This window comes from Roseovarius sp. A46, assembly GCF_004126395.1.
Taxonomy (GTDB): Bacteria; Pseudomonadota; Alphaproteobacteria; order Rhodobacterales; family Rhodobacteraceae; genus Roseovarius; species Roseovarius nitratireducens.
In genome coordinates this window covers 54804-104752 of sequence record NZ_PVWS01000009.1, presented here as the reverse complement: position 1 = coordinate 104752, position 49949 = coordinate 54804, and the positions used below count along the sequence as shown (strand labels likewise).

49 protein-coding genes and 1 pseudogene (1 of these 50 only partly in view) are annotated in these 49949 nt (G+C 64.9%); 13 read left to right on the top strand and 37 right to left on the bottom strand.

The window, feature by feature from the left end:
* From C6W92_RS07105 to C6W92_RS07080, 6 genes and pseudogenes are all read right to left on the bottom strand, one after another.
* Positions 1-229: pseudogene (locus tag C6W92_RS07105) on the bottom strand (MBL fold metallo-hydrolase); the annotation flags it as partial.
* Entirely contained in the window at positions 226-660 is a 435-nt protein-coding gene (locus tag C6W92_RS07100) for a DUF6691 family protein (protein ID WP_129432307.1), read from the bottom strand. The pseudogene C6W92_RS07105 and the gene C6W92_RS07100, both read right to left, overlap by 4 nt.
* Positions 661-663: 3 nt before the next feature.
* Positions 664-1104 carry a YeeE/YedE family protein gene (locus tag C6W92_RS07095; RefSeq protein ID WP_129432306.1) on the bottom strand — a complete coding sequence of 147 codons (441 nt, stop codon included), beginning with the start codon at positions 1102-1104 and terminating at the stop codon, positions 664-666.
* Positions 1105-1236: 132 nt separating this feature from the next.
* Complete coding sequence (locus tag C6W92_RS07090; RefSeq protein WP_129432305.1) at positions 1237-2727, bottom strand: tripartite tricarboxylate transporter permease; 1491 nt, start codon at positions 2725-2727, stop codon at positions 1237-1239.
* Positions 2724-3212, bottom strand: a complete 489-nt coding sequence (locus tag C6W92_RS07085) for a tripartite tricarboxylate transporter TctB family protein (protein ID WP_129432304.1) — start codon at positions 3210-3212, stop codon at positions 2724-2726. The genes C6W92_RS07090 and C6W92_RS07085 overlap by 4 nt, the downstream gene beginning before the upstream one ends.
* Before the next feature lie 64 nt (positions 3213-3276).
* Positions 3277-4254, bottom strand: coding sequence for a tripartite tricarboxylate transporter substrate binding protein (locus C6W92_RS07080; RefSeq protein ID WP_129432303.1), 978 nt, complete (start codon positions 4252-4254; stop codon positions 3277-3279).
* 142 nt (positions 4255-4396) lie between these two features.
* On the opposite strand from C6W92_RS07080, the gene C6W92_RS07075 reads away from it, so the two are divergent.
* Together C6W92_RS07075 and C6W92_RS07070 are read left to right on the top strand one after the other, a co-directional pair.
* A complete protein-coding gene (locus C6W92_RS07075; protein ID WP_129432302.1) occupies positions 4397-5302 on the top strand; it encodes a LysR family transcriptional regulator in 906 nt (301 codons plus the stop codon).
* Positions 5299-6042, top strand: a complete 744-nt coding sequence (locus tag C6W92_RS07070; RefSeq protein WP_129432301.1) for a sulfite exporter TauE/SafE family protein — start codon at positions 5299-5301, stop codon at positions 6040-6042. The genes C6W92_RS07075 and C6W92_RS07070 overlap by 4 nt, the downstream gene beginning before the upstream one ends.
* 25 nt (positions 6043-6067) lie before the next feature.
* Here the strand turns inward: C6W92_RS07070 and C6W92_RS07065 are convergent, their stop codons facing one another.
* From C6W92_RS07065 to mbfA, 7 genes are all read right to left on the bottom strand, one after another.
* Positions 6068-6739 carry a fumarate hydratase C-terminal domain-containing protein gene (locus tag C6W92_RS07065; protein ID WP_129432300.1) on the bottom strand — a complete coding sequence of 224 codons (672 nt, stop codon included), beginning with the start codon at positions 6737-6739 and terminating at the stop codon, positions 6068-6070.
* Positions 6736-7695 carry a fumarate hydratase gene (locus C6W92_RS07060; RefSeq protein WP_129432299.1) on the bottom strand — a complete coding sequence of 320 codons (960 nt, stop codon included), beginning with the start codon at positions 7693-7695 and terminating at the stop codon, positions 6736-6738. The genes C6W92_RS07065 and C6W92_RS07060 overlap by 4 nt, the downstream gene beginning before the upstream one ends.
* Positions 7692-9446, bottom strand: a complete 1755-nt coding sequence (locus C6W92_RS07055; protein WP_129432298.1) for an FAD-binding protein — start codon at positions 9444-9446, stop codon at positions 7692-7694. Before C6W92_RS07055 ends, C6W92_RS07060 begins: the two co-directional genes overlap by 4 nt.
* A complete protein-coding gene (gene sdhC / locus C6W92_RS07050; RefSeq protein ID WP_129432297.1) occupies positions 9446-9787 on the bottom strand; it encodes a succinate dehydrogenase, cytochrome b556 subunit in 342 nt (113 codons plus the stop codon). The genes C6W92_RS07055 and sdhC overlap by 1 nt, the downstream gene beginning before the upstream one ends.
* Positions 9784-10116, bottom strand: a complete 333-nt coding sequence (locus C6W92_RS07045; RefSeq protein ID WP_129432296.1) for a succinate dehydrogenase — start codon at positions 10114-10116, stop codon at positions 9784-9786. Before C6W92_RS07045 ends, sdhC begins: the two co-directional genes overlap by 4 nt.
* Complete coding sequence (locus C6W92_RS07040) at positions 10109-10843, bottom strand: 2Fe-2S iron-sulfur cluster-binding protein (protein ID WP_164989186.1); 735 nt, start codon at positions 10841-10843, stop codon at positions 10109-10111. The genes C6W92_RS07045 and C6W92_RS07040 overlap by 8 nt, the downstream gene beginning before the upstream one ends.
* Positions 10844-10961: 118 nt before the next feature.
* Positions 10962-11939 carry an iron exporter MbfA gene (gene mbfA, locus C6W92_RS07035; protein WP_129432295.1) on the bottom strand — a complete coding sequence of 326 codons (978 nt, stop codon included), beginning with the start codon at positions 11937-11939 and terminating at the stop codon, positions 10962-10964.
* A 447-nt stretch (positions 11940-12386) separates the two neighbouring features.
* On the opposite strand from mbfA, the gene C6W92_RS07030 reads away from it, so the two are divergent.
* The gene (locus tag C6W92_RS07030; protein ID WP_104020394.1) at positions 12387-13004 is read left to right on the top strand and encodes a TetR/AcrR family transcriptional regulator; all 618 of its coding nucleotides are present in this window, start codon (positions 12387-12389) and stop codon (positions 13002-13004) included.
* On the opposite strand, the gene C6W92_RS07025 is transcribed toward C6W92_RS07030, so the two are convergent.
* The 11 genes from C6W92_RS07025 to eutB form a co-directional block, all read right to left on the bottom strand.
* Positions 12992-14611 carry a GMC family oxidoreductase N-terminal domain-containing protein gene (locus tag C6W92_RS07025; protein WP_129432294.1) on the bottom strand — a complete coding sequence of 540 codons (1620 nt, stop codon included), beginning with the start codon at positions 14609-14611 and terminating at the stop codon, positions 12992-12994. The two genes, C6W92_RS07030 and C6W92_RS07025, sit on opposite strands and share 13 nt — an antisense overlap.
* Before the next feature lie 49 nt (positions 14612-14660).
* Positions 14661-15878: an ABC transporter permease subunit gene (locus C6W92_RS07020; protein ID WP_129432293.1), complete on the bottom strand. Its 1218-nt coding sequence runs from the start codon at positions 15876-15878 to the stop codon at positions 14661-14663.
* Between the two features lie 3 nt (positions 15879-15881).
* Positions 15882-17612 carry an ABC transporter permease gene (locus C6W92_RS07015; protein ID WP_129432292.1) on the bottom strand — a complete coding sequence of 577 codons (1731 nt, stop codon included), beginning with the start codon at positions 17610-17612 and terminating at the stop codon, positions 15882-15884.
* Between the two features lie 92 nt (positions 17613-17704).
* Positions 17705-18820: an extracellular solute-binding protein gene (locus C6W92_RS07010; RefSeq protein WP_129432291.1), complete on the bottom strand. Its 1116-nt coding sequence runs from the start codon at positions 18818-18820 to the stop codon at positions 17705-17707.
* 112 nt (positions 18821-18932) lie between these two features.
* Positions 18933-20036, bottom strand: a complete 1104-nt coding sequence (locus C6W92_RS07005; protein WP_129432290.1) for an ABC transporter ATP-binding protein — start codon at positions 20034-20036, stop codon at positions 18933-18935.
* A gap of 231 nt (positions 20037-20267) precedes the next feature.
* Complete coding sequence (locus C6W92_RS07000) at positions 20268-21638, bottom strand: aspartate aminotransferase family protein (RefSeq protein WP_129432289.1); 1371 nt, start codon at positions 21636-21638, stop codon at positions 20268-20270.
* 66 nt (positions 21639-21704) lie between these two features.
* On the bottom strand, positions 21705-23180 hold the full coding sequence (locus C6W92_RS06995; protein WP_104020387.1) for an NAD-dependent succinate-semialdehyde dehydrogenase: 1476 nt from the start codon (positions 23178-23180) through the stop codon (positions 21705-21707).
* Between the two features lie 108 nt (positions 23181-23288).
* Positions 23289-23762 carry an Lrp/AsnC family transcriptional regulator gene (locus C6W92_RS06990; protein ID WP_129432288.1) on the bottom strand — a complete coding sequence of 158 codons (474 nt, stop codon included), beginning with the start codon at positions 23760-23762 and terminating at the stop codon, positions 23289-23291.
* Positions 23759-24748, bottom strand: a complete 990-nt coding sequence (locus C6W92_RS06985; RefSeq protein WP_129432287.1) for a cyclodeaminase — start codon at positions 24746-24748, stop codon at positions 23759-23761. The genes C6W92_RS06990 and C6W92_RS06985 overlap by 4 nt, the downstream gene beginning before the upstream one ends.
* Before the next feature lie 3 nt (positions 24749-24751).
* The gene (locus tag C6W92_RS06980) at positions 24752-25321 is read right to left on the bottom strand and encodes an NAD(P)H-dependent oxidoreductase (RefSeq protein ID WP_129432286.1); all 570 of its coding nucleotides are present in this window, start codon (positions 25319-25321) and stop codon (positions 24752-24754) included.
* Positions 25318-26325, bottom strand: coding sequence for a hydroxyectoine utilization dehydratase EutB (gene eutB / locus C6W92_RS06975; protein WP_129432285.1), 1008 nt, complete (start codon positions 26323-26325; stop codon positions 25318-25320). The genes C6W92_RS06980 and eutB overlap by 4 nt, the downstream gene beginning before the upstream one ends.
* A gap of 175 nt (positions 26326-26500) precedes the next feature.
* Between eutB and C6W92_RS06970 the strand changes: the two genes are divergently transcribed.
* Positions 26501-27685, top strand: a complete 1185-nt coding sequence (locus C6W92_RS06970; protein WP_129432284.1) for a M24 family metallopeptidase — start codon at positions 26501-26503, stop codon at positions 27683-27685.
* 9 nt (positions 27686-27694) lie between these two features.
* Here C6W92_RS06970 and C6W92_RS06965 read toward each other — a convergent pair whose 3' ends face one another.
* From C6W92_RS06965 to C6W92_RS06940, 6 genes are all read right to left on the bottom strand, one after another.
* A complete protein-coding gene (locus tag C6W92_RS06965; RefSeq protein WP_129432283.1) occupies positions 27695-29740 on the bottom strand; it encodes an ASKHA domain-containing protein in 2046 nt (681 codons plus the stop codon).
* 104 nt (positions 29741-29844) lie between these two features.
* Positions 29845-30540: a hypothetical protein gene (locus C6W92_RS06960; protein ID WP_129432282.1), complete on the bottom strand. Its 696-nt coding sequence runs from the start codon at positions 30538-30540 to the stop codon at positions 29845-29847.
* A 42-nt stretch (positions 30541-30582) separates the two neighbouring features.
* Positions 30583-31743 carry a CaiB/BaiF CoA-transferase family protein gene (locus C6W92_RS06955; protein ID WP_129432281.1) on the bottom strand — a complete coding sequence of 387 codons (1161 nt, stop codon included), beginning with the start codon at positions 31741-31743 and terminating at the stop codon, positions 30583-30585.
* Positions 31744-31867: 124 nt separating this feature from the next.
* Positions 31868-33133 carry an ABC transporter permease subunit gene (locus tag C6W92_RS06950; RefSeq protein ID WP_129432280.1) on the bottom strand — a complete coding sequence of 422 codons (1266 nt, stop codon included), beginning with the start codon at positions 33131-33133 and terminating at the stop codon, positions 31868-31870.
* Positions 33130-33939, bottom strand: coding sequence for an ABC transporter ATP-binding protein (locus tag C6W92_RS06945; RefSeq protein ID WP_129432279.1), 810 nt, complete (start codon positions 33937-33939; stop codon positions 33130-33132). Before C6W92_RS06945 ends, C6W92_RS06950 begins: the two co-directional genes overlap by 4 nt.
* A gap of 84 nt (positions 33940-34023) precedes the next feature.
* The gene (locus C6W92_RS06940; protein WP_129432278.1) at positions 34024-35019 is read right to left on the bottom strand and encodes an ABC transporter substrate-binding protein; all 996 of its coding nucleotides are present in this window, start codon (positions 35017-35019) and stop codon (positions 34024-34026) included.
* Between the two features lie 440 nt (positions 35020-35459).
* Between C6W92_RS06940 and C6W92_RS06935 the strand changes: the two genes are divergently transcribed.
* Entirely contained in the window at positions 35460-36857 is a 1398-nt protein-coding gene (locus C6W92_RS06935) for an aminotransferase class III-fold pyridoxal phosphate-dependent enzyme (RefSeq protein ID WP_129432277.1), read from the top strand.
* A gap of 103 nt (positions 36858-36960) precedes the next feature.
* Here C6W92_RS06935 and C6W92_RS06930 read toward each other — a convergent pair whose 3' ends face one another.
* The 3 genes from C6W92_RS06930 to C6W92_RS06920 form a co-directional block, all read right to left on the bottom strand.
* Positions 36961-38133: a type III PLP-dependent enzyme gene (locus C6W92_RS06930; RefSeq protein ID WP_129432276.1), complete on the bottom strand. Its 1173-nt coding sequence runs from the start codon at positions 38131-38133 to the stop codon at positions 36961-36963.
* Positions 38134-38330: 197 nt separating this feature from the next.
* A complete protein-coding gene (locus tag C6W92_RS06925; protein ID WP_129432275.1) occupies positions 38331-39464 on the bottom strand; it encodes an FAD-dependent oxidoreductase in 1134 nt (377 codons plus the stop codon).
* A gap of 60 nt (positions 39465-39524) precedes the next feature.
* Positions 39525-40313 (bottom strand): cell cycle transcriptional regulator TrcR, encoded by a 789-nt coding sequence (locus tag C6W92_RS06920; RefSeq protein WP_129432274.1) that lies wholly within the window; start codon positions 40311-40313, stop codon positions 39525-39527.
* 134 nt (positions 40314-40447) lie between these two features.
* Here C6W92_RS06920 and C6W92_RS06915 point away from each other — a divergent pair, with 134 nt between their 5' ends.
* On the top strand, positions 40448-41077 hold the full coding sequence (locus tag C6W92_RS06915; RefSeq protein ID WP_104020372.1) for a ribonuclease T2: 630 nt from the start codon (positions 40448-40450) through the stop codon (positions 41075-41077).
* Positions 41078-41123: 46 nt separating this feature from the next.
* Here the strand turns inward: C6W92_RS06915 and C6W92_RS06910 are convergent, their stop codons facing one another.
* Genes C6W92_RS06910 through C6W92_RS06895 form a run of 4 tightly spaced genes read right to left on the bottom strand, consistent with a single transcriptional unit; the run spans position 41124 to position 44472 of the window.
* Entirely contained in the window at positions 41124-41672 is a 549-nt protein-coding gene (locus tag C6W92_RS06910) for a hypothetical protein (protein ID WP_129432273.1), read from the bottom strand.
* On the bottom strand, positions 41669-42784 hold the full coding sequence (locus C6W92_RS06905) for an exo-alpha-sialidase (protein ID WP_129432272.1): 1116 nt from the start codon (positions 42782-42784) through the stop codon (positions 41669-41671). Before C6W92_RS06905 ends, C6W92_RS06910 begins: the two co-directional genes overlap by 4 nt.
* Position 42785: 1 nt before the next feature.
* Positions 42786-43769 (bottom strand): NAD(P)H-quinone oxidoreductase, encoded by a 984-nt coding sequence (locus C6W92_RS06900; protein WP_129432271.1) that lies wholly within the window; start codon positions 43767-43769, stop codon positions 42786-42788.
* 13 nt (positions 43770-43782) lie between these two features.
* Positions 43783-44472, bottom strand: coding sequence for a COQ9 family protein (locus C6W92_RS06895; protein ID WP_129432270.1), 690 nt, complete (start codon positions 44470-44472; stop codon positions 43783-43785).
* 104 nt (positions 44473-44576) lie between these two features.
* Between C6W92_RS06895 and rpsU the strand changes: the two genes are divergently transcribed.
* From rpsU to C6W92_RS06860, 7 genes are all read left to right on the top strand, one after another.
* Entirely contained in the window at positions 44577-44783 is a 207-nt protein-coding gene (gene rpsU, locus C6W92_RS06890; RefSeq protein WP_005614280.1) for a 30S ribosomal protein S21, read from the top strand.
* 198 nt (positions 44784-44981) lie between these two features.
* A complete protein-coding gene (crcB, locus tag C6W92_RS06885) occupies positions 44982-45359 on the top strand; it encodes a fluoride efflux transporter CrcB (RefSeq protein WP_129432269.1) in 378 nt (125 codons plus the stop codon).
* A complete protein-coding gene (locus C6W92_RS06880) occupies positions 45356-46399 on the top strand; it encodes an RluA family pseudouridine synthase (RefSeq protein ID WP_129432268.1) in 1044 nt (347 codons plus the stop codon). The genes crcB and C6W92_RS06880 overlap by 4 nt, the downstream gene beginning before the upstream one ends.
* Complete coding sequence (locus tag C6W92_RS06875; protein WP_129432267.1) at positions 46396-47079, top strand: HAD-IA family hydrolase; 684 nt, start codon at positions 46396-46398, stop codon at positions 47077-47079. Before C6W92_RS06880 ends, C6W92_RS06875 begins: the two co-directional genes overlap by 4 nt.
* Positions 47076-47798: an ATP12 family protein gene (locus C6W92_RS06870; protein WP_129432266.1), complete on the top strand. Its 723-nt coding sequence runs from the start codon at positions 47076-47078 to the stop codon at positions 47796-47798. The genes C6W92_RS06875 and C6W92_RS06870 overlap by 4 nt, the downstream gene beginning before the upstream one ends.
* Positions 47799-48000: 202 nt before the next feature.
* Positions 48001-49020 carry an amino acid ABC transporter substrate-binding protein gene (locus C6W92_RS06865; RefSeq protein ID WP_129432265.1) on the top strand — a complete coding sequence of 340 codons (1020 nt, stop codon included), beginning with the start codon at positions 48001-48003 and terminating at the stop codon, positions 49018-49020.
* Positions 49021-49140: 120 nt separating this feature from the next.
* Positions 49141-49949 carry the 5' portion of an ABC transporter permease subunit gene (locus C6W92_RS06860; RefSeq protein WP_129432264.1) on the top strand. Its footprint extends 406 nt past the window's final position, so only the first 809 of its 1215 coding nucleotides appear in the window; it begins with the start codon at positions 49141-49143; its stop codon lies off the right edge, out of view.

The following is a 49949-nucleotide window of genomic DNA, read 5'->3' as shown; positions in this document are numbered from 1 at the left end:
CGATGATCCATTCGAGGCTCAGCCCCTCGCGCTCGATATGGGCGATGATCGTGTCGGCATGCTCATGGGTGATGCGGCCCGCCGCATAGTCGATATCCATCACCGAATCGACGATCGCGCAGGCGTTTGAACCGGGATCCTTGACAACATAGCTGATCGTGTTCGTGGCCGCGTCAAAGAACGCCTCGATCTGCGGTTTGACATCCATGTTCACGGGATAGCCGGTCATGCCAATGCCCCCTTTCCTGTCTGTCGGTCCCTGATTGTGCGCGCCACCCACAGCCCCGCGAGCAGCGCCGCGACAAAGCCCGCCACCTCTATCTTGCCCGAGCCGAGCGCCGGAATCGCCGCCCCGGGGCAGAACCCCGCGATGCCCCAGCCGATGCCGAATACCGCCGAGCCGCCGATCAGCCGCGCGTCGATGGCGCTCGCCGTGGGCAGTTGGAACTTCTCTTCGATCACCGGTTTATCACGTCGCAGCACGAGGCGGTAGCCGATGAACGTGGTCACCAGCGCGCCGCCCATGACAAAGATCAGGCTCGGGTCCCACGTCCCGGCAATGTCAAAGAAATTGAGCACCTTGGCCGGGTTGATCATGCCGGAGACGGCGATCCCCACGCCAAAGATCAGGCCCACGATGAAAGCCGAAAGAATTCGCATGGTTCAGCCCCCCACCAAGTGACGGATGACATAGACAGTGATCCCGCAGGTGATCATGAAGGTCACCGTCGCCACCATCGACCGCGGCGAGAGCCGCGCATTCCCGCACACCCCGTGCCCCGAGGTGCAGCCCGAGCCGAAGGTCACGCCGATGCCGACGATGAAGCCCCCGGCGAGGATCATCGGCCAGCTCACCGGAACGTCCACGACGGGCATCTGCCCGGTCACCGCCAGCACCAGCAGTGGCCCCGCGATCATTCCCGCGACCATCGCCGCGCGCCAGCCCCTGTCGCCCGGCGCGGTGCCCGCGATCAGACCCGACAGGATGCCTGTGGCCCCCATGATTTTTCCCTGAAAGAACATCAGCAAAACCGCCGACAGCCCGATCAGCACACCGCCCGCCAGCGATTGCAGCGGTGTGAATTCGGTCTCTACCCCTGTCATCTCGTTGTCCTCTTGTCCGTGCCTGCAACCGCCCGGGTGCGGTGTCAGTTACATATATACGACAATGAATATATGAACCCGCCCACGAATTTTACAGGGCAATCGCGCGATCCACGTAAATGTGACCGCCGCTCAGCCCCCTGCGCGGCCTGCCCGCAGGGTGCCGCGGGTGATCGCGACGATGCTGATGACCGTGAGTGTCCAGAAGAACCACGTGATCGGGCCGCGCAGCAATATATCCGGGCTGCTGCCCGACATCAGCATGGATTGCCGGAAATTATCCTCGAGCAGCGGCCCGAGGATGAAGGCGATGAGGAAGGGTGCGGGCGGGATGTGATAGCGCCCCATGACGAACCCGACCCACCCCATCGCGAACATCACCCCCACGTCGAAGATGTTGTTATTGACCGCGAACACCCCGTAGATGCACAGCACGAGCACCATCGGCATCAGGATGCGCTTGGGGATGTCGGCCACAGGCCGAAAGCCGCGAATGGCCAGCCCGCCGACGATAAACAGGATGCCGGATGACAGGATCAGGCCGATGAAGAGGCCATAGATGATATCCACGTTCAGCACGAACATCATCGGCCCGGGTTGCAGCCCGTGCACCATGAAGGCGCCGATGATGATCGCGGTGATCACGTCGCCCGGCACGCCCAGCGCCAGCAGCGGAATGAGCGTCGCCCCCGCCACGCCGTTATTGCCCGCCTCCGAGGCGGCAACGCCCTCGATCTCACCCTTGCCGAAATTCGCCTTGTTGGGCGATTTGCGCCGCGCCTCGGAATAGCTCAGGAACGCCGCCGGTGCCGCGCCGATGCCCGGGATCGAGCCGAGAAAGACGCCGATGAAACTACCCCGGATGATCGAGCGGAAACAGCGCTTGTATTCCGCGAAGGTTACCCATTTGCTGCCCAGCTTCTGCACCTTGCCCACGTGCCCGGTGGGGTGCCAGACCATGTTGATCACCTCGGGGATGGCGAACAGGCCGATCAGCACCGCGATGAAATTAAGCCCGCCCATCAGGTTCGGATCGCCAAAGGTGAAGCGGTTGGTGCCGTAAACCAGATCGAGGCCGATCGTGGCCAGAAGTAGCCCCAACAGCGCCGACAGCGCGCCGCGCAAAAGGCTCTCGCCCGAGACCCCCGCGATGATGGTAAGCGAGAACAGGATCAGCGCAAAGAATTCCGGCGGGCCGAAGCTGAGCGCAAAGGAGGCGAGGAACCCGGCAAAGAAGATCAGCGCGAGGTTCGACACGAAATCCGCCGTGCACGACGCCCAGAGCGCCATGCCCAGCGCGCGCCCCGCCTCGCCGCGCTCGGCCATAGGATGACCGTCGAGAATGGTGGCGGATGACGCGGGCGTACCCGGCGTCTTGATGAGGATCGCGGGGATCGAGCCACCGAAAATGCCGCCCTTGTAGACGCCCAGCAGCAGCAGGATGCCGTTGATCGGTGCCATCGGAAAGGTAAAGGGCAGCGCCAGCGCCACCGCCATTGTCGCCGAAATGCCGGGGATCGCGCCGCCGACCACGCCTATCACGATGCCGATGGCCAGCGACAGGAACGCCTCGAGATTGCCAACGAGGGCCAGCCCCGCCATCACGCTGTCATAAAGGCTCATGGCAGCCTCACCAGTTCGCCTTGCGGAATGGCCACACTCGCCACATGCGCAAAGAAGGCGTAGAGAATGAGCGGCACCGCCACCGCGCAGATCACCGCAGCCGCCGGGTGACGTGTCTTGACCAGAAAAGCCAGCGCGAGGAAGGCCAGCATCGACGTCCAGACCATCCCCAGATGCGGCATTGCCCAGAAGGTGACGGCCATCAGGGCCGCAAAACCCACCAGCCGCGCCGCCCCGGCGCCGGGATCCGGTATCGGGTCATTGACCGGCTCGCCAGGGTCGCTGCGCCAGCCCGAAAGCGCAAGGCCAAGCCCGATCAACCCGGTGAGCCCGCCGAGAATATACGGCCAGAACAGCGGCGACAGCACGATGTTGCGCACATTGCTCGGCGTCGAGACCCAATTGGGTGTGGCATAGGTCACGAGAAAGATTGCCGCGAGGATCGCGCCGATCCCAAGCCGCAGCTGCATTGCCCGGTGGCTCACCCCTGCCCCTCCCTTTGGTCGCGCGTGCCCGGCCGCCTCCTCGCGGCCGGGTGCCTGTCCTGCCTCAGCCTTCGATGCGCATCCCCAGCTTGTCAACAAGCGCGCGGAAGGTGTTGTACTGCGTCTCGATGAAGTCGTTGGCCTCTTCGGGGCTCATCACCTCGATCACCGAGCCGCGCGCCGTCATCTGCTCGACGAACTTCTCGTTCGCGGCGGCCTCGGCCATCCACTCGCCCCATTTCGCGGCCACCTCGTCGGGCAGCCCGTCCGGCCCCGCAATCCCGGTCCAGCCGACAAGCTGGCGCAGGTCGGGCTTGCCGAGGCTGCTCGCCGACGGCGCGTCGAAGCCGGGCACCGGCTCGTCGGTGGTGACCATCAGCGGCTTCAATTGCCCGTTGGCCACGAAGCTCGCCAGCGCCGAAGAATTGGTGCACAGGAAGGTCGCCGTGCCGTTGAGCACCGCCGTCGCCGCGGCGCCGCCGCCCTTTTGCGGAATGTGGGTGGCCTTTTCCAGCGGGTCCTTGATGCCGAATTCATCGAGCACGAAGACCGCCGCCAGATGCAGCATGGAGCCCACGCCCGACGAGCTGTAGCTGGTGCCCTCACTCTCGGTCAGGCTCACCAGATCCTCCATGCTCTCGATCCCCGAATCGGGCCGCACGGCGCAGGCCACCGGGTTGATTTCGTAGACCGTGACAAAGCGGAAATCGTCGAGCGTGTAGGGCAGCGTCGCCTTCATCGCCGGGTTCACCGAATGCGATCCAACGCGTGCGAACAGCATCGTGTAGCCGTCGGGCTTGGCGTTCTGCACCGCGACCGATCCGGTTGCGCCGCCCGCGCCGGTGATGTTGGACATCACCAGCGTGCCGCCCACGGCATTGCCCAGAGGCTCGGCGATGGTGCGCGCGGAAATATCGGTGGCACCGCCCGCGCCGTAGGGAATGACCATGTTGATCGGGCGTTCGGGATACTCGGCCAGCGCCGGCGTCGCCGCCAGCCCGAGGCTCATGGCGCAGAGCGCGCCAAGCGTTTTCAGTCGCATCTTATCCTCCTCCTCTGTTGTGGCGGCCCTGCTTTTCGCGGATTGCACCGCCACCCAAGTCAGGTGTAACTTTAAGCCAGCCTTTATATAAGCAATATTCCGTTACAGCTTGTGTCACAAAAGCTTACGATAAGGACCGGACATGTCAATCCGCCGCCTGCGCACCCTCGTGGCCGTCCACGACCATCGAACCTTCAGCGCCGCGGCGGACGCGGTGTTCATCACCCATGCCGCCGTCAGCCAGCAGATGCGCAGCCTCGAGGATGAGTGGGGCGTGGCGCTGTTCGACCGCTCCCGCCGCACGCCCGAGCTGACGCCGGTGGGTCGCGCGCTCGTGGCGCGCGCGCGCGAGATACTACGCGCCTATGACGGGCTCTTGCCCTCGGTGATGGGTGACGAGGGGTTTGCCGGGGAAATCTCGCTCGGGGCGGTGCCGATGACGCTCACCGGGCTGACGCCGCTCTCGGTCCGCCTGTTGAAGCAGAGCTACCCGGACCTGCATGTGCGCATCGTGCCGGGCATGACCACCCAGCTCATCGCCGAGGTAGAACGCGGCGCGCTCGATTGCGGGATACTTTCCCGGCAGGGACCGCTGCCGCCGGGGATTGACCATGCCGACATCGCCCGCGAACCGATGGAGCTTCTGGCCCCCGAGGACACGGACGGCGACGACGTGCGCGCGCTCTTGGCCGCGCATCCCTTCATTCGCTTCAGCCGCGATGCGGTGGTGGGCGGGCTGATCGACGGCTGGCTGCGCGACAACCGGATCGCCGTCGATGTCACGATGGAATTGCAGGGGCTCGAGGCGATATCGAGCATGGTGCTCGCCGGGCTCGGCGTGTCGATCGTGCCCGCGCGCTGCGTGCGCGGGGCAAGCCCGCTGCCCTTGCGCCGCCTGCCCCTGCCGGCGGGCGCGCCGGTGCGGCAACTCACGCTTGCGCATCGCCGCGACAACCCCCGGCTGCGCGTGATCGAGGCAATTCACACTGCGCTCCTTGGTGCGGTCGGGATCGGCACCTTTCGCCCCGGCGCGGGGTCTGCGCCATGAGCCCCGAGACGATGCTCGCGGTGGTCGCGGGCGCGGCGGCAGGCGGGCTTATCAACGGGTTGGCGGGCTTTGGCACCGCGCTCTTCGCGCTGGGCTTCTTTCTCAACGTCATGCCCCCGGTGCAGGCGGTGGCGGTGGTGGTGGTGCTCTCGGCGCTCACCGGATTGCAGGGCCTGTGGGTGGTGCGTCACGCCATTGGCGCCAACCGGCGGCGGCTGGCGCGGTTCCTGATCCCCGGCGTGCTGGGCATCCCGCTGGGCGTGCTGGCGCTGTCGGTGCTGGACGCGCGCAGCCTGAAACTGGTGATCGCCGGGTTTCTCATCCTTTATGGCGGCTATTTCAGCCTGCGCACCCGGCTGCCCCGGTTCGAGCGGCCAACGCCCGTCTGGGACATGGCGGTGGGGCTGTCCGGCGGCATCCTCGGGGGCGCGGCGTCGCTCTCGGGGGCGTTGCCGATGATGTGGTGCGCCCTGCGCCCCTGGCCCAAGGCGGAGACGCGCGCCGTGCTGCAACCGTTCAACGTGACGGTGCTGGCGCTCACGGCGGCGGTGCTGTCGCTCAGGGGCGCCTACACGCGCGAGACCCTGCTCTACATCGCGCTCGCGCTGCCGGTGTCGATCATCGCCGCGCAGGCCGGCATAGCGATCTTCCGCCGCCTGCCCGATGCGGCGTTCCGTCGGTTGCTGATCGCGATGACATTCATTTCCGGGACCGTGCTTTTGGCGCGCGAACTGATCTGACGGAAAACGCCCTTGCAAAGGCGGCTTACCCGATCACCTCGTCAGACCGGTCATCGGTCTCGCCATAGCGCTTGAGCGTCGCCGGGCGGGTGCCCTCGTAGACCCGGTCGAGGTTTTTCGCGATCTTCGCGTTCTCGCGCTCGAACAGGCAATTACCGTCCATATCCGAGGCGACGATGAACGGCCCCATCTTCTTGCAACGAATGACCCACATCGCCTGCGCCAGCCCCAATTCGTCGCGCCAGTGCACCGCCTCGACCTTCTCGATCCCGCGCCCCAGCAGGGCGCCGGTGCCATAGCCCACGGTCGAGAGGTAAATCGCGCCGTTGGGCACGAAATATTCCTTGTAATCCTTGGACGACATACCGCCCTTGCCGATGATCAACCGCGCGCCTGTCTTTTCCATCCATTCGGGCAACCACTTGGCAAAGCGGAACGACGCCGTGGCCGTCACCGCCCCCATGTCAAAGCTGCCGTCAGAACGGATCGCGGCGGCAGGTGAGCAATGGAAATTCGCCGCACTCTGGCTTGGCAGTTCCATCGGGATATTGGCCTTCTCCTCCAGCGCGCGCATGTAGACGCCCTCGCGCGCGGTGTAGAGCAGGCCGTCGAGATAGACGATATCGCCCAGCCTCAGCTCGGCGATGGCCTCGGGTGTCGGCGTCGTGCTCAGGCGGATTTCACGGGGTTTGCTCATTCCGCCGCCTCCTGTGCCGGGTCTCGCCACTCGACCGTCTCGCGCCTCTGATAGGGGGTGAACCAGTCGGGATCGGTGCGGTGCTCCACCCGGCCATCGGGATAAATGCGCGCCACCGCCCGGCGTGACGACAGGCAAAAGGCGTGCACCGACATCTGCATGCCCCCCGTATGGCAGTACCCCACCTCGATATTGCAATCGACGACCATGTTCTTGCCGACAAATCCCATCGCCCCCATGCCGATGGAATTGCCCAGATCCTTAAACTCCTGCTCCAGCGCCGCGATCTTTGGGTCCGGGTTCTCGCTGCCCACCACGCGCAGGCACGCGGCGCGTTTGCCCAGCACCATGCAGGTATCCTTGGAGCCCCCAAGCCCGATGCCGATGATCGCCGGCTGACAGGCCAGCCCGCGCTTGCCGAAGGCGACGAGGCTGTCGAGGTAGAACCGCTTGATCCCCTCGATCCCGTCGGACGGGAACAGCATCCGGTAATCGGTGCCAAAAAGCCCGCCCTTGTGCACGGTGATGAGGTCGATCCATTCGCCCCCCGGCTCGTAGCCGTATTCGATCTCGGGCGCGCCGATGCCGACGTTGTTGTTGTGGTCCGTGCGCCACAGCGGGTGCACCCGGTTGGGGCGCAGCGGCACGCCATCGGTGGCATGGGCCGTGGCGCGGCGGAGCGCGGTTTCCAAGGCGACAGGCCCGCCCTCGATCTGCGTCTCGTTGCCCATCTTCACGTACCAGCGCGGGCAGCCGGTATCGCCGCACATGGCGCGGCGATCCTCCTTGGCGGCCTTGTAATTCTCCAGCATGGCTTGCAGGACAAAGGACGACAGATCCCCGTCCTCGGTTTCGGCCGCGTGTCGCAGCCCGGTCAGATAGTCGTCGGGGATCTCGATCGCCGCCTTGTCCATCAGCGTCCCGGCGGTGCTCTCGATCACGTCAATCGGTATCATTGTGCTGCCACCAGTGTTTCCGGCGCGCCGTCGGGCAGGATCGTCTCGCCCGGGCGCACCTTGGTGAATTGAACCGGGTCGCGGCGCACGTCGAGCGCATCACCCGGTTGCGTGACCACGGTGAAATAAGACGCATCCAGATCGCCCGTTTCCGGGAAATCCTCTCGGTAATGCGCCCCGCGCGAGTTTTCGCGGGCAAGCGCGGCCAGCGTGATCGCCTCAGATATATCACACAGCGAGCGCAGATTCAGCCAGTCATGCCAGGTGAGGTTGAAGGCCAGATCGTCACCCGCGACGCCGACCTCCATCAACTCGGTGGAAATATCGGCGATACGGGTCAGGCCCTGCTCCATGCCGGCGGCGTTGCGCATGACGCCCACATCCTCCCACATCGCCTCTTGCAGGGCGTGGCGCATCGGCTGCACGAGGCCGGGGGGGCGGCTGAGCGGGTGCAGCGCGCGGCTCACCTCCGCCTGCAAGACTTCGGGGCAGGGATCGCGCAGCGCGCCCATGGCCCGGATATCCGCGCCCATCACGTCGCCCGCCACCCCGCCGTAGACGGTGGAATTGGCCACGCCATTGCCGCCGAGGCGATTGGAGCCATGCGCGCCACCCGCGTCCTCTCCGGCGACGTAAAGCCCCTCCATCGCCGTGCGGGTGTCGGCATCGACCACCACGCCGCCCATGAAGTAATGCGCGGTCGGCACCACCTCCACCAGGCCGCCCGCCAGATCGAACCCGCTGTCGGCGCAGCGTTTAACCATGCCGGGGAATTTCGCGCGCACATGATCGGGGCCAAGGTGGGCCATCGAGATGAAGACGCCACCATTTTGGCTCGTGTTGTTCTTGCGCATCTCGGCATAGATCGCGCGGCTGACCACGTCGCGCGTGGCGCGCTCCCCCTTGGCGTCATAGTCGAACATGAAGCGGTTTTCGGCCGCGTTCAGAAGCCGCCCGCCCGCGCCGCGTAACCCCTCTTCCAGCACCGTACCGGTCATCCTTGTATGGTCCCCGGCCAACAGGCCCGTGGGGTGAAACTGCACCATTTCCATGTCGCGCAGTTCCAGCCCCGCGCGCAGCGCCATGGCAAGGCCGTCCATCGTCTTGTCGCCCGAGGGGGTGTTGTACTTGTACATCGTGGGGCCGCCACCGGTGGCCATGAGGACGGTTTTCGCCCGCACGAGGCGAAAGCCCCCGGTGCGCATGTCGATGAACAGAACCCCCGCCAATGCGCCGCCGTCGCGCGTCGGGATCAAACCAATCGCGCGGTGCTCCTGCAATTTCTCGACGGGGCGCGCCAGCACCTGCTCCATCAACCGGCTGATGATCTCGATGCCGGTCAGGTCGCCCTTGTGGACCGTGCGGTCGGCGGTCTGCCCGGCAAAGGCCTTTTGATGCAGGGTGCCGTCGGGGTTGCGGTCGAAATAGCAGCCGATCTCGTTTTCCAACTCGTGGATGCGCACCACCGCCTGCTCGCACAGCTTCCACGCCATGTCCTGGTTGGGCAGCCATTTGCCGCCCTGAATGGTATCCATGAAATGCCGCTCGACCGTGTCGCCGCCACCAAGTGCCACGTTATAGCCGCCCTGCACCATGCGGGTGCAGCCGCATTTGCCGATCAGGCCCTTGACGGCGATGGTGATGCGCGTGCCTTCGGGCGCCGATTGCTGGGCGTGGAGCGCGGCGAAGAGACCCGCGCCGCCGGTGCCGATGATCAGGATATCGGTATCGTGCCGGTCGATTTTCACCATCAGATCGCCCTCAGGAAAAACGTGCCGGACAAGAACAGGGCTGCGCCGACCGCGGCGGCGGCGTAGGTCTTGTGCCGGTCGGACCAGGGCAGGAATTCCAGCGCCAGCAGACGCAGGCCGCCGGCCATGTGAACGGCGAGCAGGAAGACGAGGCCAAACTCCGCGACTTTCACCAGCGGATGCTCGGCGAAGGCGAGGAAGCCGTCGAGCGTGGCGGGTGACGTGACCGCTTGTGACAAGAGCCACAGGTGCACCGGCAGAAAGAGCGCCAGCGCCAGCCCCGAGAGGCGGTGCAGCAGAAAGGCGAGCCAGAGCGGGTGAGATCGGGGCGGCGTTTTCATGACAGGGTCACCGTGAATACCGCCAGAATACCGACGTAAAACAGACACGCACCGATGCCCCACATCAGCCAGTCGAGCACCCGCCCCCGCAGCCCGCCCCATTCATGCGCGATGACGCGCAAGCCAATGGCGGCGTGGACCGAGACGGCGACCACGAAGGCCCCGTAGAACAGGAACCACAACAGGCTACCTTGGGTGCGGCCAAGGATTTCAGCGGTGGAGAGGCCGCCCTGAATGGCATAGATCATCACCGCGATATGGCCCAGAACCAGCGGCACCATCACCAGCGCGCTCAGCCGCTGCGCCATGTAGAGCCGCAGATCAAGCATCGCGCTTGCCTCCCCATGCCGCCCTGACCGTCTCGCGCTTCAGCCCCGCGATTGCGCGCATCGGGTTGAGATCATTGGGACAATACTGCGCGCAACTGCCCATTGAGTGACAGTTGTGACAGCCCCCCTTGCCCGACACTGCCGCGAGGATGCCATCGCGATCCCCGTCGCGGCTGTCGTTCAGAAGCGTCCACGCCCGTTGCAGCGCGGCGGGGCCGAGGTAATCGGGATTGCCCGCCACCGTATCGCAGGCCGCATAGCAGATCCCGCAGTTGATGCATTCGATCCCGAGATCGGCCTCGGCGCGGGCAGGTTCGCGGGACGTGACCGGGTCGAAATCGTCGCTGCGCCCGGCCGAGGGGTGATGCCGCGCCTCCGCTGCCACCCACTTGTCGAAGAACGGGTCCATATCGGCGGCAAGATCCTTGATCACCGGCAGGTTGCGCAGCGGCGCGATGGCGAGTTGCCCGTCCGCGGCCACCTTGTTCACATGGGTCCGGCAGGTCCAGCGCGGCACGCCATTGACCATCATCGCGCAAGAGCCGCACATGCCGACGCGGCAGGCGAACCGGTAGCTGAGCGTCGGGTCCGCCATCTGTTGAATCCACGTCACCACGTCCAGAACCGTCTGGTTCTCGTAGGCGGGGACGTCGAACACCTCTTGACGGATCGCGCCTTCGGAGCCGCGCTGAACGGTAACTGTCAGTTTGGATGGCGTGGCGGTCACGTGTCCCTCGAATGGCTCGGGGTGGCTGTGACACTTGTTATATTTATCAGCACAGCTAACGAAAAGGAATTAATTCTTATCATTTTTGAAAGCTATGCTTTCCAATTGATCTTCATCGCTAGCCGCTGCCGATCAGCACCCCCGCCGCAAAGACCAGCGCGCCGCCAAGGACCACCTGGAACGCCGCGCGGAAAAACGGGGTTTCCATGTAGCGGTTCTGAATCCATGCGATGGCCCACAGCTCGATGAACACCACGACAAAGGCAATGATCGTGGCGGTCCAGAAGTCCGGGATGAGATAGGGCAGGGCGTGGCCCAGGCCCCCAACTGTCGTCATGAAGCCCGAGGCGAGGCCGCGTTTGAACGGGCTGCCGCGCCCCGAAAGCTCTCCATCGTCGCTCGCCGCCTCGGTGAAACCCATCGAGATGCCAGCGCCGACGCTGGCTGCGAGGCCGACGAGGAACGTGGTCCAGGTGTCCTGCGTGGCAAACGCGGTCGCGAAGATCGGCGCCAGCGTGGAGACCGAGCCATCCATCAGCCCTGCCAACCCCGGCTGCACCCATGTCAGCACGAATTGCCGCTTGGCGGTGCGGTCCTCGGCATCGCGGGCCTGCGGACCAAGGTGCTCGGCCTCCAACTCTCCCGCGCGGGCTTGATGCCCGCTCTCGGCGGCGGCCAGATCGCCGAGAAGCTTGCGCGTGGCGGCGTCGCTGCTGCGCTGCGCGGCCTTGAGATAGAAGGCTTCGGCGTCGTGCTCCATTGCCTCGGCCTCGTCGCGGATGCGCTCGATCCCTAGGTTTTCCACCAGCCAGACGGGGCGGCGCGCGTAGAAGCCCGCGACGTGTTCGCGCCGGATGAGCGGGATGACCTCGCCAAAGCGGGCGCGATGCAGGTCGATCAGGCGCTGCCGGTGTCCGTCCTCTTCCCGCGCCATGCCGTCGAAGATGGCGGCGGTGTCGGGGTAGTCGGCGCGCAGGCTCTCGGCATAGGTTCGGTAGATGCGGGCGTCGTCCTCTTCGGACGAGATCGCAAGAGCGAGAATTTCCTGCTCGGAGAGGTCCGCGAAGCGGCGTCGGGAGGTGAGATGAGGGAACATGCGTGTCTCGTGGCATTATTTAGAATTATTCTAATCTATCGAACTGGTGGCTGGAATCAAGAGGTCGGTTAGAGGCGATTAAAATGAACCGCTCGGTTTGAAATCACCGTGACATCTGAACCAAGTGGCTCACCTCTCGCTGAACAGATCAGTTCAGATAGTGAAGTTTACCATGGAGCCCGCCCTCACCGCCATCACCCTTGCCGTCTCGCTCGCCGCTGCGCCCGCCGTGGCCTTCAGCATCGATGCGAGCGGCCTCACCCCACACTCACCTACCCTGAGCCCGCACCGCAGCCGGTGACGCAGGGCACCGGTGGCATCGACAAGTAACCCGGGCATGGGGCCGCCCGAACCGGGCGGCCCGCCTTCTCTCCTTGCACACGCAGATGTGCTTGCGGATGCCGTCCTGGCCCGAATAGACTGCCCGGACCTGCCGGGAGGATGCAAATGTCGGCACCCGCCGCCGAGATCAAGAAAGGCCGCAAGTTCGACCAGGTGCTAGAAGGCGCACGCCGCGTTTTCATGCGCGACGGGTTCGAAGGTGCGAGCGTGGACGAGATCGCGCGCGAGGCGCAGGTTTCCAAGGCAACGCTCTACAGCTATTTCCCCGACAAGCGGCTGCTGTTCTCCGAGGTGGCGCGGATCGAGTGCAACCGGCAGGCCGAGGAGGCGATCGAGGTGATCGGGTCGGGCGCCCCGATCGAGGAGGTGCTGCACGAGGCCGCGAGCCGGATCGTGCGGTTTTTCCTGTCGGATTTCGGGCAGCAGGTGTTTCGCATCTGCGTGGCCGAATCCCACCGCTTCCCCGAGCTTGGACGCCGGTTCTACGCCTCGGGTCCAGCGCTCGTGCGCGAGCGGATGAGCAAGGTTCTGGCGCCCTATGTCGAGGCGGGGATACTGCGGATCGACGACATGGACCTTGCCGCCAATCAGTTTGGCGAATTGTGCAAGGGCGATCTGTTCGTACGGTCACTGTGCGGCATGTGCGACGCCCCGAGCGAGGCCGATATAGAGCGGGTGGTGAATGGTGCGGTCGAGATGTTCCTCGCGCGCTACCGCGCCTGATCCGGCGCGCGCCCTGTCATTTCTCCAGCGATCTTTTCCGCAATCATGATGGTGGGGGCGTTGGTATTGCCCCCCACAAGGCGCGGCATGATCGAGGCATCGACCACGCGCAGCCCCGCGACGCCGTGCACGCGGCCCTGCGCGTCCACCACCGCCATCTCGCCTCGTCCCATCGCGCAGGTGCCCACCGGATGATAGATCGTGTCGGCGCGGGCGCGGATATCGCGCTCCAGCGCGGCATCGCTCCAGTCATGGTCGTGCAGGCGCGTCTTGCGCCACGGCGCGAGCGGCGGGGCAGCGAGGATCGCGTCCATCCGGCGCGTGCCGGTCATCATCAGGGGCAGGTCGCGCGGGTCGCTCAGGAAGGCCGGGTCGATCAGCGGAGCGTCGGCGGGGCGAGGAGAGGCGAGCGTCACCCGGCCCCGGCTGTGGGGCCGCAGCACGCAGACATGGCAGGAATAGCCGGGCCGGAAATGCAGGCGGCGCATGTGGTTCTCGACGATACCGATCACGAAATGTAGCTGGAGGTCGGGCCGGTCGAGGCCGGGAGCCGAGTGCAGGAAGGCCCCCGCCTCGGCATAGGGTGTCGCGAAATGCCCCGCGCCGGTGCGCCGCCACCGCAGCGCAGCCTTGCCCAACTGCCACAGCCCCTTGGGGCCGAGGCTCACCACGTCGTCCCGTTTCGATGTCTCGGCGAGGATGTAGTCGAGGTGGTCCTGCAGGTTCTCGCCCACCCCGGGCAGGTCGCGCACCGGAGGGATTCCGTGTGCCACGAGTTCCTCTGCCGGGCCGATGCCCGAGAGCTTGAGCAGATGCGGCGAACCGAAGGCCCCCGCCGAGAGGATCACCTCGTGGCGCGTGCGGATTTCATGCAACTGACCCCGGTGGCGGTAGCGCAGGCCCGTGGCGTGACCGTCCTCGACGAGGATGCGACAGGCCAGCGCGCGGGAAATCACCGTGAGGTTGGGGCGCGTCATCGCGGGAAAGAGATAGGCCGCCGCCGCCGAGCAGCGCTCGCCGTTGTTCGGGCCACCGGCGAATTGCGTGACCTGGTAGAGGCCGGGGCCTTCCTGTCGGGGCCCGTTGAAATCCGGGTTGCGGGGGATTTGAAGGTGGGCGCAGGCGTCGATGAAGGCGCTGGAAATGGTGCGTGGCGCGCTTTGGTCGCGGACCTTGAGTGGCCCGTCTTGCCCGTGCAGATCGCCGCCGCGCGCGGTATTGCCTTCGGCGCGGCGAAACCACGGCAGCACGCTCTGCCAATCCCAGCCGTCGCAGCCGAGATCGGCCCATTCGTCATAGTCGCGCGGGTGGCCACGCGTGTAGAGCATGGCGTTGATCGCGCTCGACCCGCCCAGCGCGCGGCCGCGCGGTTGAAACCCACGCCGCCCGTTCAGTCCCGGCTGCGGTACGGTGTGAAATGCCCAGTTGTTGATCCGTGGCCGCCCCGAGACCATCGCTGCCACCAGCGCGGGGGCGCGGACGAAGATGTCGCGCCCGCCACCGCCCGCCTCGACAAGGCAGACGCGGGTGGCTGCGTCTTCGCTCAGGCGCGCTGCCATCACGCAGCCAGCGGAGCCGCCGCCGACGATGATGTAGTCAAATTCCATGCGCGCAAGCTAAGCCCGTCGCGATCGGCGGGCCAAGCAGGACGTCGCGTTAGCCCGGGCTCAGGCCTCGCAGCCGCTCTGACCGGCGCCGGAGCAACTCGACCGTGGTCAGCAGGCAGATGGAAACGGTAACGAGGATCGTTGCCGCCGCCAGGATCGTCGGGCTGATCTGCTCGCGCAAGCCGGTGAACATCTGCCACGGTAGCGTCTGTTGCTGCGCCGAGCCGACGAAGAGCACCACCACCACCTCGTCGAACGAGGTGATGAAGGCAAAAAGCCCCCCCGAGATCACCCCTGGCAGGATGAGCGGCATCTGCACGCGAAAGAAGGTGGTCACCGGGTCTGCGCCCATGTTGGCCGCGGCGCGGGTCAGCGACTTGTCGAAGCCCACCAGCGTGGCGGTCACGGTGATGATCACGAAGGGCACCCCCAGCGCGGCATGGGCGAGGATCACCTTGAGGTAGCCTACGAAGGAGCGGTTCAGCCCGAGAGCGGCCTCCAGCCAGTTGCCCAGCGGCGCGTAGAAGAAAAACATCCCGGTGGCCGAGATGATCAGTGGCACGATCATCGGCGAGATCAGGATCGCCATGATCGCCTGCCGCCCGGGCACGTGTGACTGACTGAGGCCGATGGCCGCCAACGTGCCGAGGCTAACCGATATGAAAGTGGCAAAGGGCGCGATGATCAGCGAGTTTTTCAGCGGCACCATCCATTCCTCGGTGCCGAGGAAATCGCGGTAATGCTTGAGCGAATAACCCTCTGCCTGGAAGTTCAGCATTTCCGGCGTGAAGGTGAAGAAATTCTCGGCGTTGAAGCTCAGCCACATAACCGGGAACAGCGGTGCGATCAGAAAGAAAAAGACCAGTCCACAGATAAACAGGAAGGAATTGTGCCAAAGCGTCTGCCCGGCGGTGTAGTAGATCGGCACGCGGGAGCGATACGCGCCGCCGTCCAGCCAGTAGGCGGCCCAGCTCAGGACCGCCCCGATCAGCAATCCCGCTACCAGTGCGCCAGGCCCCACCAGAAAGAGGCCGATCAGCCCGAAGACGGCGATCAGCCCGAGGCGGACGTTGCGGCGGCTGCGCGGCAAATTATGCGCCAGCAGTGCTACCCCGGCCCCGATCACCGCTCCGATCAGGAACCCGATTAGCGGCTGGGCAAAGACGTTGCCCACGACGAAGCCGAAACAGCCGGCGAAAATCGCCATCAGTGGCAGGGTGAAGCCGTTGAGCGGCGGGCGCGGGATATCGACGATTAGGTTGGACATGCCTCAGCCTCCGAGTTTCACGTTGTCGATGCCCACGATCCGATCGTAGCACCAGTAGAGCGCCAGCACCACGATCAGCAGGATGCTGCCCAGCGCTGCGGCGAGCCCCCAGTTGAGCGACGAGGAAATGTGATAGGCGATCCGGTTGGAGATGAAGACACCGCTGGTGCCGCCCACGATCTCGGGCGTGATGTAGTAGCCGATGGACAGGATGAAGACGAGGATGCTGCCCGCGCCGATCCCCGGGACGGATTGCGGGAAATAGACCCGCCAGAAGGCCGTCCAGTTGGTGGCGCCCAGTGATTTTGCCGCGCGCAGGTAGCTGGGCGGGACGGTCTTCATCACCGAGTAGAGCGGCAGGATCATGAATGGCAAGAGGATATGCGTCATCGCGATTACGGTGCCGGTGGCGTTGTTCATCAGGATCAGGCGGTTCGCGTCATCGACGAAACCGAGCCAGACGAGGATCTCGTTTATGACCCCCTGTTGCTGCAACAAAACCTTCCATGCCGAGGTGCGTACCAGGAGCGAGGTCCAGAACGGCAGCAGCACGAGGATCATGAGCACGTTGGCCGTGCGCAGCGGCAGGTTGGCCAAGAGCCACGCCACGGGATAGCCCAGCAGGATGCAGGAGCCGGTGATGATCAGCGACATGATCAGCGTTCGCTGGAACAGCGTGAGGTAGATTTGCTGCGTCTCGGGGCGCGCCTTGATCCCGTCCACGGTCTTGGTCAGATCCACCGAATTCAGGAAATAGCCGGCAGTGATGGGCGGGCTGTAGAGCGAGATGGTGCGCCACGCCTCCAGGCTGCCCCAATCCTTGTCGGAAGCCACGAACATCTCGCGAAAGCTGTCTTGCGGAAGCTGGTCGCGATTCTCCGCCGCGGCCTTGAGAGTGGTGGACCAAGGGCCGGAATAGGCCTCGATCGCAGCCACCGTGTCGGGGCTCCGCAAGTCCTGGCCCAGGGCGGCATAGACGGCCTCCCAGGGCTCTTCCTCGGCTACCACGTCCTCTTCCTCGATGGCCGTCCAGATCGCGAAATCGGTGTAGGCCTTTGTGGTCCACGGCAGCATCTCGGCCATTTCTGTCGAGGGGGTGAAGCCGACATCGCCCCGCATCTCCTCGCCAGTCAACTCCTCGTAGAGGTTGCGGCGCTCTTTCAGCAGAGCCTCGCCGCCCGCGCCCGAGAGCAGCTCGTGCCAGAAGGCGGCGGTCTCAAAGGCGGGGTCGATTTCCTCGAACACGTCCTGAAATTCCTCGCCCATATCGTCGAGGTCGCGACCGGTGCCGCGGAACATCGACGACAAGCCCGGCTGTTCATAGTTGAGTCGGCTGCCGAGCTTGGTGTGTTCCTTGGCCTCAGAGGCCTTGAAGAGGTCGAAATACAGCGGGACGAAAACCTCATCGCCCGGCGGCTCGGTGCCCTGCTCATCCCAGGCCTGCAGAGCCTGCACCGTCTCCGGCATGGTGTTCTGCACGATATCGTTCTCGACCGAACGAAAGAGCATCGACAGGATCGGCACAATAAAGGTGACGACGACAAAAATAAGCAGCGGCGCGATCAGCAACAGCGCGCGCATCTTCTCCCGGCGAAGCGTGCGCCTGAGCGTTTGCTTCAGAGGGCGGCCGTCGGCGGCCATGACCGGGCCGTTCTCTGTCTTCGCGGTCCGCGTGCCATTTTCGCCCGGCACCGGCTCGCCTGCGCCTGTCGTGGCGTCTGTCACATTGCTCATGTCGTCCCCGTCGGTTTCTTTTGATTCTTCAATGGGTCAAACCAATGAAAGGACGGAAGGGGCCGCGAAGGCCCCTTCCGAAAGACTTGCCCTTACTGGGCCAGCCACGCCTGAAACTTGGCGTCGATGTCGTCGCGGTAATCCGCCCAGAACTCGTAGTTGTAGAGGAACGTGTTCTTGGCATTGTTCGGATCGGTCGGCATGTGGGGTGCCATGTCGATGCCGAGCTCGGCATGCTTGCCAACCATCGGTGCCGAGGATGCACGCGCCGGGCCGTAGCTGATATAGGCTGCCTGGTCCGCCAGACGCTGCGTGTCGGTGGCGAAATGCAGGAAGTCCATCACGCGAGCGAGGCGATCCTCCGGCAGGCCGGCGGGAACGATCCAGCCGTCGAGGTCGAACACCTGCGCATCCCACATCATCGCGATCGGCTGATCCTGCTCCACGATCGCCGAGAACAGGCGACCGTTGTAGGTCGATCCCATGAAGACCTCGCCATCGGCCAGAAGCTGCGGCGTGTCGGCGCCGGCCGACCACCAGATCACGTCGTCCTTGATCTCGTCCAGCTTATCGAGCGCGCGCTGCTGCCCATCGTCGGTGGCGAGCACGTCATAGACCTCGTCCTTGGCCACGCCGTCGCAGAGCAGGGCCCATTCCATGTTGTTGATCGGGCGCTTCTCGAGGCTGCGCTTGCCGGGATAGGTCTCGGTATCCCAGACGTCGCAGATATCGTTCGGTGCCTCGACACCTTCGGGCACCATGTCGGTGCGATAGCCGAAGGTGGTGGAATAGACGATCTGCGGGATGAAGCAGTCACTGACGATCAGGTCGCCGAAATCGTCGCTGGCCTCGGTGCCGTCGGGCGCGTCGGCGAGAACCTCGTCGTGGTCGATCTCCATCGCAAGGCCCTCGTCGCACAGGCGCATCGCGTCGGCCGCCACGACGTCCACGAGATCCCAGGTGATGTTGCCGGCCTCGTTCATGGCCCGCAGCTTGGCCACTGCCTCGTTGGAACTTTCATCCCAGACGATCGACACCTCGGGGTGCATCTCCTTGTAGGGCTCGGCATAGGCGTTCTGCTGGCTGGCCTGATAGGCGCCACCCCAGGAGACGAACGTCATGTCGTTGGCCATTTCCTGTGCGTGGGCGGCAACCCCTGCCGCGACGGTTAGCGCGGTCGAGGTCAGAAGCGTCGTTGTGAGTTTCATGTTATACTCCCAAGTAAGTCCCGTTTCACTTGTCGGGCTCCGTGCTACGGGTTGAACAGCGGAACCTCTGGGGTCACGCGCCCGCCTCTGACGAGCGCGAACACGTCACGACCTAGACGGCGTCCAGCGCGCGGCAATCCTCGGGCTGCCAGCCGATATTGACCTTGGTGCCCGGCTTGAGCCGTGTCTGGTCCGCCGAGTTCCGTGTCTTGATGATGAAATCATCGCGCCCGGCCACGCGCAGGCGGGTGCGGAACACGTCGCCCATGTAGATGAATTCCAGAACCTCGGCATCAAGCGTGTGGGCATCGGCATTGAGCCGGTCCATGTTGGTCTCCACCCGCTCGGGGCGGATCGAGACGAGCGTGCGGTCACCCGGTTTCTCGACATTGACTGCCTTGCAGTCGATCAGCCCGCCACCGTCCACCTCGACCAGCGCGAAGCCGTCCTTGATCTCCTTGACCGTGCCGCCCAGCGTGTTGTTCTCGCCAATGAACTGCGCCACGAAGCTGTTCTGCGGGCTCTCGTAGAGCTCGTCGGGTGCAGCCAACTGCTGGATACGGCCATCGTCGAACACGGCTACCCGGTCCGACATGGTCAGCGCCTCGGTCTGGTCGTGGGTCACGTAGACCACCGTAATGCCCAGCTCATGCGCCAGGTTGGTGATCTCGAACTGCATGTGCTCGCGCAGCTGCTTGTCGAGCGCGCCCAGCGGCTCGTCCATCAGTACCAGCTCTGGCTCGAACACCAACGCGCGCGCCAGCGCGATTCGCTGCTGCTGTCCGCCGGAAAGCTGCGCGGGACGCCGCCCGCCGAAATCGCCCATTTGCACCATGTCCAGCGCACGCCTGACCTTTTGCTCGCGGTCGGACTTGCCGATCTTGCGCACCTCCAGCGGAAAGGCCAGATTCTCGGCCACCGTCATGTGCGGAAACAGCGCGTAGTTCTGGAACACCATGCCGATTCCGCGCTTGTGTGGCGGAATGTTGTTGATCGGCTTTCCGTCCAGCCGGATCTCGCCGTGGGTTGCGGTTTCGAACCCTGCCAGCATCATCAGGCAGGTAGTTTTACCCGACCCGGACGGCCCCAGCATGGTCAGGAACTCGCCTTTCGGCATGTTCAGGTTGAGGTCCTTGACGACGAGTTGCTCGCCATCATAGCTCTTTTGCACGCGTTCAAATTCGACGAACGCATCGTTGGTCGCGATCTCGGCCAATTGCGGCTCCCTGTGTTTATTTTGCTGCGGTGTTCCCCGCGTTGGATGCAGTCTAAACCGACAAACGCCTTCTGTTGCAAGCTTGAAGCGGCGCTTTTTTGAGAATTCGCGCTGTGACAGGCCAAACCGACTGCGTACTGAGCGATTCCGGGCGATTGTCCTGCGATCTTTGGAGCGGCCCCGCCCCGGGGCCGCTCCAAATGTCCTGAAGTTCAGGTCTTGTCACGGGACTCAGCCTAGCACCGCCTGCACCGCGCGCAGGGTTTTTGCCACCACCTCGTCGGCCTCTTCGCGCGTCAGGCAGAACGGCGGGGCGAATCCGAGGATGTCCCCCTGCGGCATGGCGCGTCCGATGACATGGTCGGCAGCGAGCGTCGAGGCGACCTGCGGACCGACTTTGTCGGCGGGATCGAAGAAGGTGCGGCTGCTCTTGTCCTTCACGAACTCGACGGCACAAAGCATCCCCTCACCGCGCACCTCGCCCACGTTCGGATGATCACCGAGCGCCTCGGTCATGGTCCTGTTGAGATAGCCACCCACCTCGCGGTTGTTCGCGATCAGGTCGAGCTCATCGAGCAGTTTGAGATTCGCCACCCCCGCCGCCGCGCCGATGGGGTGCGCCGAGTAGGTCCAGCCGTGACCGATCGGGCCGTTCTCGTCGGTGCCCTGCTCCAGCACCTTCCACATCTTCTCGCTGACGATGGAGCCGGAGAGCGGCGCATAGGCCGAGGTCAGTCCCTTGGCGATGGTGATGAGGTCAGGCTTGAGCCCGTAATGCTCCGAGCCGAACATCGTGCCCAGGCGGCCGAAGCCGGTTACGACCTCGTCGGCGATGAGCAGGATGTCATGCTTCTCGAGGATCGGCTGGATCGCCTCCCAGTAACCAGCGGGCGGCGGCACGATACCCCCGGTGCCCAGCACCGGCTCGCCGATAAACGCGGCGATGGTATCGGCCCCCTCGCGGTCGATCAGCGCCTCAAGCTCAGACGCGCAATGGGCGACGAACTGTTCCTCGCTCATGCTCACATCGTCGCGGCGATAGTAATAGGGGGCCTCGGTGTGGATCACTTGGCTCATCGGCAGGTCAAACTTCCGGTGGAACAGGTGCAGGCCCGTAAGCGAGCCGGTCATCAGGCCAGAGCCGTGATATCCGCGCCAGCGCGAGATGATCTTCTTCTTCTCGGGGCGGCCGAGGATGTTATTGTAATACCAGATCAGCTTGATGTTGGTCTCGTTGGCGTCCGACCCCGAGAGGCCGAAATAGACCTTGCTCATGTGATCGGGCGCGCGGTCGAGGATCATCTTGGCCAGCGTGATCGACGCTTCGGTACCGTGGCCCACATAGGCGTGATAATAGGCCAACTCCTTGGCCTGTTCGGCGATCGCATCGGCAATGTCCTGACGCCCGTAGCCCACGTTGACGCAGTAGAGCCCGGCAAATGCGTCAAGCAGGCGATTGCCCTCGCGGTCCTCGATATGGCAGCCGCTGCCGCCGGTGATGATCCGGTTCGGCGCCTCGCCGCGCGCGAATTGCGCGAGATGCGTCGAGGGGTGGAAGAAGTTTTCGCGATCCCATTGATCGAGTTGGTCGTTACGCAGCATCGTTTTTCCTTTCATTGGGGGCGCCCCCCGTCTTCATCTTGCCAAAAATATCCAAAGATCCGTACGTCACGCCCAATCGCGGCAGACGTATTTGATCTCCATGAATTCCTCCATGCCGCGCCTTGCGCCCTCGCGGCCCAGGCCCGATTGCTTGACCCCGCCGAAGGGGATTGGTGCGCCGGTGACCTTGGTGCGATTGACGGCCACCATGCCGAACTGCAGCGCCCGGGTCATCCGGTAGATGCGGCGTGGGTCGTGGCTGTGCAGATAGGCGATGAGGCCAAACTCGGTGGCATTGGCGCGGCGCACGACCTCTTCCTCGGTGTCGAACGGCGTGATCGCGGCCACCGGGCCGAAAGTCTCGTCGCACATGATCGCAGCGGCGTCTGGCACATCCGTCAGCACTGTGGGCTGATAGAAAAGCGGGCCAAGCTCGTCACGCTTGCCACCGCAAGCCAGTTTCGCGCCGTGCTTGAGCGCGTCCGCCACGTGCTCTTCCTGTTTCTGCACCGCTTTCTCGTTCATCAGCGGGCCGATGTCCGGATCGTCCATGCCGCGCCCGATCTTGAGTGTCTGTGTAGCGTCGGTAAAGCGTCGGCAGAACTCGTCATAAATCGCGCGCTCTACATAGATGCGGTTCGCGCCGAGGCAATCCTGCCCGGAGGTGGCGAATTTCGCCTTGATCGATTCCACGACCGAGGTTTCCAGATCGGCGTTCTTGAACACGATCACCGGGGCGTGGCCGCCCAGTTCCATGACCAGTTTCTTCACCGTCCCCGCGCATTGTCGATAAAGCAGCTGCCCGATACTGGTCGAACCGGTGAAGCTGAGTGCGCGCACGCGGGTATCTTCGGTCCAGGGCTCCACCACGGTTGACGCACGGCCCGTGACCACGTTGAACACCCCCGCCGGGATGCCCGCGCGCTCGGCCAGTTCGGCGAGGGCGAGCGCCGAGTAGGGCGTCTCTCCAGAGGGATGCGTCACAACGGTGCAGCCCGCTGCCATTGCCGCCGCGGCCTTGCGCGTCAGCATCGCGGCGGGGAAGTTCCACGGGGTGATCAAGGCCGCAACACCCACCGGCTCCAGCCACAATTCGACCTCTGCATCGGGCAGGTGGCTGGTGACACCCTCGATATTGGGGCGCTTCGATTCCTCTGCGTAATATTCGACGAAGCTCGCAGCGTAGTCGATCTCACCGCGTGCTTCCGAGAGCGGCTTGCCCTGTTCCAGCACCATGATCCGCGCCAGATCCTCGCGGTGCTCGATCATCAGGTCGAACCACCGGCGCAGAATGGTGGAACGGTCCTGTGGCAGCGTCATCGCCCAGTCGTCAAAGGCGCCTTGCGCGGCATCCACCGCCGCGCGCGCCTGATCGGCGCTGAGGCTCGCCACGTCACCGAGTGCTGCGCCATCGGCGGGGTTGCTGACCGTAATCGTCGCGCCGCCTTCGCCAGCTTCCCATTTGCCGTTCACGTAGGCGAAGTTGCGGATAAGTCGCGTGTCGGTGATCCCGTTACGGGTCCAGATCGCTGAATCGGACATTTGGCCCTCCTTTCGTGCAGAAAGATATGCTTTTTGCGCAGAGGGTGGGGCTGATATTGCCGTGGCTTTCAGATTATTCTTCTGAAAGAGTTGACGGAAATAGATTTTTCATCCGAAAAACATCTCCAGCGGCGGCAGGCGCGGGGATTTCACCGGCTTGGTGACGATATACGTGAAGTAGCGCGCCAACCCGATCCGGGCCTCCAGCATCTCGTCGATGAGCCGTTGATAGGCGTCGATGTCGCGGGTCACGATCTGCATCAGGTAGTCGAACCCGCCGCCCAAGGCCCAGCAGGCTGTGACTTGCGCATAATGTTGCACGCTGTCCTCGAAGGCGCGGAATGAAGCGGGCGTGTGGTCCGCCAGTTCGACGGCGACGAAGACAGTGACATGCGGCCCAAGCTTCTTCAGGCTGATCCGCGCGTGATAACCCTCGATCAGCCCGGCCTGTTCCAGCCGCCGAAGCCGTTCCCAGCAGGGGCTCGCCGACAGGCCGACGCGGGTAGCGAGTTCAGCCTTGGTGATTCGGCCCTCGTCGGCCAGCACCCGCAGGATATCGAGATCGCGCGCGTCGAGCCTCATGCGCGGATCACCGCACCCACGTCGCGGCCCGCGAGCAACGTCATTACATGGGTGGCGATGGCGGTGTCCTGAGCGCCGGTGCCGGTGAGGTCGCAGATCGTTATCTCGTCGGCGTCGCGTCGCCCGCGCGCGCGGCCCCGGATGACGTCGCCGAGTTCCACCGGGTTGTCCTCGGCCCAGAGGCCTGCCTCCAGCGCGGCGCGCAATTCGCCGAGGCTCCGGGCCTGCGGCGCGCGATCGGCCACGTAGAGATCGGCCTGCACCAGCGCCTGCGGGTCGATCTCGTTCTTGCCCGCCTGATCCGACCCCATCGCGGTGATGTGCAACTCGGGATGCAGCCAACCCGCCTTGACCACGGGTTCCTTGGCAGGGGTGGTGGTGATCACGAGCTGGCTTGCCCGCACAAGATCTGCGGGGTTATCGATCACGCGGACATCGCATTCGAGGTCCGACAGATCGTCGGCGCAGGCGCGGGCCTTGTCTGCGTCGCGGCCCCAGATCAGTAGCCGGTCAAAGGGCCGCACCAGGTGCGCCGCCCGCGCCTGAAGCCGCGCCTGAACGCCAGAGCCGATCACGCCTGCCGTATGCACCAGATCGGGGGCGAGGTATTGCGCGGCCACGGCGCCGGCAGCAGCCGTGCGCAGATCGGTCAGGTAGCCATTGTCGAGGAACACCGCCTCGACCAGCCCGGTCTTGGCCGAAAACAGGATCATCAGGCCATTCAGGCTCGGCAGGCCCAGCCTGGGGTTGTCGAAGAAACCGGGGCTGACCTTGATCGCGAACCCGTCAAAGCCGGGGATATAGGCGGTTTTCACGTCCACCTCGCCATGCGCCTCGGCCAGTTCCATCGACATGACCGGCGGCATCACCACCCCGCCATCCGAGAGCGCACCAAAGGCTTGCTCGATCACGGCCACGGTTTCGCGGTCGAGCCCTACCGCCGCGCGCAATTCCGCCTCGGTCACAATCCGGATATCATGTGCCATCGGTTAACCTCCCTGTGCACGGGCCAGCCCTGCGGCCAGCGTGTCCGCGCGTTCCAGCGCAGCCTTGTCGTTCAGCACATCCCCCGGCGCCCGTACCCCGCAGGACCGGATCAATTCGCGCCGGGCAAAGCCCAGCTTGTCCAGCGCCGGGCCATAATGGCCCAGTAGGTCATCATACCGCTCTGGCCCTTCGCCTTGCACCTGCACAAGAACCAGCGTCTTGCCCCGGTCCAGAATCGAAGGCTCCGGATTGGTCACATAATCCGGCTTGAAGAAACCGAAGAACCGGTCGAACGCCTGTTTCAGCAGTCCCGTCATGTTGCAGAAATAGATCGGCGTGGCCATCACCACCACATCGGCTTCCTTCACATCGGCCAAAACCGGGGCCAGATCGTCATCCGGACCATAGGGATCTGAATCCGTCTCTGAATACCCTCGAAACCGCAAATCCCGCAGCGCGTGGCAACGGCTGGCGGCACCGTGGGATTCCGCCGTCTCGCACAACCGCCCGGCCAGCAGGTCGCTGTTGCCTCCGGGCCGGGGGCTTCCCAACAGGCAGGCGATACGGGTCATGCGCGCCCCCGATAGGGCTGGCCCTTCACAGTCACATCGCCCAGTTTCACGTCCTGGCCCGTCACGATTCTGGTGAACATCTCCATGTCAAGGTTGCGGCCCGTGACGATGGTGGCGGTCGGGCCGGTGACCTTCACCTTACCTGACAGCACCGCCGCCAGCCCCACCACGCAGGCGCCCTCGGCCACGATCCGGTCCTCGTAATAGAGTACCTGCATTGCGTGGTAAATTTCCTCTTCCGAAACGAGGACCACTTCGTCCAGGAAATCACGGCACATCGGGAAACTGAGCCGGTTCTGCATCCCGATCCCACCGCCGAGGCTGTCGGCGAGGCTCGGCACCTCCTCGATCTCGACGGGATGGCCCGCGCGGATGCTCTCATACATCGCGGCACCGCGGTCCATGCTGATCCCCACCACGCGGATCGACGGCTTGATCGCCTTGGCGGCCATCGCCACGCCTGCCGCCAGCCCGCCCCCCGACAAGGGCACCAGGAGCACCTCGGTATCGGGCCGCGCTGCCATGATCTCGAGCCCGATGGTGCCCTGCCCGGCGATTACCCTTGGATCGTCGAAGGGCGAGATTTCCGTGAGCCCCTCCTCGGCCACGAGACGCTGTGCCTCTGCCTGCGCGTCGTCCTGGCTGCGGCCCGCGATTCGCACCTCGGCCCCAAGCGCGCGGATGCCGTCCACCTTGGCCTGCGGCACCAGTTCCGACATGCAGATCACCGCGCGGATGCCCCGCGCGCGCGCCGCATAGGCCACGCCGCGCCCATGATTGCCCGTGGAGCAGCAGGTGACGCCCGACGCCTCCTTCACCCCTGCCACGGCATTCAAGGCCCCGCGCAGCTTGAATGCGCCGATGGGCTGCATGTTCTCCAGCTTGAGCAGGAATTCCTGCCCGGCGACATCGGTCATGTGGGGTGAGGGCACCAGCGGCGTGGCATCGGCAATCCCGGCGATCACCTGAGCGGCGGCGTACACATCGGCCAGAACGGGGCGCATCGCTGTCTCCTTGTCTGCAAGTCTGCGCAATCTGCGCGCCGCTCCGGCTTGCGTCAACTCCGCGTCACACGGTGGTCAGAAAACGACATCGGGTGGCGTGTTTCTTGGGGCAGCCGCCGGAAAAATCCCCCAAGGCGGACGAAGTTACCCCAGTTTACAGATGACGGACCACCACATGATCGAGAAAGACCTCCCCTTTTCGCCGCAGGAATACCAGCGCCGCCTCGAGAAAACCCGGAGCGCGATGGCCGCGCGCGATCTCGACGCGATTTTCGTTACCGACCCGTCGAACCAGCATTGGTTGACGGGTTATGATGGCTGGTCTTTCTATGTGCACCAGGGGGTGATCGTGTTGCCCGACGCCGATCCCATCTGGTGGGGCCGCAACCAGGATGCCAATGGCGGCGTGCGCACGGTCTGGATGACCGACGACCGGGTGATCGGCTATCCCGACAACTACGTCCAATCCACCGAGCGTCACCCGATGCAGGACCTGGCCGAGCGCCTCACCGGCATGGGGCTCGCGGATAAGCGCATCGGCGTGGAGATGGACAATTACTATTTCTCGGCCAAGGCGATGCAGGTGCTGCGCGAGGAACTGCCCGAGGCCACCTTCCTCGACGTTACCGCGTTGGTGAACTGGCAGCGAGGGGTGAAATCCGAGGAGGAACTGGCCTTTATCCGAAAGGCCGCCGCGATTTCCGAGAAGATCACCGATGGGCTTATTGAACGGGTCGAGCCGGGCATTCCGAAGAACGAGATCGTGGCCGAAATTTTCCGCGACGCGATCCGGGGTGTCGAGGGCGCGTGGGGCGACTATCCGTCCATCGTGCCGCTCCTGCCCTCGGGCTCGGATGCCGCCGCCCCGCACCTGACGTGGAACGGGCGCGAATTCGCCACTGGCGAGGCGACGTTTTTCGAGATTTCCGGCTGTTATCGGCGCTACCACGCGCCGCTCTGCCGGACGCTGTTTCTCGGCAAGCCGCCGCAATTCCTGCTCGATGCCGAGCGCGCGCTCGTGGAGGGGCTGGAGGCGGGGCTCGAGGCCGCGACGGCGGGCAGTCGCGCCTGCGACGTGGCCAATGCGCTCGCCGCACCGCTAGAGCGTGCCGGAATCGAGCGCGGTGCGCGCTGCGGCTATCCCATCGGGCTCAGCTATCCGCCCGACTGGGGCGAACGCACCATAAGCCTACGTGCCGAGGACGAGACCGTGCTGGAGCCAGGCATGACCTTCCATTTCATGCCCGGTCTCTGGATGTCCGACTGGGGACTGGAGATCACCGAGTCGATCCTCATCAAGGAGACCGGCCCGGCCGAGACCTTCTGCAACCGGCCGCGCAAGATGTTCGTGAAGGACTGAAGGCGAGCCTCAGCCCCGCCTGCGCCTGCGCCGCCCACCCTCGGCCCCGCTCTCGCCATGGGTGTTGAAGCTGGGGCTGGGCAGCGTCACTACCTTGCGCAGTTCCGGGAACGGGGCGGTCTTGTGCGGGATCGCGTTGGCGGCGACGAAATGCTCCTGGAATTTTGGTTCGATGGCGGTCTCCACCTTGGTGATCTCGCCCACCACGCGCTCGATCTCACGGCGCGCCGCCACGTTGCAGAGAGCGATGCGGGCACCGGTGCCGGCGGCATTGCCCGCGCTCGTCACCTTGTCGAGCGGGACGTCGGGAATCATGCCCAGCACCATCGCGTGCAGGGGCGAAATATGCGCGCCGAAGGCGCCGGCGAGAACGACGCGGTCCACCTTGTCCACGCCACGCTCGTCCATCAAGAGGCGCGCACCGGCATAGAGCGCAGATTTCGCGAGCTGGATGGCACGGATGTCGCCCTGCGTCACGGTAATGCGCGGCCCGCCCTCGTCGGTGCCGTCATGGATGAGGTAGGCATGCGTGCGCCCCTCCGCCTGCATGCGCGGCGTGCCGGTGGCCTCGGCCGAACCCAGAAGACCCGACTCGTCCATCAACCCCGCGATGCGCAATTCTGCCACCGCCTCGATGATGCCGGAGCCGCAGATGCCGGTAATGCCACCCGCGCCCACTTCGTCCGCGAACCCGTCCTCGTCCGACCACTTGTCACAGCCGATGACGCGAAAGCGTGGTTCCTTGGTTTCGGGGTCGATGCGGATCGCCTCGATGGCGCCCGGTGCCGCCCGTTGACCGGAAGAAATCTGTGCGCCCTCGAAGGCCGGGCCGGTGGGCGAGGAACACGCCAGAACGCGGGTCTTGTCGCCCAGCAGGATCTCGGCATTGGTGCCCACATCGACGATGAGGGCCAGATCCTCAGATTTGCCCGGCTCTTCCGACAGTGCCACGGCGGCGCAATCGGCCCCCACATGGCCCGCGATGCAGGGCAGGATATAGACCTGCGCGCGCGGGTTGATGGCGGCGAGATCGAGCTCTTTCGCGCCTAGGGTCAGACTGCCTGAGGTGGCGAGCGCGAAAGGCGCCTGCCCGAGTTCGACCGGGTCGATGCCGAGCAGGAGGTGATGCATGACCGGGTTGCAGACGAAGACCGTCTCGACGATCAGCGCCGGGTCAATCTCCGCCTCCCTGGCAATTTCCCCGGCCAGCGCGTTGATCGCATCGCGCACTGTCGCCGTCATCTCCTTGTCGCCGCCAGGGTTCATCATCGAATAGCTGACCCGGCTCATCAGATCCTCGCCAAAGCGAATCTGCGGATTCATGATGCCCGAGGACGCCTTTACCTCACCGGTCACGAGATCGGTCAGGTGGGCGGCGATGGTGGTGGAGCCGAGGTCGATGGCCAGCCCATAAAGCCCGTCCTCGTGTAGCCCCGGCCAGATTTCGAGCACCTGCGCCGGGTCGTTCTCATGGCCGCGATGGAGTGCCACGGTCACCTGGAACTTGCCCTTGCGCAGCACCGGTTGCAGCCTGGAAAGGAGCGTGAGATCGGCACGGATATCCCCGATGCCCCATTCGCGCTTCAGCGCGCGCGCGAGCCGTTCCAGATCGCCGGTCGGCTCGTGCATGTCGGGCTCGTCCACCTCGACGAAATAGAGCTTGGTCGCCGGGTCCATCTCGATCACCCGGGCCGAGGCGGCCTTGCGCACCACCTGCTTGTGAACCTGGGATTCAGGCGGCACGTCGATCACCACATCGCCCATGACCTGGGCCTGACAACCGAGGCGGCGACCCGGTTTTAGCCCGCGCTTCTGGTCATAGCGCTCCTCGACCTTGTTCCACTCCGACAACGCATTGTCGCGGACCGTCACACCATGCTTGGAAAACTCGCCATAGCCCGGCGTGATCTGGCATTTCGAGCAGATACCGCGCCCGCCGCAGACCGAATCGAGATCGACGCCCAATTGCCGCGCCGCGGTGAGCACCGGGGTGCCCACGGGGAAACGCCCACGCTTGCCCGAGGGGGTGAAGACGACAAGAGGATCGTTTGGCATGGGGCTGGTCCTGCTCATATGTGCCTTTGTCGGAACATAAGCCATAGGCGCGCGCCAGAAAGCCCGCAAGCGTCAGGAATCGGTACGCGCGCGGCATGGCGGCCTCAGGCCCAGGGCAGTTTCAGCCCGAAGAGCCAGATGGCGACCGGCACGGGGGCAGAGGCAATCGCGATGGTCAGGATCGCCAGCGGTGCGCGGAACGTGCCCGAAAGCCCCGAGAGGAAGGCGATCCCGCCGCCCCCGCCGATCACCGAATTGCCGGGAATGTTGATGAGAACGGCGAGGTTCACGTAGCGGTACTTGATGATCCAGCCGCAGTACTTGCGGGGCAGGAGAGCATGGATAAACGCAACCCGGCCTTCTTGCGGCATCGCTTCGAACCGGGCCACGTTATGTGCCGCGCGGATCATGTGCAGATCCGTAAGCACGCGGCGCAGCCAGGCGATCGGCACGGTGCACCCAACGATGAACGCCAGCGACAGACCGCTCGCCGTGGCCACCCACACCAGCGGCGCGATCCCGGGTCCACCTGCCGCAAGCACCGAAAGCCCGATCTCCACCCCCGGAACGAAGGGGATCGCGATGAGCACGGCATAGATGACAAGCACCGCCAGCAGCAGGCCCGGCATTGCCCAGCCGTACTCGTTGCTCAGGATCCAGTTCTCCGCCCAGACGAAGACGAAGTGCAGCCCGATCGCGAGAAGCGCGATGATGGCAAGCCGCGCGAGCGTGCGCAGCACGCCCAGCTTGAGGGGAGGGGGATCGGGCAGGGTGGTAGGGGCCGGGCGGCTATTCTCCATGTGCCGAGTCTAGGCCGTGATCTGCGGCTCGAACAATGCGCGTCACGCTTTGTTCACGTTCTTTTGCAGCCAATCGAGGATCGCCGCGCGATCCCCGTCGAGCGATGGAACGGGTGCGCGCGACGCGGTGTCCTCGAGACCACTCATCTTGATCGGGTTGCCAGCAGCCACGAAGGCCGGTTGTCCCTCGGTGTCCAGCACGTCCACCACCATGTTGCGCGCCAGAATCTGGTGGTCATGAAGCACTTCGGCCACATTCTGGATCGGGCCAGTTGGGACACCGGAGGCTTCCAGCTTCTCGATCCAGTGGGATTTCGGCTGGTCGAGCGTGATCGCCTCGATCAGCCGCTTGAGCGTGCGCGCATTCTCGCATCGTGCCGAGTTGGTGGCGAAACGCGGGTCCTGCGCGAGCGGCAGGCCAAGCACGTCGCAAAGCCGGGCAAAGAGCGCGTCATTCCCGGCGGCGATGACAAATAGGCCGTCGGTGGCGTGAAATGTCTCGAAGGGGCTGATCGAGGGGTGCCGCGCGCCGGATGGCCCGGGCGGGGTGCCCGTGGTGGTGGTGATCGCCACCGCGTGTTCGAGAATCGCGAGTTGGCTGTCGAGCATGGCCACGTCGATCTTGCGCCCCGCGCCGGTTTTCGCGCGGTCTATCACGGCGGCGAGCACGCCCTGCACCAGGTACATTCCCGCCACGATATCGCCGATCGAGGCACCGACGCGCACCGGCTCGCGTCCTGCCTCGCCGGTGATCGACATCACCCCGCCGCGCGCCTGCACCACCATGTCATAGGCAGGCCGCAGCGCATCCGGGCCGGTATGGCCAAAGCCGCTGACTGCGCCATAGATCAGGCGCGGATAACGGGCATGAAGGACATCCCAGCCATAGCCCAACTTTTCCATCACGCCGGGGCGGAAGTTTTCCAGCACGATGTCGGCGCGCTCCAGCAGTTGCTCGAATATCGCGCGGTCGTCCCCGGCCTTGAGGTCGAGTGCGATGGACTGCTTGCCGTGGTTGATCGCGGCAAAATAGGCGCTTGTCCCGTCCTTGAAGGGCGGAAAGGCACGGGTGTCGTCGCCCGTGCCGGGCCGTTCGACCTTGATGATCCGCGCGCCCAGATCGCCGAGGGTAAGCGAGGCGAAGGGGCCTGCCAGAACGTGGGTGAGGTCGAGCACGAGGAGGTCTTGCAGCGGGTTGGTCATGGCATGGCTCTTGTTTCGGTGGTTTCTGGTCCGGTTCTAGCGACCGTGCGTGACGTGTCTCTAACACGGATCAAGGGGGTCGCGATGCAACCCCCTTGTTTTTGCATTTATTCTGGCTGCACCGTCAGATGCGGCCCTTCCACGGTACCAACCATGTCTCGGCCTTGCGCATCAGGATGTCGATACCGTAGCCGATGATACCGATGAGGATGATCCCCATGATCACGATATCAGTGAGCTGAAACCGCGAGGCGACCATGATCATCATGCCCGCACCTTTTTCCGCCGCCACCAGTTCGGCGGCCACGACCGTGCCCCAGCAGACCCCCATCGCGACGCGCGCGCCGGTGAAAATCTCGGGCAGGGAGTTCGGTACGATCACGTGGCGCATCAATTGCCACTTGGAGGCGCCCAGCGAATAGGCGGCGTGCACCTTGGAAATGGCGACACCCGACACACCCGCGCGTGCCGAGATGGTCATGATCCAGAGGGCTGCGAGAAACAGCAGGATGATCTTGCCCGATTCACCGATGCCCGCCCAGATGATGACCAGCGGGATGAGCGCCAGAGGCGGAACGGGGCGCATGAATTCCACGATCGGGTCGAACCAGCCGCGGAACCAGTCGCTGAGGCCCATCGCGTAGCCAAGCGGGATGCCGACAGCGGCCCCGAGCGCAAAGCCCACGATGACGCGGAACAGCGACCAGTAGAGATGCTCCCACAGGGTGAAGTTCTGATAGCCCTCATTCGCGATCTCGCCCACCCGCTTGACCACGTCTTCAGGCGGGGGCAGCCAGATCGGCTCCATCTGCATGCCGCCAGCGGGGCTGAAGTTGAGCGATCCCTTGGAGGTGACCGCAACCTTGCCCGCCGCAACGGAGACGGTTTCGCCCGCGCTTACCGGTTGCCCGTCGATGGCCACGACTTTGGCCCCGTCCTTGCGGGTGATCTCGTCGTTCTTGTCCATCAGGATCAGGTCAGATCGCCATGCGCCCACCGACGAGGCGTCGTTCTTGGCAAAGCCCTCGCCCGGCTCCACCTCTGGGATCTCGACCTCTTCGCCGACGTTGAAGACCCGAACGAGAACGGTGGCGTCATCGCGCGCTCCGTCGGGGGCCTCGAGTGTGTAGGTGAATTCGGCATCGCCCACGAACGGGCCCGGCGCGTGGATCGGCACCCAGTTCGACCCCGTGAACGCGCCCCACAACAGGAAGATCGTCACCACCGAGATGACGCTTGCCCAACGGTCGGGGCGCACCGCGCTTTCATCACCGAAGGTGACGGTCTTGAGCGAGGTGAAATCCCGCATCTGCCGGAACTTGCGCACGCCAAAGCGGACCACGAAGAAGGCCGCGGCGAAGATCGCGATATATATGATGAGGATGATCATGCGCCCACCTCCTCTGTGCGGCCCATGATCTCTTCTTCCATGTCCCAGATCATCGACAGGATCTCCTCGCGTTTCTCCCCGAACGCGGGGTTCTTCTTGACCTCGCGCAGGTCCTTGCCCACGCCGTCATCGGCGAAGGGCAGGCGGTATTCCTTGTGGATGCGGCCCGGGCGCGGGGCCATGACAAGCAGGCGCTCGCCCAGGAGGAGGGCCTCCTCGACCGAGTGGGTGATGAGAATGATGGTCTTGCCGGTCTCCTTCCAGAGCTTGAGCACCAGCCCTTGCATCTTTTCTCGGGTCAGCGCGTCGAGCGCGCCGAGCGGCTCGTCCATCAGGATCACGTCGGGGTCATTGGCCAGGCACCGCGCCAGCGCCACGCGCTGCTGCATCCCGCCTGACAGCTCGTACACCGCCTTGTCCTTGAAATCCTGCAGGCCCACCACGTCGAGCAGGTGATCGACCGTGCCGCGCCATTCCTTCTCGCGCTTGCCGGCCATGCGGGGGCCAAAGCTGACGTTGTCGCGCACGCTCATCCATTCGAACAGCGCGCCTTGCTGAAACACCATGCCGCGTTCGGCGTCGGGGCCGGTTACGGGATGATCGTTGAGGATGATGCGGCCCTCGGTCGGGGCAAGAAAACCGGCTAGAATGTTAAGTAGCGTGGTCTTGCCGCAGCCCGAGGGTCCCAGAACGCTCATCAGCTCGCCGGTGTTAAGTTCGAGCGTGACATCCTGAAGCGCTTGAACGTGACCGCCATTCGGCAGGTCGAACCGCATCGAGATGTTTTCGATGGAGAGTGTCGACATCCTCCGCCCCTTTTCGACTAATAGTGAAATCCGGGTGCGCGGGCCGGGCGCGAAATGCGCCGGCCCGTGCGGGGAGAAGGCGGATCAGGAGCCGCCGGCCGCCTGCTGAAGCGGGCCAATATTGACGTTGTTCTCGTAGGTATCGAGAGCCCCGTCGATGCTGCCCGCCTCGACGAACACGTCGGCCACGCCCTTCATGAAATCCTGCGCGCCGCCGCCGAGCCATTTTGCAGAGAGTTGCTCGTCCACGGGCGGGAAGACAAAGGTGTCAATGGTGGCCGCAGTCGAGTCGACATCCATGCCGCTGTCCTTGGCGATCACCGGCAGCATCTCGTCGCGATTGGCGGGGTCGGCCCACATGGCGTTGGCTTCGGCGGTCACGGCGAGGAACTTGGCCACGATGTCGGAATTCTCGACGACGAAATCGGCCGGGCCAGAGGTCACGTCGAAGACGAGAATCCCGAGGTCTTCCTTCTCCTGACCGGTCAGCAGCACGTTGCCGTGCTCCTTGGCGCGGCGCAGCGAGCCGCCCCACCCGCAGAACAGGTCAACCGCACCCTGCGCGATCGCCGCCGCGCCCTCCGGCGGGGCCATGTTGACCACGTCCATGGTCGAGATATCGACGCCGAAATGGTTCATCTGCTTGAGGAAGCCGTAATGCGCGGCGGTGCCGAGCGGCACGGCGGCCTTCTTGCCTTCAAGCTCTTTGGCGCTGTCCTTGTCGATCTCCAGCGCCTCTGCCACGACGCAGTTATCGTTGTCGGAATAGCTCACCGCCACGTCCACGATCTGCAGATCCTGCCCGGCGCTGACCGCGACCACAAAGGGCGGCACTCCCTGGCTCACCGACAGGTGGATATCACCCGAGGCCATCGCCGCGCTCATCGCGGTGCCGGTGTCGAAGGCGCGCCAGTTGACCTTCGTGCCGAGTGCTTCTTCGTACATACCGGTTTCCTTGGCATACTGGAACGGCATCGGCCATTCGAGGAAATACGCCACATTGAGTTCCTGTGCCCCGGCCGCGCCGCCAAGCAGCGTAGCGCCGGTCACGGCGGAGAGGAGTTTCGCCCTGAGTGTCATGTCTGTCTATCTCCCGTTGGTCATGTTGTGCGGAGCTTGTCCCCGCTTTTCGGCCAGTTGGTCTTCGCGGTCTGTGCCGCTTGTCGTTCAGGCGTCGGTCGCGGCTGACGTGGTCGCCGCAGCGCAAAGTCAACCCGATAGCTGTTCGGCGATCAACGCCATATTCCCGAGCCTACGGAGATTTCAGTAAGTTGGAAAAGAGACTTTCGATTAGGTGGATAGAGGGGCGCACGGTGGTGTCGTGCGGAAATTTGGGCTGTTTTTCAGCATTTTGGCGAGAATATTGATTTTCCGTCGGATATTTTGGACATATCGAATGCCTATTTTTGGACCTATTCGAACGCTTGCGATTGAGGCGACATCGGGTCTTGAGATAGACCGCTGATGCCCAGCCCCGCATCCGGCGTGTGGCTGTGCGCGATTGATGAAGGAGTGACGACATGGATGGAAAACTTCGCGACAACGATATCAGCCACGTGGTCGAGGCCGATCGCGCCCATGTCTGGCATCACCTGATCCAGCACGCACCGTGGACCGGCCCCGATCCAAAGGCCGATCCCCGCATCATCGTCGAGGGGCGCGGCATGCGCGTCTGGGACCAGAAGGGCCGCGAGCATATCGATGCGGTCTCGGGCGGGGTCTGGACGGTCAACGTGGGCTATGGGCGCGAGCGGATTGCCAATGCGGTGCGGGACCAACTCATTCAACTGCCCTATTTTGCAGGCTCCGCCGGGTCAATCCCCGGCGCGATGTTCTCGGAAAAGCTGATCTCGAAAATGCCGGGGATGAGCCGGGTCTACTACACCAACTCGGGCTCTGAGGCGAACGAGAAGGCGTTTAAGATGGTTCGTCAGATCGCGCACAAGCGGTATGGTGGCAAGAAGCACAAGATCCTCTACCGCGACCGCGACTATCATGGCACCACCATTGCCTGCCTGTCGGCGGGCGGTCAGGACGAGCGCAACGCGCAATACGGCCCCTACACACCCGGTTTCGTGCGGGTGCCGCATTGCCTCGAGTACCGCGCGCAATGGGATCTGGCGGGCGAAGCCTATGGCGAGGCTGCCGCCAACGCGATCGAGGAGGTGATCCTGCGCGAAGGCCCCGATACCGTGGGCGCGCTCTGCCTCGAGCCGGTGACGGCGGGCGGCGGTGTCATCGTGCCGCCCGAGGGCTACTGGCCCCGCGTTCAGGAGATCTGCCGCAAGTACGACATCCTCCTGCATATCGACGAGGTGGTGTGCGGCGTTGGACGCACCGGCACATGGTTCGGCTATCAGCATTACGGGGTCGAGCCCGATTTCGTGACCATGGCCAAGGGGGTGGCCTCCGGCTACGCTGCCATCGCCTGTTGCGTGACCAATGAGCGGGTCTTTGATCTCTTTCAGGACGACGCCACCGACCCGATGAACTATTTCCGCGATATCTCCACCTTCGGCGGCTGCACGGCGGGGCCTGCCGCGGCGCTCGAGAACATGGCGATCATCGAGGAAGAGGGCCTGCTGGAGAACACCAATGCAATGGGCGACTACATGCTCGACCAGCTGCGCGCACTTCAGGACAAGCACGCGGTGATCGGCGATGTGCGTGGCAAGGGGCTGTTTCTCGGCGCGGAACTGGTGGCGGATCGTGCGACCAAGGAGCCGGCGGCCGAAAAGATGGTGCAGGCCGTGGTCGCCGACTGCATGGCGGGTGGCGTGGTGATTGGCGCGACCAACCGCTCGTTGCCAGGCTTCAACAACACGCTGTGCTATTCGCCTGCGCTCATCGCAACCAAGGATGACATCGACCAGATCATCACGGCCACCGACGCGGCGCTGACCCGCGTGTTCGGATAAAACCCAAATCGCCCCGAAACACAGGTTTCGGGGCGAGACGGAGCCGGAATTTTCAAAAAATTCCGGACCGGAAACTTTTAAAGTTTCCGGGGCATGGCGGTCGTCAGATCACCATCACATCCAGCGGCGGGAACCCGTTGAAGCCCACCGAGGAATAGCTCGACGTGTAGGCTCCGCATGAACGGATGACGATCCGGTCCCCGGCGCGCAGCCCGACCGGCAGGGCCACGGGACGCTTTTCGTAAAGGACGTCGGCGCTGTCGCAGGACGGCCCGGCAAGGATGCAGGGCCCGGTCGCCTCGTGATCGCGATCGGTCAGGAACGGGTAGCGGATCGCCTCGCCCTCGGTCTCGGCCAGCCCGGAAAAGCGACCGATATCGAGATAGACCCAGCGGCATAGGTCAGCGTCAGATTTACGGCTGACCAGTAGTACCTCGGCGGCGATCATGCCGGCCTCGGCCACCATGCCGCGCCCCGGCTCGGCCATGACGCGGATAGCCCCGGGAAAGCGTTGCTCGACCATCATCATGACGTCGGCAGCATAGCGCCCGGGCGAGGCGATCTCGTCGCCGTAAAAGGCCGGGAACCCGCCGCCGATATTGATGAGCGACAGCGCATGCCCTGCGGCACGCGCCTCGGTCCAGACTGCGTCCACCTGGTCGAGCGTGTCGCGCCACATCTCCGCCCGGCGGGTCTGGCTGCCGACATGAAAGGACAGCCCAACCGGCTCAAGGCCCAACGAGGCGGCCTGATCCATCAGGGCGACGGCACGCTCCGGTGCACAGCCGAACTTGCGGCTGAGCGGCCAGTCGGCCCCGGTCGCGCCGACCAGCAGGCGGATATAGACCTGTGCGCCTGGCGCGTGCTCGGCGATCTTGTCGATCTCCATCTCGGCATCGGCGGCGAAGAGGGTGATCCCCGCGGCATGGGCAAAGGCGATGTCGCTGGCACGCTTCACCGTGTTGCCAAAGGAAATATGCTCGGGTTTCGCTCCGAGACCCAGGCACAGCTCGATCTCGCCGCGCGAGGCGGCGTCGAAGCGTCCGCCCTCGGCGATCAGCGTCTCGATCACTTCGCGAGCCGGGTTGGCCTTGACCGCGTAATGGATATCGGCGCGGCCCAGCCCGGATTTCAGCGCGCGGTAATTCTGTGCCACGACGTCCCGCGACAGCACGAGCGTCGGGCGGTCGAAGGTGTTGGAGCGGATGAAATCGATGAGGGGGGAGGGCGAAGCAATGGCGTCGCGGCCCGCAAAGGGCGTTACGTAGGCGTTCATGGTCATCTCCGATCAAGACCCGGGCATTCAGCCCTTACAGTTCCAAAAGGAGACGTTACCGTCGCTACGTAAACACGGGCGGCAGGACCACCGGCCAGAGGCGCGTGCGTTGGCGTCTATCTCGGCGCAGATAGGGCCAGCTAGCGAACCACGCAAGACATTTCTCGGGTCGGGCATAAGAATCCGTGCGCCCGTGTTCAATCCGCCTGTGCCGGGCGGGGTAGGGTATGTCCGAGAATCGCTTCCGCCCCGAGACGCCCAAGCTCGTCCGAGCATTTGGCGCCGCGCCCGCAACCAGCCGTCGCCACGCCGACACGGTCGGATAACATGGCGATGCGCGCCTGGTCCTCGGGGGTGAAACTCGTCACACAGGCGGCGTGATGCGTGGCCGTGACTTGCAGCCCAGGCATCCGCGCGCGGATCTGCTCATTGAGGTCGCGCGCTACCTCCGGGTTGCCGCCCGAGCGGAACCAGTCGCCGATCTCGGTGGGAGAGCCGAGCGGGCGATCTACCGAATCGCCACCCATCTTGAGATACCAGCGGCCATCGGGATAGCGGATCGGCGGCAGCAGGTAGGGGCCATCGCCATGTGCGTGGAGGTAAATGAGCGGTGGCAGCGCGCTCAGTCGCGCGGCCTCGGCCTCGCTCACCTCGAAGAACGCCACCGTGCGCGCCATCACCGTCAGCGGCACCGCCCCGCCAGTGAGCGCGCCGGTATAGGCTCCCGCCGCGACAAGGACGCGCGCTGCGTCGGTTTGGCCGGCTTCGTGACGGATCGTTATCCCGTCGCTTCCCTCGTCGAGTGCCAGCACACGCGCCGCGATCACCTGTGCACCCGCGCGTTTCGCCGCGCGTGTTTGCGCGGCAACCAGGCGGCGGGCGCTGATGAAACCGGCACGGCGCGGTTCGTGCCAGCCCATGGTGCCGGGTGAAAAGTGGAAATCGGGAAAGCGCGCGGCAAGTTCCACATCGTCAAGACGGTCGCATTCGATTCCGTCGCGCGCCGCAACCGCGCCGATACACTCCATCGCGCGGCTGCCCTCGGGGCCTGCCATGACCACACCACGCTCGGTGTAGAAGGAGATTCCGGCTTGCGCCTCGATCTCGGTATAGCGCGCGATCGAGGCGTGACTTACCCGGCTCCAGAACGGGTCAGGATCGAGGCTGCGGGTGATGCGGCCCTCGTCGTAATGGCTGCCGAAGACGCCGTGATGATCCGCCATCCGGGGCGGCTCGTCCGGGCCTATGAGAACAACATCTTGCCCAGAGCGCGCGAGGTGGCGCGCGGCAGCCGCACCGATGAGACCCCGCCCGATCACGGCGATACGCATGATCCGTCCTCCCCGTCGCCTGTCACGCCCGACGCGTCGATGCCGGACAGCACTGAGCGCTCAGCGGTGGTTGTCCTCGTCTTTGTTGGCGTCCTCGTCCTCGTCCTCGTCATCGTCGTCCCCGGAATCGGAGGGCAGGTTGAACAAGCTGTCGGCATCGAACTTGTCGCGTTGCTTGTCGTCCGCGTCCGGGTCACCGGAGAGGGTAAAGCTTTCCAGCCCCTCGATCGCCGTCGGGATGCGCGGCTCGGTATCGCCGCCGAGGCTCTGCTCGGTGCTCAGGAGCTTGCGACGCTCGTCATCGCTCATTGCCGCACCCTCGGCCGCCTTTTTCTCGGCGGCCTTTTGCACGGCGGCGTCAAGCTCGCTCTGCTTGCACAGTCCGAGCGCCACCGGATCGACGGGCTGCATGTTGGCGATGTTCCAATGCGTGCGCTCGCGGATCGAGGTGATCGTGGGCTTGGTGGTACCGACAAGCCGCGCGATCTGGCTGTCGGCAAGCTCGGGGTGGAACTTGACCAGCCACAGGATTGCGTTGGGCCGATCCTGCCGTTTCGACAGTGGCGTGTAGCGCGGTCCTCGGCGCTTTTCCTCGCCCTGTGCGGCGGCGTTGAACTTGAGTCGCAACTTGTGCGCAGGGTCTTTCTCGGCCCGCGCGATTTCCTCGGCGGTCAGCTGGTTGTTGGCAATCGGGTCGAATCCCTTGACGCCGGTGGCGACGTCGCCATCGGCGATGCCCTGCACCTCCAACTCGTGCAACCCGCAGAAATCCGCGATCTGCTTGAAGCTGATCGTCGTGTTGTCCACCAGCCAGACGGCGGTGGCCTTGGTCATGATTGGCTTGGACATGATGCCACGTCTCCTTCACTCACGTCTTTTTCGGCGCCCGGCGAGGGCGGTCCCGGCACGACCGGGACGAGTTTCCATTGTCGGGGAAATCCCGTGCCATATACTCAACCCGGGCTGAAAAGGAAAGAGCAAGAATGCGCTCTCTCGTGCGACTGACAGCGGTGCTATTGCTGGCCGCACTTCCGGCGCGGGCCGACCGCGCGGGCGTGTTCGATTACTACGTGCTGTCACTGAGCTGGTCGCCCACGTGGTGCGCGCTCGAGGGTCGCGAACGCGGGGCCGCGCAATGTGCGCAAGAGCATGGCTGGGTGCTTCACGGGCTCTGGCCGCAATATCACCGGGGATGGCCCGCGCATTGCCAGAGCGCGCACCGCCCGCCCTCGCGCGGCATGACCGCCGGTATGGCCGATATCATGGGCGCGCCCGGTCTCGCGTGGCACCAGTGGAAAAAGCATGGGACCTGTTCGGGCCTGTCGCCAGAGGATTACTTTGCGCTGGCCCGGCGCGCCTATGCGCAGGTCAACCGCCCGGAGGTCTTTCGCACGCTTGACCGCCCTGTAAAACTGCCCGCGCGCGTCGTGGAAGAGGCATTTCTGGAGGCGAACCCGGGATGGGAGCGCGACATGCTCACCATCACCTGCCGCGCGGGCCGCATCCAGGAGGCGCGGTTGTGTCTCACGAAATCGCTGGAGCCGGTGCCCTGCGGTCGCGACGTGGTCCGCGACTGCGCGATGCGGGATGCGCTGCTCGATCCCGTTCGATAACGCTTCTTCTTGCTGAAAATACTCGTAATCCGACCGTCGCGACCGGTCAAAAGACCTGCATCAGGAGCACCACCACCGCCACCGGCATCAGCATCGCGTGAAGGACGTGGTCGAACCAGTTGCTGCTGCCCAGCCTGGCAACCCACAGCGCCTGCCCGGCAACGGAGACCAGCGGCAGGAACAGCGTTTCCGACACTATCCCGTACACGCACACCGCCAGCACCATCGCGGCCACCGGCCAGGGCGCGTACCCCAGCCGGTAGAGGTCGACCGGAACGAGACCCATCGCCGAGGCGAGAAAGGCGGAATAGGCGGCAAGGAAAATCAGCAGTTCGGCCGTGCCGAACGGCACCACTGGCAGCCCCCACGCGGCCGCAAGGTCGCGCAGAGCGAGGGCGGGGAGCATCACGCCCAAGGGCGACAGAAGCGCCATCGCCCCGGCCACCGGGGTGCTGCGTTGCAATACCAGAACCAGCGCCGACACCACGCCCCCGGCCGCGCTTGCAACTGCTGGCCCGACCCAGAGACCGGCCAGCGCGAACCCCGCCCAGCCCAGAACGATCGCCATCCCGATATGGTCGAACGCCCCTCTCATCGCGCTGCCACCCATGCCGCGTCGAATACATGTGCCGCAACACCGTGCTTGCCGCCGGTGGAATGAACCAGCACGATCTCGTCACCTACCCGGCGCAACATCGGGTAGCGAAGCGCGCCCGGGCCTGTAAGCCGGTGAATCTCGCGCCAACTCGTGCCCTCGTCGTCCGACACCGACAGGATCAGCGCATCGGGGGAGGCGGCATCGGCATTCGCGGCCATCAGGAGCCGACCGCCGCCCAGCGAAAGCGCCGCCACCGGAGCGCTCGGGTTGTAATGGCCTGTGGGTTCTGGCGCGCTCCAGTCTTGCCCACCATCGTCGGTACGGCTCAGCCAGAGCACGTCGCTGCGGTCGAAATCGCGCAGGAAAGCCAGCGCGCGCTGCGCGTCAAGCGGCACGATCATTGGCTGGATCACCTTGGCGCGTCGGCTGCGCATCCAACGCCGGTCACGCACGCGGCCCGCATCGTCGAAGCGGACCAGTGCGCCGAAGGTCGGCCCCATCTCGAAATAGGCGGGCAGGGCGTAGCTTCCGTCTTCGTAGGCCAGCATCGGAGATTTCACGAGAAAGGACCGGTTGAGGATCGGCGACAGGTCGAGCTTGCTTGCCGTCACCGGCCCGTCGCGCGACATCGTGACATCGGCGATGGCCGCCATCGCCCATCCCCCCACCGAGACCACGGTCGCCAGCAGGTGCCCAGGGGCGCCGTCATGCGACATCGTGTTGCCCAGCGTCACGACAAGCTGATGCGGCTCCAGCGCACGTCCAAGGCCCTCGCGGGTGAGGTGTGGTTCGGGCTCCGACGCCTGCCACGTGTCACCTTGCCGCCGCAAGTCCACGCCCCAGATATCCACGTCCGGTTGCGCCTCGGCGGATCCTTGGAACCACAGCACCGAGACGCGATCTTCGCGTGGCACGATCGCGGGCGCATGCGCCTGCCCGGTCTCGGGGCGATGGTCGAGAACGGTGCAGTACTGCCCGTTGCCCGTTTCGGGGAGCGGGTCGGGCAACATGAAGCGCCAGCATAGCGTCCTGTCGCGCCGGATTGCCGCCGCGCTCAGGCCGAGGCTTAGCGCGGCGAGCGCGAGGATAGCCAGCGGGACCAAGTCCAAGTCAGTCCACCCTGAGGACGATCTTGCCGATATGCGCGCTCGATTCCATCCTTTCGTGGGCGGCCGCCGCCTCTTCCAGCGGGAACTCGGAATCCATCACCGGCGCGACGCGACCCGCCTCGATCAACGGCCAGACATGTGTGCGCAGCCCTTCGGCGATGCGCGCCTTGGCGAGGTCGCTCTGCGGGCGCAGAGTGCTGCCGGTGATCGTCAGGCGGCGCATCATCACCTGCGCGAAGTTCAATTCCACCTTGGGGCCTTGCAGGAACGCGATCTGCACCAGCCGTCCGTCATCGGCCAGCGCCTTGACGTTGCGCGGCAGGTAATCGCCGCCGACCATGTCGAGGATCAGGTCGGCCCCGCCCTCCGCGCGCAGCACCTCGACGAAATCCTCCTCTCGGTAATTGATCGCGCGCTCCGCGCCCAAGCGCTCGCAGACCGCGCATTTCTCGGTCGATCCGGCGGTGGCAAAGACCCGCGCGCCGAAGGCGTGGGCCAGTTGGATGGCGGTGGTGCCGATGCCCGAAGAGCCACCATGCACGAGGAACCGCTCGCCGCCCTTGAGTGCCCCGCGCCCGAAAACGTTGGACCAGACGGTAAAGAAGGTCTCGGGAAGACAGGCGGCCTCGCGCAACTCCATTCCTGCGGGGACGGGCAGGCAATGGGCCGCCGGGGTGGTGACGTATTGCGCATAGCCGCCGCCGGGCAAGAGCGCGCAGACCTTGTCGCCGACGGCGAGGTCGCTCACGCCCGCGCCGCGGGCCACGATCTCGCCCGCGCCCTCGAGCCCGGGCAGGTCCGACGCGCCGGGCGGCGGCGCATACATGCCTGCGCGTTGCAGAGCGTCGGGCCGATTCACGCCGGCCCATTTGAGCCGGATGAGAACCTCGTCCGCTGCCGGCTCCGGCACCGGGCGGGTGGTGGCGCGCAGCACATCGGGGCCGCCCGGTTCGGCGATTTCGACCGCCGTCATCGTCTTTGTCATGTCTTGCCTTTCTTTAGTTCGGTGTGCGCCACCGGCCCGGCATCCCGGCTTGTTGCCGGTTCCCGGGGGCCTTGACGCGCCCGAGGAAGCCAAGCGGTCCGGCCATCAGGCCAGAGACGAGCCGGTTCTCGCGGGCCTTTGCCTTGACCTTCTCGATCTGCATTACGTCGTCGATACGGCGGTCGAGGAATTCCCATGTTCGCGCATGCCCCTCGCTATCGTCTCCAAGCCAGTAGAGTACGGTTGCCCCGTAGACGCCCGAGAGCGTGGCGCGCTTGGTATACCAGTTGATGTCGCGCGACGTGTCGCCCAGCGCCGTCCAGATGTGATCGGCGGTGCGCCACAGGGCGCCGGTGCCGTCGGCGGCGTGCTGGGGCAGGGCGAAAAGCGTCATGCCGCGCCGTACCAGTTCGCGATCCTCGACAAGGTCGAGCCGGGTGCGCACCGCAAAAGCCACCCGGTCGCGAAACCGCATCTCGCCGAGGTCGGCGGCCTGCAATGTATCGACCATCGCGGCATCGCCCGCCTCGTGATAGGCGAGCGCCAGATCGACCGCGCCGCGCGGGCAGACGGCATCGATCATCGCGCGGTCGATACCGGCCTCGGTGGCGGCCAGCCGCAGGGTTGTCTCGCTCCACCCGTCGAAGGGAACGTGCGGTTTGGCGGCCTCCAGAAGGCGGGTTTTCACATCGGTATCGGGCATCGGATTCCCCCTTTCGGGCACCCTAGACAAGCCAGGGACGCTTTGCTATACGGCCATTTCCTGCAACTTATTGCAACTTCAACTTGGGAAGGTGGTGACACCACATGCAGGTTAGTGTTCGCGACAACAATGTCGATCAGGCGCTCCGTGCCCTGAAGAAGAAATTGCAGCGCGAAGGCGTTTTCCGCGAAATGAAGCTCAAGCAGCATTTCGAGAAACCGTCCGAGAAAAAAGCGCGCGAGAAGGCCGAAGCGATTCGCCGTGCCCGGAAACTGGCACGCAAGAAAGCGCAGCGCGAAGGTCTGCTCTGAGCGCGTCCGCCGCGATTCACTCGTGACACGAAAAAGACGACCCCCGGGCGGATGCTTCGGGGGTTTGTCGTTTTGGGGGGAGGCCAATTTCCGGTGTCGGTATTCTGTCGGTATCGCGTCGGTATTCCATCGGTGCCAAAGAGCGGTCGGCGCGCAGCGCGCTTGACAACCCCGGGGCCCCGCGCGAGACACCGCGCCATGATGATGACCATTCTCCAGGTGGCCGCGGGCGGCGCGCTGGGCGCGGTGCTGCGCCTCGGGGTGACCCTGGGCATGGCGCGGGTCGCGTCCCCCGGCTTCCCTCTGGGGGTGCTGACGGTGAACGTGCTGGGCTCGTTCCTCATCGGTGCGCTGGTCGTGCTCTCGTTCCATCGCGGTTTCGACCACCTCAACCCGTTCCTTGTCACCGGCATCCTGGGCGGGTTCACCACGTTCTCGACCTTCTCGCTGGAGGCGCTGACGCTCTATGAGCGGGGTGCGATGGGTGCGGCGTTGTCCTATGTCGGGCTGTCGGTGGTCCTGTCGCTGGCGGCGGTCGCGCTGGGGGCCTGGGCGATGCGGGCGGTGGTGGCATGAGCGGGGTCCAGACGCGCAGCGTGGCCCCGGGCGAGGGTGATCAGCGGCTCGACCGCTGGCTGCGGCGGCAGTTTCCGCACCTGACGCAAGGCCAGATCGAAAAGATGTGCCGCAAGGGCGAGCTCCGGGTAGAGGGCGGACGGGTAAAGTCCGCGACCCGGCTGCAGGAGGGGCAGAGCGTGCGCATCCCCCCCATCCCCGATCCAGGCACGCGGCCCGCGCCGGACGCGACGCGCATCAGCGATGCCGATGCCGCGATGATCCGCGCCTGCGTCATCTACCGCGACGATCACGTGATTGCACTCAACAAGCCGCCGGGCCTGCCGGTGCAAGGCGGCAGCGGACAGGCGCGGCACGTGGACGGGCTGGCCGAGGCGCTGCGCTTTGGCGCGGAGGACAAGCCGCGCCTCGTCCACCGGCTGGACAAGGACACCTCGGGTGTGCTGGTGCTGGCGCGGAGCCGCGAGGCCGCCAAGGGGCTGACGGCGGCGTTCCGGCACCGCGCCACGCGCAAGATCTACTGGGCCGCCGTGGCCGGTGCGCCGAGCCCGCGCGTGGGCACGGTGCGTTATGGTCTCGTCAAAGCACCGGGGCATGGCGCGGGCGGCGAGGGCGAGAAGATGCACTGCCTGCACCCGCGCGACGTGGCGGGCACGCCCGGCGCCAAGGCGGCCACCACCGATTACGCGATGATCGAGAACGCCGGCGGGCGCGTGTCGTGGATGGCGCTCACCCCCGTTACCGGGCGCACCCACCAGTTGCGCGCGCACATGGCCGAGATCGGGCATCCCATCATCGGCGACGGCAAGTATGGCGGCTCTGGGCAGGAGAATCTCGGCGATGGCTGGGGCGCGCAACTTGGCGGTGAAGTGAGCCGCAAGCTGCACCTGCACGCCCGCTCGCTGACCATCGAGCACCCGGTGACGCGGGCGATCCTGCACCTGACCGCGCCGCTGCCCGCGCACATGGCGCGGACATGGGACCTGTTTCAGTGGCAGGCCTCCGAGGCGCCGGAGGACCCGTTCGAGGATCTCGTATGAGCGGGCGGCTGCGCCTCGTGATTTTCGACGTGGATGGCACGCTGGTGGACAGCCAGCACGACATCCTCGCGGCGATGCACGAAGGGTTCGCCGCCGTGGGCGAGGTCGCGCCTGCGCGCGAGACGATCCTCGGGATCGTCGGTCTATCGCTCGACGTGGCAGTGGCGCGGCTCGCGCCACACCTTCCGGAGGCGGCGCGGCGCGAGATCGTGGAGGGCTACAAGTCGGCCTACATGAAACTGCGGGCCGGGCAGGCGGTGGCCACCTCCTCACCGTTCTACCCGCAAGCGCGCGAGACCCTGGACGCGCTGCGCGCGGTGCCCGAGCTGCTCTTGGGCGTGGCCACCGGAAAATCGGCGCGCGGGCTGACAAAGCTGCTGGAGGGGCACGCGCTGGATGGGTATTTCGTCACCAGGCAGGTGGCAGATCATCACCCCTCCAAGCCGCATCCCGCGATGCTGCACGCGGCGCTGGCCGAGACGGGCGTCGCGCCGCAGGACGCGGTGATGGTCGGCGACACGAGCTATGACATGGAGATGGCGCGGGCCGCCGGAATCGCCGGAATCGGCGTGACATGGGGCTATCACCGCGCCGACGCACTGGATGGCGCCGCGCGGCTGGTGGACGATTTCGGCCAGCTTGCGGCGGCGCTTATGGATGACTGGGGGATGTGGCGATGAGCGAATGGGCGGCCAAACGGTTCTGGAATGCGGCGGAAGTCGCGGAGGCCGGGGGCGGCTTTGGCGTGCGGCTTGACGGGCGGGCGGTGCGCACGCCCGCCAAGGCCGAACTGGTGGTGCCGACGCAGGCGCTGGCACGCGAGATTGCCGCCGAGTGGGACGCGCAGGAGGGCGAGATCGTGCCCGCGACCATGCCCCTGACCCGCGCCGCAAATGCCGCCATCGACCGTGTGGCGCGTGAGCAGGCAGCGGTGGCCGCGATGCTGGCGGAGTATGGCAGCAGCGACCTGCTGTGCTACCGGGCGGAGAGCCCCGCCGAGCTGGTCGCGCGGCAGGCAGAGGCGTGGGATCCGCTGCTCGATTGGGCCGAATCGGTCTTTTCGGCACGGCTGCGCACGACAAGTGGAGTCATGCACGTGACGCAGGACGCGGCGGCGCTGGAGCGGCTGCATGCGGAGGTTCGGCTGCTCGACATATGGGCGTTGACGGCGTTTCATGACCTCGTCTGCCTGAGCGGCTCGCTGGTTATCGGTCTTGCGGCGCTGCGCGATCAGGCTCCACTGGAGGCGCTCTGGCGGGCGTCGCGCATCGACGAATCCTGGCAGCAAGAGCAATGGGGTAGCGACGAAGAGGCCGAAGCGGTGGCGCGAAAGAAAGAATGTGACTTCTTCAACGCCAAACACTTTCACGATCTTTCGCGACCCCTTTGGGAGCGGTGATTTCACCGCCATGCCACGTTAACCCTGCGGCACCGGCCCCGGGATTTGCGGAACAAAGTCTTGACGGCGCGAGGTGAATCCACACAAACTCGCGGTCACTGTCGGGGGTTTGAACCCCTTATCCAGTGTCATACGGGCCTCGTGACAACGCGGGGTCTAAAGAACCGCTCTTGAAAGAGCGGGAAATCAGGAAGAGGTAAACATGAAAAAAACCGTATTTCTGGGCGCTCTGACCGTGGCCGGCCTTGTTGGCGGTGCGGCGGCTGCGGCCACGCTCGACGACGTGAAGGCGCGCGGCACGCTCAATTGCGGCGTGACCACCGGTCTCGTCGGCTTTGCCGCGCCCGACGCCAACGGGGTTTGGGAAGGCTTTGACGTGGCCGTGTGCCGCGCCGTCGCCGCCGCCGTTCTGGGCGATCCGACCTCTGTCGAATTCGTGCCGACCACCGGCAAGACGCGGTTCACCGCGCTCGCCTCTGGCGAGGTCGACATGCTGGCGCGCAACACGACGTGGACCTTTTCGCGCGACACCGACCTCAAGTTCGATTTCGTCGGCGTCAACTACTATGACGGCCAGGGCTTCATGGTGCCCAAGGCGCTGGGCGTGAGCTCGGCCAAGGAACTCGACGGCGCGACCGTCTGCATCCAGACCGGCACCACCACCGAGCTGAACCTTGCGGACTTCTTCCGCAAGAACAACATCAGCTATGAGCCGGTGCCGATCGAGACCAACGCGGAAGGCCAGCAGCAGTACCTGGCCGGGGCTTGCGATGCCTACACGACCGACCGCTCTGGCCTGGCCGCGACGCGTGCCGCGTTCGAGAACCCGGGCGATCACGTGATCCTTCCGGAAACCGTCTCGAAGGAGCCGCTTGGCCCGCTCGTGCGTCATGGCGACCATGAATGGGAAGACGTTGTGCGCTGGACGCTTAACGCGCTCATCACCGCCGAAGAGCTTGGCGTGACCAGCGCCAACGTCGCGGAACTGGCGTCCGGCCCGACCAACAGCCCGGAGACCAACCGTCTGCTTGGCACCGAGGGCAATCTCGGCGAGATGATCGGACTTGACTCTGACTGGGCCGTGCGGGCGCTTTCCGCCGTGGGCAACTATGGCGAGGTGTTCGAGAAGAACATCGGCGAGAAGACCCCGATTGGTCTTGCGCGTGGACTGAACGCGCAGTGGACCGATGGTGGCATTCTCTACTCACCGCCGTTCCGGTAAGACAAGAACTGACGAAGGGCGCGGGACATTCCGCGCCCTTCGCGCATGACGGATCTCAAAGAAACGGCCCACGGCGAAAACGCCGATAAAAAACCGGGTCGAAGAACAGGGAAATCCCAGATGACGACCATGACCGACCCTCCACAGGCGTCGTTCCGGCTGTCGCAGTTGATCTACGACACGCGGTATCGCTCCTACACGTTTCAATTCATCGCGCTGATGCTGCTGATCGCGCTGATGGCCTATCTCGGCGCCAACCTGGTGACGAACCTGGCCGAGCAAGGCCAGAATATCGCCTTCGGGTTCCTGGCAGAGCCGTCTGGCTATGACATCAACCAGCGTCCGATCGAGTATGACAGCCAATCAAGCCATCTGCGGGCCTCGGTGGTGGGCGTTCTGAACACGCTGATCGTGGCCTTTCTCGGGTGTCTGACCGCGACGATCCTCGGCGTGATCGCCGGTGTTCTGCGGCTCTCGCCCAACTGGCTCGTGCGCAAGCTGATGGCCGGGTATGTCGAGGCGTTCCGCAACGTGCCGGTGCTGATCTGGATCCTCATCATCTTTACCATCATGACGGCGGTTCTGCCGTCGCCGAGCGCGTTCCGGGGCGACACCCCGGATGCAAGTATGCTCTTCGGGTCCTTCGCATTCACCAATCGCGGCATCTATGCGCCTCTGCCGATCTGGGAGCCGGGCTCGTCGGTGGTGGTGCTGACCTTCCTCGCCTCGATCGCGGGCGCGATCTATTACCGTCGCTACGCCACCAAACTGCTCTACGACACCGGAAAGCTGCTGCCGATGGGGTGGCCGTCTCTGGTGATTCTGTTTGTCCCCACGATCCTCATCTTTTTCGTCATGGGGCGGCCGATCTCTCTGGACTATCCCGCGCTCGAAACGTTCAATTTTCAGGGCGGCATGCAAATCCGCGG

What these genes read in the sequence shown, in the direction of transcription:
- C6W92_RS06920 (WP_129432274.1), bottom strand. Translation starts at nt 40,313, where the DNA reads ATGTCCAAGCCAATCATGACCAAGGCCACCGCCGTCTGGCTGGTGGAC.
- C6W92_RS07065 (WP_129432300.1), bottom strand. Translation starts at nt 6,739, where the DNA reads ATGAGCAAACCCCGTGAAATCCGCCTGAGCACGACGCCGACACCCGAG.
- C6W92_RS06915 (WP_104020372.1), top strand. Translation starts at nt 40,448, where the DNA reads ATGCGCTCTCTCGTGCGACTGACAGCGGTGCTATTGCTGGCCGCACTT.
- C6W92_RS06925 (WP_129432275.1), bottom strand. Translation starts at nt 39,464, where the DNA reads ATGCGTATCGCCGTGATCGGGCGGGGTCTCATCGGTGCGGCTGCCGCG.
- C6W92_RS07000 (WP_129432289.1), bottom strand. Translation starts at nt 21,638, where the DNA reads ATGCTGCGTAACGACCAACTCGATCAATGGGATCGCGAAAACTTCTTC.
- C6W92_RS06950 (WP_129432280.1), bottom strand. Translation starts at nt 33,133, where the DNA reads ATGATCATCCTCATCATATATATCGCGATCTTCGCCGCGGCCTTCTTC.
- crcB (WP_129432269.1), top strand. Translation starts at nt 44,982, where the DNA reads ATGATGATGACCATTCTCCAGGTGGCCGCGGGCGGCGCGCTGGGCGCG.
- mbfA (WP_129432295.1), bottom strand. Translation starts at nt 11,939, where the DNA reads ATGTTCCCTCATCTCACCTCCCGACGCCGCTTCGCGGACCTCTCCGAG.
- eutB (WP_129432285.1), bottom strand. Translation starts at nt 26,325, where the DNA reads ATGCGCCCCGTTCTGGCCGATGTGTACGCCGCCGCTCAGGTGATCGCC.
- C6W92_RS06895 (WP_129432270.1), bottom strand. Translation starts at nt 44,472, where the DNA reads ATGCCCGATACCGATGTGAAAACCCGCCTTCTGGAGGCCGCCAAACCG.
- C6W92_RS07025 (WP_129432294.1), bottom strand. Translation starts at nt 14,611, where the DNA reads ATGGAATTTGACTACATCATCGTCGGCGGCGGCTCCGCTGGCTGCGTG.
- C6W92_RS06930 (WP_129432276.1), bottom strand. Translation starts at nt 38,133, where the DNA reads ATGAACGCCTACGTAACGCCCTTTGCGGGCCGCGACGCCATTGCTTCG.
- C6W92_RS07080 (WP_129432303.1), bottom strand. Translation starts at nt 4,254, where the DNA reads ATGCGACTGAAAACGCTTGGCGCGCTCTGCGCCATGAGCCTCGGGCTG.
- C6W92_RS07020 (WP_129432293.1), bottom strand. Translation starts at nt 15,878, where the DNA reads ATGTCCAACCTAATCGTCGATATCCCGCGCCCGCCGCTCAACGGCTTC.
- C6W92_RS06985 (WP_129432287.1), bottom strand. Translation starts at nt 24,748, where the DNA reads ATGGCACATGATATCCGGATTGTGACCGAGGCGGAATTGCGCGCGGCG.
- C6W92_RS06990 (WP_129432288.1), bottom strand. Translation starts at nt 23,762, where the DNA reads ATGAGGCTCGACGCGCGCGATCTCGATATCCTGCGGGTGCTGGCCGAC.
- C6W92_RS07045 (WP_129432296.1), bottom strand. Translation starts at nt 10,116, where the DNA reads ATGCTTGATCTGCGGCTCTACATGGCGCAGCGGCTGAGCGCGCTGGTG.
- C6W92_RS06970 (WP_129432284.1), top strand. Translation starts at nt 26,501, where the DNA reads ATGATCGAGAAAGACCTCCCCTTTTCGCCGCAGGAATACCAGCGCCGC.
- sdhC (WP_129432297.1), bottom strand. Translation starts at nt 9,787, where the DNA reads ATGAAAACGCCGCCCCGATCTCACCCGCTCTGGCTCGCCTTTCTGCTG.
- C6W92_RS07075 (WP_129432302.1), top strand. Translation starts at nt 4,397, where the DNA reads ATGTCAATCCGCCGCCTGCGCACCCTCGTGGCCGTCCACGACCATCGA.
- C6W92_RS06965 (WP_129432283.1), bottom strand. Translation starts at nt 29,740, where the DNA reads ATGCCAAACGATCCTCTTGTCGTCTTCACCCCCTCGGGCAAGCGTGGG.
- C6W92_RS07100 (WP_129432307.1), bottom strand. Translation starts at nt 660, where the DNA reads ATGCGAATTCTTTCGGCTTTCATCGTGGGCCTGATCTTTGGCGTGGGG.
- C6W92_RS07010 (WP_129432291.1), bottom strand. Translation starts at nt 18,820, where the DNA reads ATGAAACTCACAACGACGCTTCTGACCTCGACCGCGCTAACCGTCGCG.
- C6W92_RS06945 (WP_129432279.1), bottom strand. Translation starts at nt 33,939, where the DNA reads ATGTCGACACTCTCCATCGAAAACATCTCGATGCGGTTCGACCTGCCG.
- C6W92_RS06865 (WP_129432265.1), top strand. Translation starts at nt 48,001, where the DNA reads ATGAAAAAAACCGTATTTCTGGGCGCTCTGACCGTGGCCGGCCTTGTT.
- C6W92_RS06995 (WP_104020387.1), bottom strand. Translation starts at nt 23,180, where the DNA reads ATGTCCGATTCAGCGATCTGGACCCGTAACGGGATCACCGACACGCGA.
- C6W92_RS06870 (WP_129432266.1), top strand. Translation starts at nt 47,076, where the DNA reads ATGAGCGAATGGGCGGCCAAACGGTTCTGGAATGCGGCGGAAGTCGCG.
- C6W92_RS06875 (WP_129432267.1), top strand. Translation starts at nt 46,396, where the DNA reads ATGAGCGGGCGGCTGCGCCTCGTGATTTTCGACGTGGATGGCACGCTG.
- C6W92_RS06955 (WP_129432281.1), bottom strand. Translation starts at nt 31,743, where the DNA reads ATGACCAACCCGCTGCAAGACCTCCTCGTGCTCGACCTCACCCACGTT.
- rpsU (WP_005614280.1), top strand. Translation starts at nt 44,577, where the DNA reads ATGCAGGTTAGTGTTCGCGACAACAATGTCGATCAGGCGCTCCGTGCC.
- C6W92_RS07015 (WP_129432292.1), bottom strand. Translation starts at nt 17,612, where the DNA reads ATGAGCAATGTGACAGACGCCACGACAGGCGCAGGCGAGCCGGTGCCG.
- C6W92_RS07060 (WP_129432299.1), bottom strand. Translation starts at nt 7,695, where the DNA reads ATGATACCGATTGACGTGATCGAGAGCACCGCCGGGACGCTGATGGAC.
- C6W92_RS06910 (WP_129432273.1), bottom strand. Translation starts at nt 41,672, where the DNA reads ATGAGAGGGGCGTTCGACCATATCGGGATGGCGATCGTTCTGGGCTGG.
- C6W92_RS06935 (WP_129432277.1), top strand. Translation starts at nt 35,460, where the DNA reads ATGGATGGAAAACTTCGCGACAACGATATCAGCCACGTGGTCGAGGCC.
- C6W92_RS07070 (WP_129432301.1), top strand. Translation starts at nt 5,299, where the DNA reads ATGAGCCCCGAGACGATGCTCGCGGTGGTCGCGGGCGCGGCGGCAGGC.
- C6W92_RS07090 (WP_129432305.1), bottom strand. Translation starts at nt 2,727, where the DNA reads ATGAGCCTTTATGACAGCGTGATGGCGGGGCTGGCCCTCGTTGGCAAT.
- C6W92_RS06940 (WP_129432278.1), bottom strand. Translation starts at nt 35,019, where the DNA reads ATGACACTCAGGGCGAAACTCCTCTCCGCCGTGACCGGCGCTACGCTG.
- C6W92_RS07055 (WP_129432298.1), bottom strand. Translation starts at nt 9,446, where the DNA reads ATGGTGAAAATCGACCGGCACGATACCGATATCCTGATCATCGGCACC.
- C6W92_RS06960 (WP_129432282.1), bottom strand. Translation starts at nt 30,540, where the DNA reads ATGGAGAATAGCCGCCCGGCCCCTACCACCCTGCCCGATCCCCCTCCC.
- C6W92_RS07030 (WP_104020394.1), top strand. Translation starts at nt 12,387, where the DNA reads ATGTCGGCACCCGCCGCCGAGATCAAGAAAGGCCGCAAGTTCGACCAG.
- C6W92_RS06900 (WP_129432271.1), bottom strand. Translation starts at nt 43,769, where the DNA reads ATGACAAAGACGATGACGGCGGTCGAAATCGCCGAACCGGGCGGCCCC.
- C6W92_RS07095 (WP_129432306.1), bottom strand. Translation starts at nt 1,104, where the DNA reads ATGACAGGGGTAGAGACCGAATTCACACCGCTGCAATCGCTGGCGGGC.
- C6W92_RS06880 (WP_129432268.1), top strand. Translation starts at nt 45,356, where the DNA reads ATGAGCGGGGTCCAGACGCGCAGCGTGGCCCCGGGCGAGGGTGATCAG.
- C6W92_RS06980 (WP_129432286.1), bottom strand. Translation starts at nt 25,321, where the DNA reads ATGACCCGTATCGCCTGCCTGTTGGGAAGCCCCCGGCCCGGAGGCAAC.